Annotated in this window: 52 protein-coding genes and 1 pseudogene (1 of these 53 cut by a window edge); 29 read left to right on the forward strand and 24 right to left on the reverse strand. The window is 60.3% G+C overall.

Annotated features, from left to right (window positions below; genetic code table 11):
• On the forward strand, positions 1-430 hold a 430-nt coding region (locus DU29_RS0101795), incomplete at its 5' end, for an isopenicillin N synthase family dioxygenase (protein WP_028620153.1).
• 78 nt (positions 431-508) lie between these two features.
• Positions 509-1,462, forward strand: coding sequence for an adenosine deaminase (locus DU29_RS0101800; protein WP_028620154.1), 954 nt, complete (start codon positions 509-511; stop codon positions 1,460-1,462).
• A gap of 95 nt (positions 1,463-1,557) precedes the next feature.
• On the opposite strand, the gene DU29_RS0101805 is transcribed toward DU29_RS0101800, so the two are convergent.
• Both DU29_RS0101805 and DU29_RS0101810 read right to left on the reverse strand, forming a co-directional pair.
• Positions 1,558-2,295: an ArsR/SmtB family transcription factor gene (locus DU29_RS0101805; protein ID WP_028620155.1), complete on the reverse strand. Its 738-nt coding sequence runs from the start codon at positions 2,293-2,295 to the stop codon at positions 1,558-1,560.
• A gap of 314 nt (positions 2,296-2,609) precedes the next feature.
• Positions 2,610-3,539: a LysR family transcriptional regulator gene (locus DU29_RS0101810; protein WP_028620156.1), complete on the reverse strand. Its 930-nt coding sequence runs from the start codon at positions 3,537-3,539 to the stop codon at positions 2,610-2,612.
• Positions 3,540-3,659: 120 nt separating this feature from the next.
• Here DU29_RS0101810 and DU29_RS0101820 point away from each other — a divergent pair, with 120 nt between their 5' ends.
• From DU29_RS0101820 to DU29_RS1000000132955, 3 genes are all read left to right on the forward strand, one after another.
• Positions 3,660-3,953 (forward strand): putative quinol monooxygenase, encoded by a 294-nt coding sequence (locus DU29_RS0101820; protein ID WP_028620157.1) that lies wholly within the window; start codon positions 3,660-3,662, stop codon positions 3,951-3,953.
• A 32-nt stretch (positions 3,954-3,985) separates the two neighbouring features.
• On the forward strand, positions 3,986-4,999 hold the full coding sequence (locus tag DU29_RS0101825) for a zinc-binding alcohol dehydrogenase family protein (protein WP_028620158.1): 1,014 nt from the start codon (positions 3,986-3,988) through the stop codon (positions 4,997-4,999).
• A 177-nt stretch (positions 5,000-5,176) separates the two neighbouring features.
• Positions 5,177-5,344 (forward strand): hypothetical protein, encoded by a 168-nt coding sequence (locus DU29_RS1000000132955; protein WP_177326932.1) that lies wholly within the window; start codon positions 5,177-5,179, stop codon positions 5,342-5,344.
• A 9-nt stretch (positions 5,345-5,353) separates the two neighbouring features.
• On the opposite strand, the gene DU29_RS0101835 is transcribed toward DU29_RS1000000132955, so the two are convergent.
• The gene (locus tag DU29_RS0101835; RefSeq protein WP_028620159.1) at positions 5,354-6,550 is read right to left on the reverse strand and encodes a multidrug effflux MFS transporter; all 1,197 of its coding nucleotides are present in this window, start codon (positions 6,548-6,550) and stop codon (positions 5,354-5,356) included.
• A gap of 127 nt (positions 6,551-6,677) precedes the next feature.
• Complete coding sequence (locus tag DU29_RS0101840) at positions 6,678-6,875, reverse strand: heavy-metal-associated domain-containing protein (protein ID WP_028620160.1); 198 nt, start codon at positions 6,873-6,875, stop codon at positions 6,678-6,680.
• 145 nt (positions 6,876-7,020) lie between these two features.
• On the opposite strand from DU29_RS0101840, the gene DU29_RS0101845 reads away from it, so the two are divergent.
• The 3 genes from DU29_RS0101845 to cueR all read left to right on the forward strand — a co-directional run bounded on the left by DU29_RS0101845 (position 7,021) and on the right by cueR (position 10,382).
• Positions 7,021-7,404 carry a hypothetical protein gene (locus tag DU29_RS0101845; protein ID WP_028620161.1) on the forward strand — a complete coding sequence of 128 codons (384 nt, stop codon included), beginning with the start codon at positions 7,021-7,023 and terminating at the stop codon, positions 7,402-7,404.
• Positions 7,405-7,593: 189 nt separating this feature from the next.
• Positions 7,594-9,987, forward strand: coding sequence for a heavy metal translocating P-type ATPase (locus tag DU29_RS0101850; protein ID WP_028620162.1), 2,394 nt, complete (start codon positions 7,594-7,596; stop codon positions 9,985-9,987).
• A complete protein-coding gene (cueR, locus tag DU29_RS0101855) occupies positions 9,984-10,382 on the forward strand; it encodes a Cu(I)-responsive transcriptional regulator (RefSeq protein WP_028620163.1) in 399 nt (132 codons plus the stop codon). The genes DU29_RS0101850 and cueR overlap by 4 nt, the downstream gene beginning before the upstream one ends.
• Before the next feature lie 202 nt (positions 10,383-10,584).
• Here cueR and DU29_RS0101860 read toward each other — a convergent pair whose 3' ends face one another.
• Positions 10,585-11,478 carry a PA4780 family RIO1-like protein kinase gene (locus DU29_RS0101860; RefSeq protein WP_028620164.1) on the reverse strand — a complete coding sequence of 298 codons (894 nt, stop codon included), beginning with the start codon at positions 11,476-11,478 and terminating at the stop codon, positions 10,585-10,587.
• A gap of 453 nt (positions 11,479-11,931) precedes the next feature.
• On the opposite strand from DU29_RS0101860, the pseudogene DU29_RS1000000133645 reads away from it, so the two are divergent.
• Both DU29_RS1000000133645 and DU29_RS1000000133650 read left to right on the forward strand, forming a co-directional pair.
• A pseudogene (locus DU29_RS1000000133645) lies at positions 11,932-13,020 on the forward strand (cache domain-containing protein); the annotation flags it as partial.
• Positions 13,021-13,149: 129 nt separating this feature from the next.
• Complete coding sequence (locus DU29_RS1000000133650) at positions 13,150-13,878, forward strand: methyl-accepting chemotaxis protein (protein ID WP_412072147.1); 729 nt, start codon at positions 13,150-13,152, stop codon at positions 13,876-13,878.
• Positions 13,879-14,497: 619 nt separating this feature from the next.
• Here the strand turns inward: DU29_RS1000000133650 and DU29_RS0101870 are convergent.
• Entirely contained in the window at positions 14,498-15,289 is a 792-nt protein-coding gene (locus tag DU29_RS0101870; RefSeq protein ID WP_028620166.1) for an AraC family transcriptional regulator, read from the reverse strand.
• 191 nt (positions 15,290-15,480) lie between these two features.
• Positions 15,481-16,758, reverse strand: coding sequence for an acetyl-CoA C-acetyltransferase (locus tag DU29_RS0101875; RefSeq protein ID WP_028620167.1), 1,278 nt, complete (start codon positions 16,756-16,758; stop codon positions 15,481-15,483).
• Positions 16,759-17,060: 302 nt separating this feature from the next.
• On the opposite strand from DU29_RS0101875, the gene DU29_RS0101880 reads away from it, so the two are divergent.
• Together DU29_RS0101880 and DU29_RS0101885 are read left to right on the forward strand one after the other, a co-directional pair.
• Positions 17,061-18,419 (forward strand): 3-oxoacyl-ACP reductase, encoded by a 1,359-nt coding sequence (locus tag DU29_RS0101880; protein WP_028620168.1) that lies wholly within the window; start codon positions 17,061-17,063, stop codon positions 18,417-18,419.
• 2 nt (positions 18,420-18,421) lie between these two features.
• A complete protein-coding gene (locus DU29_RS0101885) occupies positions 18,422-19,276 on the forward strand; it encodes a MaoC family dehydratase (protein WP_028620169.1) in 855 nt (284 codons plus the stop codon).
• 38 nt (positions 19,277-19,314) lie between these two features.
• On the opposite strand, the gene DU29_RS0101890 is transcribed toward DU29_RS0101885, so the two are convergent.
• The 4 genes from DU29_RS0101890 to DU29_RS0101905 are packed head-to-tail and all read right to left on the reverse strand — an operon-like array spanning position 19,315 to position 21,614.
• On the reverse strand, positions 19,315-19,878 hold the full coding sequence (locus DU29_RS0101890; RefSeq protein ID WP_028620170.1) for a DUF4136 domain-containing protein: 564 nt from the start codon (positions 19,876-19,878) through the stop codon (positions 19,315-19,317).
• A 51-nt stretch (positions 19,879-19,929) separates the two neighbouring features.
• Entirely contained in the window at positions 19,930-20,550 is a 621-nt protein-coding gene (locus tag DU29_RS0101895) for a DUF4136 domain-containing protein (RefSeq protein ID WP_028620171.1), read from the reverse strand.
• A 12-nt stretch (positions 20,551-20,562) separates the two neighbouring features.
• The gene (locus DU29_RS0101900; protein WP_028620172.1) at positions 20,563-21,312 is read right to left on the reverse strand and encodes a methyltransferase; all 750 of its coding nucleotides are present in this window, start codon (positions 21,310-21,312) and stop codon (positions 20,563-20,565) included.
• On the reverse strand, positions 21,312-21,614 hold the full coding sequence (locus DU29_RS0101905) for a MazG-like family protein (RefSeq protein WP_028620173.1): 303 nt from the start codon (positions 21,612-21,614) through the stop codon (positions 21,312-21,314). The genes DU29_RS0101900 and DU29_RS0101905 overlap by 1 nt, the downstream gene beginning before the upstream one ends.
• Positions 21,615-21,818: 204 nt before the next feature.
• Here DU29_RS0101905 and DU29_RS0101910 point away from each other — a divergent pair, with 204 nt between their 5' ends.
• Together DU29_RS0101910 and DU29_RS0101915 are read left to right on the forward strand one after the other, a co-directional pair.
• Complete coding sequence (locus tag DU29_RS0101910; protein ID WP_028620174.1) at positions 21,819-22,112, forward strand: hypothetical protein; 294 nt, start codon at positions 21,819-21,821, stop codon at positions 22,110-22,112.
• A 78-nt stretch (positions 22,113-22,190) separates the two neighbouring features.
• The gene (locus DU29_RS0101915; protein WP_028620175.1) at positions 22,191-23,540 is read left to right on the forward strand and encodes an MATE family efflux transporter; all 1,350 of its coding nucleotides are present in this window, start codon (positions 22,191-22,193) and stop codon (positions 23,538-23,540) included.
• Here the strand turns inward: DU29_RS0101915 and DU29_RS0101920 are convergent.
• The 6 genes from DU29_RS0101920 to DU29_RS0101950 form a co-directional block, all read right to left on the reverse strand.
• A complete protein-coding gene (locus tag DU29_RS0101920) occupies positions 23,534-24,319 on the reverse strand; it encodes a DUF4123 domain-containing protein (RefSeq protein WP_028620176.1) in 786 nt (261 codons plus the stop codon). The two genes, DU29_RS0101915 and DU29_RS0101920, sit on opposite strands and share 7 nt — an antisense overlap.
• Complete coding sequence (locus DU29_RS0101925; RefSeq protein WP_028620177.1) at positions 24,316-25,632, reverse strand: type VI secretion system Vgr family protein; 1,317 nt, start codon at positions 25,630-25,632, stop codon at positions 24,316-24,318. Before DU29_RS0101925 ends, DU29_RS0101920 begins: the two co-directional genes overlap by 4 nt.
• A 233-nt stretch (positions 25,633-25,865) precedes the next feature.
• On the reverse strand, positions 25,866-27,779 hold the full coding sequence (speA, locus tag DU29_RS0101930) for an arginine decarboxylase (RefSeq protein WP_028620178.1): 1,914 nt from the start codon (positions 27,777-27,779) through the stop codon (positions 25,866-25,868).
• Between the two features lie 213 nt (positions 27,780-27,992).
• Entirely contained in the window at positions 27,993-28,364 is a 372-nt protein-coding gene (locus DU29_RS0101935; protein ID WP_028620179.1) for a translation initiation factor Sui1, read from the reverse strand.
• A 283-nt stretch (positions 28,365-28,647) separates the two neighbouring features.
• Positions 28,648-29,205 carry an NUDIX hydrolase gene (locus tag DU29_RS0101945; protein WP_028620180.1) on the reverse strand — a complete coding sequence of 186 codons (558 nt, stop codon included), beginning with the start codon at positions 29,203-29,205 and terminating at the stop codon, positions 28,648-28,650.
• 3 nt (positions 29,206-29,208) lie between these two features.
• Positions 29,209-30,276: a DUF2333 family protein gene (locus DU29_RS0101950; RefSeq protein WP_028620181.1), complete on the reverse strand. Its 1,068-nt coding sequence runs from the start codon at positions 30,274-30,276 to the stop codon at positions 29,209-29,211.
• Positions 30,277-30,723: 447 nt separating this feature from the next.
• Here DU29_RS0101950 and DU29_RS0101955 point away from each other — a divergent pair, with 447 nt between their 5' ends.
• The 14 genes from DU29_RS0101955 (at position 30,724) to DU29_RS0102020 (ending at position 49,457) form a co-directional block, all read left to right on the forward strand.
• On the forward strand, positions 30,724-32,394 hold the full coding sequence (locus tag DU29_RS0101955; RefSeq protein WP_028620182.1) for a diguanylate cyclase: 1,671 nt from the start codon (positions 30,724-30,726) through the stop codon (positions 32,392-32,394).
• Between the two features lie 1,363 nt (positions 32,395-33,757).
• Positions 33,758-34,393 carry a methyl-accepting chemotaxis protein gene (locus tag DU29_RS1000000133655; RefSeq protein WP_442961275.1) on the forward strand — a complete coding sequence of 212 codons (636 nt, stop codon included), beginning with the start codon at positions 33,758-33,760 and terminating at the stop codon, positions 34,391-34,393.
• A gap of 191 nt (positions 34,394-34,584) precedes the next feature.
• A complete protein-coding gene (locus DU29_RS0101965; protein WP_028620184.1) occupies positions 34,585-36,321 on the forward strand; it encodes a protein-disulfide reductase DsbD in 1,737 nt (578 codons plus the stop codon).
• Between the two features lie 131 nt (positions 36,322-36,452).
• The gene (gene aroQ, locus DU29_RS0101970) at positions 36,453-36,905 is read left to right on the forward strand and encodes a type II 3-dehydroquinate dehydratase (RefSeq protein WP_028620185.1); all 453 of its coding nucleotides are present in this window, start codon (positions 36,453-36,455) and stop codon (positions 36,903-36,905) included.
• Positions 36,906-36,953: 48 nt separating this feature from the next.
• The gene (accB, locus tag DU29_RS0101975; RefSeq protein WP_028620186.1) at positions 36,954-37,415 is read left to right on the forward strand and encodes an acetyl-CoA carboxylase biotin carboxyl carrier protein; all 462 of its coding nucleotides are present in this window, start codon (positions 36,954-36,956) and stop codon (positions 37,413-37,415) included.
• Between the two features lie 17 nt (positions 37,416-37,432).
• On the forward strand, positions 37,433-38,791 hold the full coding sequence (gene accC, locus DU29_RS0101980) for an acetyl-CoA carboxylase biotin carboxylase subunit (RefSeq protein ID WP_028620187.1): 1,359 nt from the start codon (positions 37,433-37,435) through the stop codon (positions 38,789-38,791).
• 316 nt (positions 38,792-39,107) lie between these two features.
• The gene (gene prmA / locus DU29_RS0101985; protein ID WP_028620188.1) at positions 39,108-39,986 is read left to right on the forward strand and encodes a 50S ribosomal protein L11 methyltransferase; all 879 of its coding nucleotides are present in this window, start codon (positions 39,108-39,110) and stop codon (positions 39,984-39,986) included.
• A gap of 30 nt (positions 39,987-40,016) precedes the next feature.
• Complete coding sequence (locus DU29_RS0101990) at positions 40,017-41,243, forward strand: DUF3426 domain-containing protein (RefSeq protein ID WP_028620189.1); 1,227 nt, start codon at positions 40,017-40,019, stop codon at positions 41,241-41,243.
• Positions 41,244-41,428: 185 nt separating this feature from the next.
• Positions 41,429-42,439 (forward strand): tRNA dihydrouridine synthase DusB, encoded by a 1,011-nt coding sequence (gene dusB, locus DU29_RS0101995; protein ID WP_028620190.1) that lies wholly within the window; start codon positions 41,429-41,431, stop codon positions 42,437-42,439.
• On the forward strand, positions 42,436-42,756 hold the full coding sequence (gene fis / locus DU29_RS0102000; protein WP_007907419.1) for a DNA-binding transcriptional regulator Fis: 321 nt from the start codon (positions 42,436-42,438) through the stop codon (positions 42,754-42,756). The genes dusB and fis overlap by 4 nt, the downstream gene beginning before the upstream one ends.
• Before the next feature lie 82 nt (positions 42,757-42,838).
• A complete protein-coding gene (purH, locus tag DU29_RS0102005; RefSeq protein WP_028620191.1) occupies positions 42,839-44,446 on the forward strand; it encodes a bifunctional phosphoribosylaminoimidazolecarboxamide formyltransferase/IMP cyclohydrolase in 1,608 nt (535 codons plus the stop codon).
• Positions 44,447-44,626: 180 nt separating this feature from the next.
• Positions 44,627-45,922 carry a phosphoribosylamine--glycine ligase gene (purD, locus tag DU29_RS0102010; RefSeq protein WP_028620192.1) on the forward strand — a complete coding sequence of 432 codons (1,296 nt, stop codon included), beginning with the start codon at positions 44,627-44,629 and terminating at the stop codon, positions 45,920-45,922.
• Positions 45,923-46,021: 99 nt separating this feature from the next.
• Positions 46,022-48,799 (forward strand): hybrid sensor histidine kinase/response regulator, encoded by a 2,778-nt coding sequence (locus DU29_RS0102015; RefSeq protein ID WP_028620193.1) that lies wholly within the window; start codon positions 46,022-46,024, stop codon positions 48,797-48,799.
• Positions 48,800-48,860: 61 nt separating this feature from the next.
• Entirely contained in the window at positions 48,861-49,457 is a 597-nt protein-coding gene (locus DU29_RS0102020; protein WP_028620194.1) for a MarC family protein, read from the forward strand.
• 18 nt (positions 49,458-49,475) lie between these two features.
• Here the strand turns inward: DU29_RS0102020 and DU29_RS0102025 are convergent, their stop codons facing one another.
• The 7 genes from DU29_RS0102025 to DU29_RS1000000130860 all read right to left on the reverse strand — a co-directional run bounded on the left by DU29_RS0102025 (position 49,476) and on the right by DU29_RS1000000130860 (position 56,404).
• On the reverse strand, positions 49,476-50,123 hold the full coding sequence (locus DU29_RS0102025) for a hypothetical protein (protein WP_028620195.1): 648 nt from the start codon (positions 50,121-50,123) through the stop codon (positions 49,476-49,478).
• A 56-nt stretch (positions 50,124-50,179) separates the two neighbouring features.
• Positions 50,180-51,001: a hypothetical protein gene (locus tag DU29_RS01000000129360; protein ID WP_050483051.1), complete on the reverse strand. Its 822-nt coding sequence runs from the start codon at positions 50,999-51,001 to the stop codon at positions 50,180-50,182.
• 210 nt (positions 51,002-51,211) lie between these two features.
• Entirely contained in the window at positions 51,212-52,912 is a 1,701-nt protein-coding gene (cobJ, locus tag DU29_RS0102035; RefSeq protein WP_028620196.1) for a precorrin-3B C(17)-methyltransferase, read from the reverse strand.
• On the reverse strand, positions 52,912-53,643 hold the full coding sequence (locus tag DU29_RS0102040; RefSeq protein ID WP_028620197.1) for a precorrin-2 C(20)-methyltransferase: 732 nt from the start codon (positions 53,641-53,643) through the stop codon (positions 52,912-52,914). Before DU29_RS0102040 ends, cobJ begins: the two co-directional genes overlap by 1 nt.
• A complete protein-coding gene (locus DU29_RS0102045; RefSeq protein WP_028620198.1) occupies positions 53,643-54,269 on the reverse strand; it encodes a precorrin-8X methylmutase in 627 nt (208 codons plus the stop codon). The genes DU29_RS0102040 and DU29_RS0102045 overlap by 1 nt, the downstream gene beginning before the upstream one ends.
• On the reverse strand, positions 54,262-55,566 hold the full coding sequence (cobG, locus tag DU29_RS0102050; protein ID WP_028620199.1) for a precorrin-3B synthase: 1,305 nt from the start codon (positions 55,564-55,566) through the stop codon (positions 54,262-54,264). The genes DU29_RS0102045 and cobG overlap by 8 nt, the downstream gene beginning before the upstream one ends.
• A 154-nt stretch (positions 55,567-55,720) precedes the next feature.
• Positions 55,721-56,404 (reverse strand): hypothetical protein, encoded by a 684-nt coding sequence (locus DU29_RS1000000130860; protein ID WP_028620200.1) that lies wholly within the window; start codon positions 56,402-56,404, stop codon positions 55,721-55,723.
• 182 nt (positions 56,405-56,586) lie between these two features.
• Here DU29_RS1000000130860 and DU29_RS0102060 point away from each other — a divergent pair, with 182 nt between their 5' ends.
• Positions 56,587-57,319, forward strand: partial view of a bifunctional cobalt-precorrin-7 (C(5))-methyltransferase/cobalt-precorrin-6B (C(15))-methyltransferase gene (locus tag DU29_RS0102060; RefSeq protein ID WP_028620201.1) — the 5' portion only. It continues 479 nt past the right edge of the window; 733 of the gene's 1,212 nt are visible here — the first part of the coding sequence; its start codon is at positions 56,587-56,589; the stop codon falls past the right edge of the window.

Raw genomic sequence — 57,319 nt, forward strand, 5'->3', positions numbered from 1 at the left:
CCCCCCCCCCCCCCGCCACACCGCCAGCTGCGAAGAGCAGCAAGGCGCCGGCGCGCACACCGATTACGGATGCATCACGCTGCTGTACCAGGACGCGGCGGGCGGACTGCAAGTGCGCAATGTGCACGGTGAGTGGATTGATGCTCCGCCAATCGACGGCACGTTTGTCGTCAACCTCGGCGACATGATGGCGCGCTGGAGCAACGATCGTTACCTGTCGACGCCGCACCGGGTGATCAGTCCGTTGGGGGTGGATCGCTATTCGATGCCGTTCTTTGCCGAGCCCCATCCCGACACCATTATCGAGTGCCTGCCCGGCTGTCAGGGACCAGAGCATCCAGCGAAATACCCCGCGACCACCTGCGCTGAATTTCTGCTGTCGCGCTTCGCCGATACTTACGCCTATCGACGGGATTCGCTGATGGCCTGAACCGGCTGGTCAGGTTTTGCCAATTGTTTCGACGAGCACCTGTAGAATGCCGCCATCTGCAACTGATGAGAAAAGAATATGTACGACTGGCTGAACGCCCTGCCCAAGGCAGAACTGCACCTGCATCTGGAAGGCTCGCTGGAGCCCGAGCTGTTGTTCGCCCTGGCTGAGCGCAACAAGATCGCCCTGCCGTGGAGCGACGTCGAAACGCTGCGCGGGGCGTATGCCTTCAACAATTTGCAGGAGTTTCTCGACCTGTATTACCAAGGCGCCGATGTCCTGCGCACGTCGCAGGATTTCTACGACCTGACCTGGGCCTACCTGTTGCGTTGCAAGGCGCAGAACGTGATTCACACCGAACCGTTCTTCGACCCGCAAACCCACACCGACCGTGGTGTTCCTTTCGAAGTGGTGCTCAACGGCATCGCCGCCGCGTTGAAGGATGGCGAACAACAACTGGGCATCACCAGCGGTTTGATCCTGAGTTTCCTGCGCCACTTGAGCGAAGACGAAGCCGAGAAAACCCTCGACCAGGCGCTACCGTTTCGCGATGCGTTTGTAGCAGTCGGTCTGGACAGTTCGGAGATGGGTCACCCGCCGAGCAAGTTCCAGCGTGTGTTCGATCGTGCCCGTGGCGAAGGTTTCCTGACGGTTGCCCACGCCGGTGAAGAAGGCCCGCCGGAATACATCTGGGAAGCACTTGATCTGCTGAAAATCCAGCGCATCGACCATGGCGTGCGCGCCATCGAAGACGAACGCCTGATGCAACGGATCATCGACGAACAAATCCCGCTGACTGTGTGCCCTTTGTCCAACACCAAGCTGTGCGTGTTCGACCACATGTCGCAGCACAATATTCTCGACATGCTCGAGCGTGGCGTGAAGGTCACCGTGAATTCCGACGACCCGGCGTACTTCGGTGGTTATGTCACCGAGAACTTCCATGCGCTGTATACCGATCTGGGCATGACCCAGGATCAGGCCAAGCGTCTGGCGCAGAACAGTCTGGATGCCAGATTGATCAAACCTTAAATCGATCAAACATCAGTTACCGAGCGTAGCCGCGCTCTGAGGTCGGAACGCAGAGCGTCCCGGCTGCCGGACAGAGCGTGGCAACGATCCCAAGCCTAGGCTATCTCCAGCTCGGTCTCTTTGGCGAAGCGGTGAATTTCCCGTTGCCCCGCCGCAGTCACTTGCAAAGCCCGAGAATCGTTCGGCAAGCTCAGCCAGCCCGACTGCATGAACAATTGCAGCAGCGCCGCGCCCAATGACCCACCCATATGCGGGCGTCGCTCGCTCCAGTCAGGACACGCGCACGCAGCTTTGCTGCTGGTGTGCGCCAGCGCTTGAACATACACACCCCGGTTCGCCAACTGCGTAGCGCCCTTATGGGTGATCGACACTCGCCGGTCGAATTGCTCGATCCAGCCAGCATCCAGCAAACGCTGATAAAGGTCTGCAGCCAGGGTGCCGCCCAGATGATCGTCGCAGAGCCGGGCGCGCAGCAATGAAGAAGGCGCGGTCTGAGGTTTCGGGATGGGAATGGGGGTAGTGCGCTTGAACACGTCAGGGACTTCCCGCGGCGTGCTGGCAATCGTCGCGCTGGCCAGTGCCTCTATGGCGGCGCCTATTTCAGGGGCGGCCAGGCGGAAAAATCGCTTGCGACCGCGGGTTTCAACTTTTAACAGACCTCCGGCGGACAAACGCCCCAGGTGTGCACTGGCCGAAGAGGGTGACAGCCTGGCCAGCAGCGCCAGCTCTTCGGTTTGTCGCGCCGAGCCATCCATCAAGGCCCACATCATTGCGCTGCGCTTTGGGTCAGCCAGCAACGTGGCAATCTGGCTGATGCAAGGTGCATGTTCCATGTATTCACTCCCTGTTGAATCGTTTCGTCTACTGCTCGGAGACATCTTGACCAGTAATGTGTCATCGGCCAAGACGGGAAAACCGCCGTTTATCGGGCGAAGCCATCGCCTACCCAGGCCAGCGCTTTGCAGCTTCGCGAAGGAAAAGAAAATCACCGCAGGGATTTGTCGATCAATCGCGGACGCGCCACGGTGGATTCGGCGGTGCGCATATGAGGCGGCCCACAGTATAAGCCTGTTAACTGCCGCATCCTGCCCTTCAGAAACCATTGGTGGTGATAGTTCCTGAGAGAAATTTCGCTATTTTCCTGCGACTAATGACCGATCGCCGAGAAAGCCGGGAACTGACTACTCAATTGGGCGCATCGGCTGGCAAGCATTTCCCGCAAAAGGTTCACAGGCTTACTCAACTGTGCGCGATGTGCGCACAACAGATTCAGCGGAGCACGCTCGCAGAGCAGTTCCGGCAGCAATACTTTCAAACGACCGGCCAGCACGTCAGCCGCAACATCCAGCCAGGATTTGTAGGCGATGCCCGCGCCCGCGAGCGCCCATAAACGCACGACATCGGCATCGTCACTGAAACGATCTCCACTGACGGTCAGACCGACCTCGCGCTTGCCATCGTGAAAACTCCAGTGATCGTGAACCCGGCTGCCCAGCATGAACAGCAGGCAATTGTGCTGAGCCAGCTGCTCCAGTTGCCGCGGCTCACCGTGCCGGGCCAGGTAAGCGGGCGCCGCACACAAAACCCGGCGGTTTTGCGCGGCGATCGGCAACGCCACCAGACTTGAGTCCTCTGGTTCGCCGTAGCGCAGGGCAATGTCCACGGGTTGGCGAAAAAGGTCGGCAATGCGGTCGCCGAGCAACAGCCGCACCGTGAGCTTCGGGTGCTCGCGCTGGAATTCGTCCAGCCAGGGCAGCAGCACGTTACGGCCGAAATCCGAGGGTGCGGACAGCTGCAATATGCCGCTGACCTGATCCTGGCCACTTTTCAACAAACGACGGCCTTCTTCAAGATTGCTCAGGGCGGCCCGGGCATATTCGAGAAAACCTTCGCCTTCAGCGGTCAGACGCAGACTGCGTGTCGAACGGGCGAGCAAGCGTGCGCCGAGTTGCAGTTCGATGCGCTTCAACGCCGCGCTGGCTACAGCAGCGGACATATCCATGACCCGCGCCGCTGCCGACAGGCTGCCGAGATCCGCCGCGCGAACAAACAGCTGCAGGTCATCGAAACGCAGCATGATTGAGCCCCTGATTATCAAAAAAATATTGAAAGAGACTGCTCTTTTAGCGGGTTTTATCTTGCAGCGAAATAGCTAATCATCCTCCATCCTGAATAACCTTCACTGCCGGAGCCGACCATGTCCCAAGCCTTTACTGCCATCGCCACCCTGATTGCCAAACCGGGTCAGCAAGAAGCCCTTGAACAGCACCTGCGCGCTTTGGTTGAACCTACCCGCGCCGAGGCCGGTTGCGGTCAATACGATCTGCATCAGGACCTGTCGAATCCGCTGGCTTTTTACATGATCGAACAATGGAGCAGCGACGAGGCTCTGCAAGCACACGACGCCAGTGCGCACATCCAGAACTTCCGCGCCAAGGCCGACGCGTTTCTTGAACACTTCGAGCTCAAGCGCCTGCGCTCGGTGGCCTGAACCCCTCTTCTATTACCGTCCGGGAATCCTTCATGAAAGCCATTGCCTATTACACCTCGCTGCCGATCAGCGACGAAAAGTCCCTGCAGGATATCGAGCTGCCTTCGCCGGTTGCCGGCCCGCGCGACCTGCTGGTGGAAGTCAAAGCCATCTCGGTTAATCCAGTGGATACAAAAATCCGCCAGAACGTCCAGCCGGAAGATGGCGCTGCGAAGGTGCTGGGCTGGGATGTTGCCGGTGTGGTCAAGGAAGTCGGCAGCGAAGTGACCTTGTTCAAGGCTGGCGACAAGGTGTTTTACGCCGGTTCCATCGCCCGCGCCGGCGGCAACAGCGAGCTGCACGTGGTCGATGAGCGCATCGTCGGCCACATGCCGAAGACCCTCGGTTTTGCCGAAGCCGCCGCCCTGCCGCTGACCGCGATCACCGCGTGGGAGCTGCTGTTCGAGCGGCTGCAGGTGCGCGAGGGTAAAACCGATGAAGGGCAGAGTCTGCTGATCGTGGGTGCTGCCGGCGGCGTCGGCTCGATCCTGACTCAGCTGGCGCATCAGTTGACAGGGCTGAAAGTGATCGGCACCGCCTCGCGTCCGCAAACCCAGAGCTGGGTGCGCGACCTGGGCGCCGACCTGATCATCGATCACAGCCAGCCGCTGAGCGAGGAGCTCAAACGCGCCGGCGTCAGGCAGGTGACGCACGTTGCCAGCCTGACCGAGACCGGGCATCACCTTGATCAATTGGTGGAAGCGTTGGCACCACAAGGCAAACTCGCGCTGATCGACGATCCCAAGTCACTGGACGTAACCAAACTCAAGCGCAAGAGCCTGTCGCTGCACTGGGAGTTCATGTACACCCGCTCGCTGTTTGAAACGCCGGACATGATCGAGCAGCACAAACTGCTCAATCGCGTGGCGCAGTTGGTCGATGAGGGCACATTGAAGACGACGGTCGGTGAGCATTTCGGAACCATCAATGCGGCCAACCTGCGCCGCGCACATGAACTGCTGGAAAGCGGCAAGTCGAAAGGCAAGATTGTGCTCGAAGGTTTCTGAAGATCAAAAGATCGCAGGCTTCGCCAGCTCCTACGGATGTTTCCCACAGTTGAATCCGTAGGAGCCTGCGATCTTTGCCGTCAGTCCGAAGGTTGACCTCTGTCACAACTGCAGGGTTAATCGGGTCTACAATCGAAGCCTCTGCAAGACAATCTTTTACGCAAAGGGAGGTCAGCAATGAAGATCCTGATAAAAGAATTGGCAAAATCCCAATGGCAGGTCCGTCTGGACCAGCATAGCGTGACATTCCGCAGCGAAGCCGAAGCTCGCGCTTTCACCCGCACCCTTGAAGCGCGCCTGCACGCCCCTCATCAGTTCCCCGACCAGCAGCGCGCCGCTGGCTGAGGTTCTTCCTCAAACCTGGGCTTGAACCAGCGCCCGGGCATTTTGCAAACGCCGGGTGAGCATCGCCGCGCTCACCACCAGAATTGCACACAGGCTGATGACCATGGCCATCGGCACGGCCGTGCCATCGTATAAAAAACCCACCAGCCAGGCAGCGCCCGCAGCGACACTGAATTGCAGACAACCGAGCAGCGCCGAGGCGCTACCCGCACGAGCACCCTGCCCGTTCATTGCACAGGCCGAGGCGTTCGGCAGAATGCAGCCCAGGCTGGCCATGCAGATAAACAACGGCACCAGCAGCGGCCACAATTGTTCGGTGTGCAGCGAACTGACCACAAGTAAAGCCAGCGCAGCCACTAGGTAAACCCACACCGCGCGCACCAGCAAGAAGGCCGGACCACGCTTTGCGAGCATCCGCGCATTGATCTGCGCCACCAGAATGAACCCCGCCGCATTGGTGCCGAACAGCCAACCGAAATGTTCAGCCGGCACGCCGTAGAGTTTGATGAACACGAAGGGCGAACCGGTGATGTAGGCGAACATCCCGGCGATGGCGATGCCGCCGGTCAGCGCGTGGCCGAGGAAGATCGGGTCTGACAACAACCGCCCGTATTGACGCAGCGCACCTGACAATGGCTGACGTGGCGCATCGGCAGGCATGCTCTCCGGCAATCCAAGCGCCACGGCCAGCGCCGCCAGTGCACTGAAACCCGTCAGCGCGAGGAAGATCGACTGCCAACCCGTCGTGTTGACCAGCAACCCGCCCAGCATTGGCGCGAGAATCGGCGCCAGGCCCATCACCAGCATCAATTGCGAAAAGACTTTGGCCGAGCCCACGGCATCGCATTTATCGCTGACAATCGCCCGCGAAATCACCATCCCCGCACAACCGCCCAACGCCTGAATGAAACGCGCAGCGATCAGCCATTCGAGGTTGGGCGCATAAGCGCACGCCAAGGACGCAGCAGTGAAGAGACCGACGCCGGCCAGCAACGGAATCCGTCGCCCGAAGCGATCCGCCACAGGTCCGTACAGCAATTGACCAATCGACAAACCAAGGAAATACGCCGCCAGCGTGAGCTGGACGTGTGCTTCGTCGGTGCCGAATGCCAGCGCCATGGTCGGGAACGCCGGCAGATAGAAATCTATCGCCAGCGGCCCAAATGCGCTCAAGGCGCCAAGTATCAAGATGGTACGGAAGTTCATCGGGCATCCAGTGGGACAAGTCGGCAGCCACCTAGTCTAGCTGCGCGGGAACGCCTTGAACATCCGATAGGTCGCTAACTATTAATCCCGGATGATGAAATGCTCCCTCGGGTATTGATGTCTGGGCTCAGGCGACTTTCGCTTCGTAGCCTTCTTCAGTAATGGCAGCAATCACCTGGTCGACCGTCAGCGCACTCTCAACGCCGACTTCTTTTGCCGCCAGATCGATCCGCACACTGGCCGCTGGATCCTTAGCCTGCAGCGCCTGGGTGATGGCTTTTACGCAATGCCCGCACGACATACCTTGAACGTTGAATACCTGCATGGGATGACTCCTTTGATAGGTTGCGTGCAGTGTCGAGCTTGCCACCATGGCAAGGTCAAGTTCTGCCGTGAACGGCCGGGCTGGCAATCGGCGCCGCGCTCGGCCAAGCTGCATGCATCAATGACTTGATTCAGGAGATTCAGCCATGCGCTGGTCAGCTTTCAGCCTGTTTGGCTTGCTCAGCCTTTTCGCCGCTACGCCCTACGTCAACGCTGCCCCGGTGGATTACGGCGTGCTGATCATTTCCCGCGAGCGCCTGGAAGTCTCGACCAATTGCGAAATTGGCGTGTACATCCAGGATCAGTTGTCGGCGCGGCTGTTCCAGGAACAGAGCACATCGTTCAACCTGCCGCCGGGTAACGTCTCGCTGCGTCTCAAGCTACTGCCGGGCCAGGCACCGGGTTGCAACCCCGGCATGCTTGCCCCGGGTTCGCAGAACATCACCCTCGAGGCAGGGGATGTGCTGAAGTTCCGGATCGCGATGACGCAGGAAGGCATGTATTTGAAGCCTGCTGCGCTCGACTATTGATCTCCGGCCACCCGTAGGAGCAAGCTTGCTCGCGATCGTCGACAGTGCGGTGTAACTGAACGACCGCGCTGATTTTATCGCGAGCAAGCTTGCTCCGACAGCGTTCTTGGATGGGTTGAAAATTGGCGCTTGACCTTGCCAGCGTGGCAAGGTTGATCCTGTAGGCATCTACTACAGGGAGCGCGACCGATGTCCGAATCCACCACATTTAATCTGCCGATTGCCGGCATGACCTGCGCCAGTTGCGCCGGGCGCGTCGAGCGCGCCCTGAGTAAAGTGGTCGGCGCCAGTGCGGTCAGCGTCAACCTGGCCACCGAACAGGCCCGCGTCCAGGCGCCCGGCGACAGCCTGCCAGCATTGATGGATGCCGTGGAACAGGCCGGATACAGCGTGCCCCGGCAGAGTCTCGAATTAAGCATCGAAGGCATGACCTGCGCCTCCTGCGTCGGTCGGGTCGAACGTGCGCTGGCCAAGGTATCCGGGGTGAAAAGTGTCAGCGTCAATCTGGCCAACGAGCGTGCTCACCTCGAACTGCTTGGGCAAATTGATCCGCAGACCCTGATCGCCGCTGTCGCCAAAGCGGGCTACAGCGCCAGCGTCTGGGAAGTCGAACAGCCGCAAACCGATCATCAGCAACAACGTCTGCACCGTGAGCGGCTGGCGCTGGTCATGGCGATTGCCCTTGCCCTGCCGCTGGTACTGCCGATGTTGCTGCAACCGTTCGGTGTGCACTGGATGCTGCCCGCATGGGCGCAGTTTGCATTGGCGACGCCGGTGCAATTCATCTTCGGTGCGCGTTTTTACGTGGCAGCGTGGAAAGCCGTGCGCGCCGGGGCCGGCAATATGGATCTACTGGTCGCCCTAGGCACGAGCGCCGGTTATGGCTTGAGTCTGTACGAATGGGCGACCGCCGCCGGGCGCATGCCGCATCTGTATTTCGAAGCGTCCGCCGTGGTGATTGCGCTGGTGCTGCTGGGCAAATACCTGGAGAGCCGCGCCAAACGGCAGACCGCCGGCGCCATCCGCGCCCTCGAAGCGCTGCGTCCGGAGCGCGCGATTCAAGTGATCGATGGCCGCGAACAGGACGTCGCGATCAACGCTTTGCGCCTCAACGATCTGGTCATGGTCAAACCTGGCGAACGTTTTCCGGTGGACGGTGAGGTGATCGAGGGTCAGAGCCATGCCGATGAAGCGCTGATCAGTGGCGAAAGCCTGCCGGTGCCGAAGCAGCCTGGGGATAAAGTCACCGGGGGCGCAATCAACGGTGAGGGCCGGCTGCTGGTGCGCACGCAAGCCTTGGGCGCAGAAACCGTGCTGGCGCGGATTATCCGTCTGGTCGAAGACGCGCAAGCGGCGAAGGCACCGATCCAGAAACTGGTGGATAAAGTCAGCCAGGTGTTTGTGCCAACCGTTCTGCTAATCGCGTTGGCGACGCTGATCGGTTGGTGGCTCTACGGAGCGCCCGTCGAGACAGCGCTGATCAACGCTGTCGCGGTTTTGGTCATAGCCTGTCCGTGCGCTCTTGGTCTCGCCACTCCGACTGCAATCATGGCCGGCACCGGCGTCGCCGCGCGCTATGGCATTTTGATCAAGGACGCCGAAGCGCTCGAACGCGCCCATGAAGTCAGCGCGGTGGTGTTTGATAAAACCGGCACGCTGACCTCGGGCACGCCGCGCATCGCGCATTTGAGCGCAATCGCTGGTGACGAAAGCGCCTTGTTGCAAATGGCCGGGGCGCTGCAACGCGGCAGTGAACACCCTCTGGCCAAAGCCGTACTGGACGCTTGCGCCGAACGCGGTCTAACCGTTGCCGATATCCGCGACAGTCAGTCGCTGACGGGGCGCGGCATCGCCGGCAGCCTTGATGGCCGACGTCTGGCGCTGGGCAATCGTCGCCTGCTGGACGAAAGCGTTTTGCCAGCGGGTGAGCTGGCCGAATCTGCCGCCGCATGGGAAGCCGAAGGCCGCACGTTGTCTTGGCTGATCGAACAAAGCCCCACCCCCGCAGTGCTCGGGTTGTTCGCGTTCGGTGACACGTTGAAACCCGGCGCGCTGCAAGCGGTGCAGCAACTGCGCGAGCGCCACATCAGCAGTCATCTGCTGACGGGTGACAATCGCGGCAGCGCCCGCGTGGTCGCCGAAGCGCTGGGCATCGAGGATGTCTACGCTGAAGTGCTGCCGGCCGACAAAGCCGCGACGGTCGCGACGCTGAAGAAAACCGGTGTGGTCGCAATGGTCGGCGATGGCATCAACGACGCACCGGCCCTGGCGGCTGCGGACATCGGCATTGCCATGGGCGGCGGCACCGATGTCGCGATGCACGCCGCCGGGATCACCCTGATGCGCGGCGATCCTCGACTGGTGCCGGCCGCGCTGGAAATCAGCCGCAAGACCTACGCGAAAATTCGTCAGAATCTGTTCTGGGCATTTGTCTACAACCTGATCGGTATTCCGCTGGCGGTTTTCGGCTTCCTCAATCCGGTACTGGCCGGCGCGGCGATGGCGTTGTCGAGCGTCAGCGTGGTCAGCAATGCGTTACTGTTGAAAACCTGGAAACCCAAGGACCTGGAGGATGACCGATGAACATTGGCCAAGCGGCTCGGGTAAGCGGACTCAGCGCGAAGATGATTCGTTATTACGAGTCGATCGGTCTGCTCAAGGCAGCTCATCGCACGGACAGCGGTTATCGGGTTTATGGCGAGGATGATTTACACACGCTGGCCTTCATCAAGCGGTCGCGGGACCTGGGCTTTTCACTGGAGGAAGTCGGCAAGTTGCTGACCCTTTGGCAGGATCGGCAACGGGCGAGCGCGGATGTCAAAGCGCTTGCTCGCCAGCACATTGACGAGCTGAATCGCAAAATTCTCGAGATGGGGCAACTGCGCGACACGCTGCAGGATCTGGTGGATCACTGCCAGGGCGATCACCGCCCGGACTGTCCGATTCTGAAAAGTCTCGAATCGGGGTGCTGCGCCTAGTAGGTCGTGCCGTTGGCACAGATGTCGAATCTACCGACGCCTTCGCGGGCAAGCCCGCTCCCACAAGGTGCAGCGTGCATAAAGGCTTCAGGCCTGACACAAAACCCTGTGGGAGCGGGCTTGCTCGCGAAGGCGCCAGTACTGTCTACCCCAAACCGTCGCCCACAAAAAACCCGGCCGAGGCCGGGTTTTGTTCAACCGATCACTGCATCCACGGTGGAGGCGGTTCTTCGGTTTTGCCCGGTGGCGCATCGTCCGCCGCGCGTACCGCTTGCTTGCGTTCTTCATCCAGGCGGGCCGCCTCGATTTCGCGCATGATGCCGCCGACATCGGCCAGCTCTTCCGGCTCATCGAACTCACCGGTCAAAATGCTCGCCGGGTGTAAGGTGCCGGCCTCGTACAAGGCCCACATTTCTTTGGCGTAACGGGTCTGCTTCAGCTCCGGCGCGAACCGGCCGAAGTACGACGCCATGTTGCCCACATCCCGCTCAAGCATGCTGAAAGCATGGTTGTTGCCCGCCGCGTCAACCGCTTGCGGCAGGTCGATGATGACCGGACCTGTCGGCGTCAGCAGTACGTTGAACTCGGACAAGTCACCGTGCACCAGTCCGGTACACAACATCAGCACGATCTGCGAAATCAGGAACGCGTGATACTCGCGCGCCTGATCCGGCTCCAGCACCACGTCATTCAGACGCGGCGCCGCATCGCCGTATTCGTCGGCAACCAGTTCCATCAGCAGCACGCCTTCGAGGAAGTCGTACGGCTTGGGTACCCGGACACCGGCACCGGCGAGGCGAAACAACGCCGCCACTTCAGCATTCTGCCAGGCATCTTCGGTTTCTTTCTTGCCGAACTTCGAGCCCTTGGCCATCGCCCGAGCCTGCCGGCTGTTGCGCACCTTGCGGCCTTCCTGATATTCGGCCGCCTGGCGGAAACTGCGTTTATTCGCCTCCTTGTAAACCTTCGCGCAACGTAACTCGTTGCCGCAGCGCACCACATAAACAGCTGCTTCTTTACCACTCATGAGTGGGCGCAGCACCTCGTCGACCAGACCGTCCTCGATCAGGGGTTCAATGCGTTTTGGAGTCTTCATCAGCTTTTATTGTGGGTCCTTTATTACCAAACACGCGAAAGTCATTCGTTATACGGCAATCTGCTCAATCGGGGGAGGGGGTGCCGACCTATGAACGTTCCGTGGGGAACAGTAAGCACACAATGTGCCGTATTTATCGATGCACCCCGCCGATGCCATTCGACCGATGGGGATCATAGCTGAGCTGATGGGAATTGTTGGTGACCCAATGCAGGGGATTTGCGACAGAACCCGACAAACGCAGGCATACCCTTCGTAGGATTTATCCCTTCTGCCCTCAATTTCCTCTGACAACAGCCGAAGTCTTCAGTGACGAGGGAATTTGTCCGACGATCGTTCCGATAAAAACGAGGCCGCACCCAGGGAGCCGGGTTCAACCATCACGTTTATTGCTGCCAATAAATCCGCGAGTCAACTGCACTGCGTGGGCCTACAAGAAAATCTGGAGCGCGGATGAACATCAAACAGAAGCTGACCTGGGCGTTTGCAATCATCGCCTGCTTGCCCGTGGTGCTGGTCGCCACCCTCGTTGTGCTGAACTTGCGCAGTGACGCCAAGGACAATTTCGTCGACAGCAGTGGTCGCGAAATTCGTCAGGTCAGCAATGCCATGCAAATATTTTTCGACGGCATCAGCCAGAACGTCGATTACCTGGCGTCTCAGCCGCTGATCAAAGAATCCGATGACAGCCTCAAGACTTACATGAGCGCCAATGCGGAAAGTATTCCCCAAGGCGAGGCCGACAAAAAGGTCTTCGCCCTGCTGCAAAACCTCGGCAACAGCCACCCTTCCTACGCCTACGCGATCCTCGGCACGGCGGCCGGCGGTTACGTGTCCTGGCCGGACGACGCGAAGCTGAACAATTACGACCCACGCCAGCGTCCCTGGTACAAAGCGGCGCAGGCCAAACCGGGCAAGCCGTTTCGCACCGAGGCGTATTACTGGGCCGAGGACGATGCAACCTACGTCAGCACCGTACGCACCATCGACAACAAACTGGGGACCAACGGTGGCGTGGTCAGCATCGACGTGACGCTCAAGCAGCTCACCGAAATCGTCAAACAGATCAAGCTGGGTGAAAGCGGCTACCTGATGTTGATGGAAAACACCGGCACCGTGCTGGTCGACCCGAAACAACCGGAACACAACTTCAAACCGTTGAGCAGCCTTGGCGAGGGTTACGCGCAATTGGGCAAGGCCGGCAAAGGGCTAGTGGAAGTCGAGCTGAATGGTGAGCGTTACATGGCCAACGTCTGGCCCTCGGAACAACTCGGCTGGACATTTGTCGGCCTGATCAAACAGGACGATGTGATGAGCTCGGCTACTCAGCTGACCTGGCTGATCGCAATTATCGCGGCTGTGCTCGCGGTGATTTTCGCCGTGGTTGGCGCCAGCTTCGCCAGTGTCATCGTGCGCCCGATTCGCAGCGTCGCCAGCGGCCTGGAAGGCATTGCTCAGGGTGAAGGGGACTTGACCAAAAACCTGCAGGTGCGTGGCAGCGATGAAACCGCGCAACTGGCCAGCTGGTTCAACCAGTTTCTGGCGGCGATTCGTAATTTGATTCAAAGCATCGGTGGCGCCGCGACGAAAATCCTCGCCACCTCGAAAAGCTCGACGCAGGTGTCGAGCGACATGGCCGAAGCGGCCGGTCGTCAGCGTGAAGCAGTGGACATGGTGTCCACGGCGTTCCACGAAATGGTCGCGACCGCCAACGAAGTCGCGCGCTCGTGCAGCCAGGCGGCAGAGTCGGCCGACAGTGGCCAGCGTCAGGCGCGTGAAGGTCAGCAACAGATCGATGCGGCTGTGAGCAGTGTCGATCGCTTGAGTCAGGAGATCGAGCAGTCGGCGCAGTCGATGCAACAGCTGGAACGCGACAGCAATGACATCCAGTCGATTCTGGGGACCATTCGCTCGATTGCCGAACAGACCAACTTGCTGGCGCTGAACGCTGCCATCGAAGCTGCCCGGGCTGGTGAGCAAGGTCGGGGTTTTGCGGTGGTGGCCGATGAAGTGCGGGCGCTGGCCAAACGCACGGCCGATTCCACGGCGGAGATCGACGGGTTGCTGGGTACTCTGGCCAAACGTACCAGCCAGGTGACTCATCAGATGCGCGCGAGCCTGGAAGTGTCGCAACAATCGGTCACCCGCATTGGCGAGGCGCGCAGCAGTTTCGGGCAGATTCGTGAGTCGGTGGACGTGATCCGCGACATGAATACACAGATTGCGACGGCAGCGGAACAACAGCATCAGGTGGCTGAAGACATCAATCGGCACATCAGCCAGATCCACGGCGATGCGCAGCTGGTGGCGGAACTGGCGGATTCGGCGCGGCTGGATTCGCAGAGTCTGGCCGGGTTGTCGAATGAGCTGGATGGGTTGGTTCGGCGGTTTAGGACCTGATTTGCAACTGCCGTGAGGGCTTGGCGGCCGGTTGTGGGATCGCCGCCAGGATCAGGCTCGGACACAAGGAATCGAATCTCCCCCCTGTGGGAGCTGAGCTTGCTCGCGATGGCGGACTTGAATTTTACTGAATCTTCGAGGATGTGCTCGGTTCACTGTGGGAGCTGGCTTGCCTGCGATGGCTATGTTCCGAGCGATTGAATTTTTGTGGGTGTACATATCCATTGCTGCGGCAGCGACTGAAATTGGTTCCGCTCTTACAGCGGGTCACTTGGAAAAGCGCCAAGTAACCAAACGCTCTTGCCCCTGACGTCCGGTGGCTCGCTAGTGCTCGCCATGCCTTCGCTCCGGTCCTTCTCCGTGGGCCCGCTGCCATCGGCCATCCATGGCCGGGGCAGCTAACCCGGCATCCATGCCGGGTTGCCCACTGCGCAGAACCTGCGCTCAGCCTCCCGACGGTGCGCTAACCGCCACAGCCGCCGAGGCGGCCTGATAGCCGACCTGGCTGTTGGATTTGTCCGCATTTCAATTTGCGGGAGTCAAGCTGGTCTGTTCGTTCGTCCGTATTTCAGATGTAGAAGCGACCCGGCGGCGATCCGCCTTGCCCGCGAAAGCATCCTCACTGCCGAAACAATTCCCCCGGCGTAAACCCGAACAACCCTCTGAACGCCGCAATGAACGCCGACGTCGAGTCGTACCCGCAAGCCAGCGCCGCGTTGGTCACACTCTCGCCACTCTCCAGCACATTCAACGACGACAGCAAGCGCATCCGCTGGCGCCAACCGCGAAAACTCAACCCGGTCTCGCGCTGGAACAGGCGCATCAGGGTTTTATCCGAAGTGCCCAGGCGGCCTGCCCAATCCTGTAGCGTCACGTGCAGCTCAGGGTTTTCGATCAGCTCGTTACATAATTCAAGCAAGCGCTGATGGCGCGGCAACGGCAGCGAGAAACCGACTTCCGGCAGATTCGCCAATTGATCCAACAAAACGCTGACCAGACGCGCTTCAGCACTGTCGCCCTGGGGATATTCCACCGGCAGCTGGCAAAAACTCTTGATTAATTCCCGCGCCAGCGGCGTCACCTCCAGCACTCGGCATCGCCCATCGGCCCATTGGCAATCTTCGCGACGCACGTAAAGGCTGCGCATCTCGGCGCGCATCGACGTGACGACCTGATGCTCAAGGTCGGCGGGGATCCAGATGCCCCACTGCGGCGGCGCAAAAAAACTGCCCTCGGCGGTATGCACGCCAAGAACGCCGCTGATGGCATAGGAAAATTGCACCCAGTCATGCCGATGCGGCGGCGTCCAGGAGCCGGCGTTCAGGCTTTCGGCACGGGCGAACAGCGGGCGCGGCAGAGCGGTCAGGTCGGGGATTGTTCGTTCGAGTGAGAGTTGTCCGTTGGTCGCCATTTGTGGGGGTAATATCGGGTAAGGGCTTGCAGCGGACGTTAGGGCAAATGGTTGATCAATTCAACACCACGAATCCCATGTGGGAGCGAGCCTGCTCGCGATGGCGGCGTTCCAGTCAATATCTTCGATGACTGAGACCCCGCTATCGCGAGCAGGCTCGCTCCCACAGGTTTCCGGTTCGACTAACGGGATCAGCGTTCGATGATGGCTGTGACGCCTTGGCCGCCAGCGGCACAAATCGAAATCAGGCCACGACCCTTGCCGGCAGCGTCCAGCAACTTGGCCAGGCTGGCGACAATGCGCCCGCCCGTGGCGGCAAATGGGTGCCCGGCTGCCAGTGAACTGCCTTTGACGTTCAAACGCATGCGGTCGATAGAACCCAGCGGCGCGTTGAGCCCCAGTCGGTTTTTGCAGTATTCGGGATCCTCCCAGGCCTTGAGCGTACACAGCACCTGCGCGGCGAACGCCTCGTGAATCTCGTAATAATCGAAGTCCTGCAACGTCAATCCATTGCGCTCCAGCAAACGCGGCACCGCATACACCGGTGCCATCAACAGACCTTCCGCGCCGTTGACGAAATCCACCGCTGCCGCCTCGCCGTCGCGCAAGTAAGCGAGGATCGGCAAGCCGCGCGCCTTCGCCCATTCCTCACTGCCGAGCAGCACCAGCGAGGCACCATCGGTAAGCGGCGTCGAGTTGCCCGCCGTCAACGTGCCCTTGGCGCTTTTTTCGAATGCCGGTTTCAGTGAAGCGAGTTTCTCCAGCGTCAGGTCAGGGCGCAGATTGTTGTCGCGGGTCAGGCCGAGGAACGGCGTCATCAGGTCGTTATGCCAACCCTCGGTGTAGGACGCAGCCATTTTCTGGTGGCTTTCGAGGGCGAGTTGATCCTGCTCCTCACGCGGGATGTTCCAGGTCTGCGCCATCAATTCGCAATGTTCGCCCATGGACAGCTCCGTGCGCGGCTCGCCGTTGCGCGGGAATTGCGGGATGAGATGGCCTGGACGCAACTGCAGGAACGTTTTCAGTTTGTCGGCAGTGGTTTTGCCTCGATTGGCCTGCAAGAGAATTTTGCGCAGGCCTTCGTTGATCCCGATCGGCGCGTCGGACGTGGTGTCGACGCCACCGGCAATGCCGCAGTCGATCTGGCCGAGGGCAATTTTATTCGCCACCAATAACGCAGCTTCAAGGCCGGTGCCGCAGGCCTGCTGAATGTCATAGGCCGGTGTGGTTGGCGAGAGCCGCGAGCCAAGCACGCATTCGCGGGTCAGGTTGAAATCATGGGAATGTTTGAGCACGGCACCCGCCGCGACTTCGCCCATGCGCTCACCGTGCAGGTTGAACCGCTCGATCAGGCCTTCGAGCGCGGCCGTGAGCATCGCCTGGTTGCTCGCGGTAGCGTATGGCCCGTTGGAGCGGGCGAAGGGAATCCGGTTGCCACCGATGATTGCGACGCGACGCAGCTGAGTCATAAAAGCTCCTGATAAAAATTCAAATATCAACGCGGTCCAATGTGGGGCTGGCCTGTGGCGAGGGGATTTATCCCCGTCGGACCGTGCAGCAGTCTTAGAATCTCAGGGCGGCTTCGCCACCCAACGGGGATAAATCCCCTCGCCACAAAGTCGCTCCCCCAGATACCGCAGTTCCCTGCAGATGCTGCCAAGCCCGGTCCGAATCAATATGCAATGCCCAAGCGTAGGCTTTATTCGTGGATCGAACGACTGATTGCCATTCGTGGTCCACACTTTGAACCCCAGCTGCTGGAGCGCGTTCCATGTCTGACCGTTATATCGACTTCGCCAACTCGTCCCTCGGCCAACGTCTGGTCGGTGCCCTTGGTCTGCCGACGCCCGTCCGACTGGAGCGCTGGCAAGCGGGCCGGCTGCGCCCTGTCGAAGGCGCGCTGCTGATTGGCGGCGGTGCGCTGGCGGAAAAAGTCAGCGCTTTCGCCAATCGCCTGACTGACGCGATTTTCAGCTACGGCACCGAACCTGCACCTGAAAAAGCCGCGGCATGGATTCCTGGCCACGGCCCCAAGCTCAAAGCCGTGGTATTCGATGCCAGCGAATTGAAGCAGACCGACGCGCTGAAACAGCTGCGCGAGTTTTTTCAACCGTTGATGAAAAACCTTGATCACAACGCACACGTGGTGATTCTCGGACGCGACCCGCAAACAATCAGCGACCCGTTCGCCGCCAGCGCCCAACGCGCGCTGGAGGGCTTCAGCCGCTCGCTGGCCAAGGAATTACGCGGCGGCGGGACTCTGCAACTGATCCAGGTGGGTGAAGGTGCCGAAGATCAACTGGAAGGCCCGCTGCGATTTTTTCTTTCGCCCAAGAGCGCCTTCGTCTCCGGGCAAGTGGTCCGGGTGAATGCCTGTGACACTCCGGTTACCGACTGGACCCGCCCGTTGTCCGGGCGTAAGGCTCTGGTCACGGGCGCCGCACGCGGGATTGGCGCCTCCATCGCCGAAACGCTGGCCCGCGATGGCGCCGACGTTATTCTGCTGGACGTCCCGCAGGCCAAAAACGATCTGGAAGGCCTCGCCGCACGCCTCGGCGCGCGCAGCATCATCCTGGACATTTGCGCCGAAGACGCGGCAGCGCAGTTGATCGAAGACCTGCCCGATGGCGTTGATATCGTGGTGCACAACGCCGGCATCACCCGCGACAAAACCCTTGCCAACATGACCCCGGAATTTTGGGACGCGGTGCTCGCGGTCAACCTCAACGCGCCACAGGTGCTGACCAAGGCGCTACTCGACAGCGGCACGTTGCGCGACAACGGCCGGGTCATTCTGCTGGCGTCGATCAGCGGTATTGCCGGCAATCGCGGGCAAACCAATTACGCCGCCAGCAAGGCGGGGTTGATCGGTCTGGCACAGGCCTGGGCACCGCTGCTCAATGAGCGCGGCATCAGCATCAACGCAGTCGCACCGGGGTTCATCGAAACCCAGATGACGGCGCACCTGCCATTTGCTGTGCGCGAAGGCGGACGGCGCATGAGCTCGCTGGGCCAGGGCGGCGTGCCACAAGACGTTGCTGAAGCCGTGGCCTGGCTGGCACAACCGGGCACGGGCGGCTACACCGGACAAGCGCTGCGTGTCTGCGGGCAAAGTGTGCTGGGGGCGTAACCATGAACAATGACTGGCACACACTTGAACGCGAGCCCGGCCTGCCTGCCTCGTACGCGCAAGCGGCGGTGCGGCGCAAGATCACTGGCACCACGCTGCCCGAGACTGGGCTGCGATGCTGGGTCGATGTCGATCCAAAACGCCTCGCGGACTATCGCAAGGTTTGCGGGTTTGCCGACAGCGGCTTGCTGCCACCGACCTACCCGCACATCCTAGCGTTCGCTTTGCAGATGCACTTGCTGACAGCCAAAGACTTTCCGTTTCCCCTGTTGGGGTTGATTCACTTGAGCAACCGCATTCGCCTTATTCGGCCGATGGGCGGCGTGCATCGCGCGCGAGTCAGTGTGCAGGTGGTCAATCTGCAACCGCACGCCAAAGGTGCGACATTTGATCTGCTGACGACCCTGGAAGATCAATTGGGGACGCTCTGGGAGGCTGAAAGCCAGATGCTCTGTCGTGGCGTCAAACTCGACGGTGACCCCGTCGAAGAAGTCCTGGCAGCAAGCTTGTCGCTCACCGAAGTCAGCCGCTGGAAGGCCCCGGCCGACATCGGTCGGCAATACGCGAAAGTGTCGGGCGATTACAATCCGATTCATTTGAGTGCCGCGAGCGCCAAGCTGTTTGGCTTCCCGACGGCGATCGCCCATGGCCTGTGGAACAAGGCGCGCACGCTGGCGGCGCTGGATCAACACCTGCCAACAGCCAACGTCGAGATTGCGGTGCAGTTTCACAAACCGGTACGCCTGCCCAGCGAGGTGACGTTACTGGCCAGCGCGGCAGGCTCCAGCGGCGATTTCCAATTGATGGGTGTCGGGGAGCTGCAACACATGGTCGGGCACTGGCGGCCGATTTCCTGAGCTCGCCATAGCAGGGCAATCGCGCGCAAAGGTGCCTTTCAGCGAGGCGGATAATTGGCGAGTATCCTGCCAACCGTCTCGCGGATAGCGTTGGCACGATCAGTCGGATTCGGCGAACCGCTGACCAGTTGTTCATCGCTGCCACGCCACACCAGTTTGCCGTCCTTGCTGTCCAGCAGATCGATCTGAATGATCGCGACCTTGTAACTGACGTTGCGGGTTTCGTTGTACATCGGCCCGCCCCAGTAACCACTCCACGGACTGCCCCACCCGCCCCCGCCGCCGTAGTGGGTCGTCACTTGTTGCTGGCGCTGCTCGACGATCAGGTAGGTCTGCACGCTGAGATCACCCCTGCTGCCCCCGGGTGCCGGGCGCAGGCCGCGTTGATCGAGCTGATCGGACACCGACTGGCGAATGCGTTGCTCGGTCAGGTCACTCTTGATTCGTGGGTCATCGGGACGATATTGCAGAGCCGGTTCCATCCAGCTCCAGCTGCGATACGCGGCAAAGTCGCGGCTGGCATCAAAGTCATTGTTGACCTGGTTGGCGGCACAGGCGCTGAGCAGTGCGGCGACAACCAGTAGTGCGATACGACGGAACATGGTGATTCTCCGAGTGAAGACATGAATCTGCGGTACACCAGGCAATTCCGGCTAGCTCGGCGGATAGGCCGACATGGCCTTTTCCACCGCTTCGCGAATGGCATCGGTTTGCGCGCCCTGTGAACCGCGATTGCTGGTTTCGGCACTCGAACTCCAGACTGGCTGGCCGCTCTGAGCATCGAACAAGTCCACGCGCACCACCACAACCTGTTCCTGGTAAGTACGCACGATCGGCACCGTGTTGTACATGCCGTAACCGCTGCCATAACGATTGTAGCCGCCGTAACCGCCATAACCGCCACCGTAACCGTAGTCATCGCGAACCTGGCGCATGCGGGTTTCCAGCCGAAGGTCGGCGCTGACAAACAGGTCGGCAGCACGATTGTCATGCAGCGGGCGCAGGCCACGCTGATCGAGCGCGCTGCTCACGGCTTCGGCGACCTGCGCCGAGTCAGCCCAGGCCGTGCCCGGTGGCAGGCGCCCGTTGAGCCACGACCAGCTGCGGTAACGGCCGTAGTCTCGCGGCGGTGCCGGGTAGGCGCTGCGGTCGAAGGTGCTTGCCGCTTGCGGTGGGGCCGGCGGCAGAGGTCTGGAACTCCCTACGTAAGGGTTGCTGCCCTGGCAGGCAGCCAGACCCAGACAGATCAGCAGTAACCCTGAACGATTTTTCATTTCGCGCTCCGATCAGATCGGCCGACAGATCCAGTGCAGGTAACGCCCAAGCCCGGCGAAGCCTGGGTGGCGACGGTGGGCGAGCTCCATTTCGAGCAGATCCACCAGTGACGCGCGGGCCTGGAATTCCACCGGCATGTAGTCGTGAAAAACGCGAACCCCGCTCTGGGTTTCGACCCGCCACAGGCCTTCAAGTTGCGCCGCAAGCTCTCGCGGATCAAGTGGCTGTTGCGGGGTCAGGCTCTGTTTCTCGCCGGCCATGTCGTTCTTGCGCATTTTGCGAAAGTGACCCTTGAGCAGGTTGCGGTAGATCAGCGCATCGCGGTTGTAAAACGCCAGCGACAACCAGCCTTCGGGTTTGGTCAGTTGATGCAGCACCGGCAGGATCGCGTGGGGTTCGGCGAGCCATTCGAGTACCGCGTGACAGAGCACCAGATCATAGGGCTCGTTGAGCTGCCCGAGCAGATCCTGCCAGGGAGCCTGAATGAATGTCGCGGTTTGCCCGGCATCGGCGAACCGCTGCCGGGCGCCTTCAAGCATCGGCTCGGCAGGCTCGGCCAGCGTCACTTCATGCCCGCGCTCGGCCAGCCACAGCGACATGTGGCCCAGGCCGGCACCGATGTCGAGCACGCGCAGTGGCCGCTCGGGCAGGACTTCGGCCAGATCGGCCTGGAGCACGGCGAGGCGGATTGCTCCTTTCGCGCCGCCGTAGATTTTCTCTGCGAAGCGGGTCGCCAGTTGATCGAAATGACGGTCGCTCATCAGCTGAATCTCCGTTCACTGTCGGCGAGTTTGCTGCGCACCACTTCGTTCATGTCCAAACCGAGCTCGCTGCACAACAGCAAAAGATAGAGCACGATGTCGCCGACTTCCTGCCCGGCGTGGGCAAGTTTGTCGGCCGGCAACTGGCGGGACTGGTCTTCACTGAGCCACTGGAAGATTTCCACCAGCTCGGACATTTCCACGCTCGCGGCCATCGCCAGGTTTTTCGGGCTGTGAAATTGTCGCCAGTTATTGCGATCGCGGATGGCGTGCAAGCGTTCGGTCAGTTCAACTAGGTTCATCGGGCTCTCCTGAAGGCGTATAGCTTCGGGGGGATCCTCAATCATGGCAAGGTCTGTGTAGCGCGGACGGCGCCAGCGTTCAGCGGCTGCAGCTTTCCTGAGTCATACTGAGGCGATTGCGGCAGCAGGGAACTCGGCGCCCTGATCGATAGGCCAAGATTCAAATTCGGCAAACATGCCACCACATTCACCAAGGATGTTCACATGCAGGTAGAAAGCTTCTTCGAATGGCTCGGCCAGGCACTCGGTTCGGTCATCCGCTTCATCGTCGACGGCCTCAGCGGCCTGTTCAACCTGTTAAGCAACGCCGGCAGCAACTTTGTCGAGGGACTGTCCCGTACGCTGGGCATGGACACCTCGATCATCAGCATTCTGGCGTTGATTGTCGGGCTGATACTGTTGTGGTCGGCGATTCGCGCGTTCATGAGTGCGTCGATCATCATGGGGATCATCTGGTTGCTGCTGGGGCTGTGGTTGCTGAGCTGGATAATCCACTAAAATCATCACCCCCTCGGTAGCGAGCAGACTCGCTGCCACACTGAAATCGTTACAATGCGCGCTCCTCAAGGAGCCTGCATGTCCAACCTGATTGCCGACTGGCGCGACCGCCCGACTCATCGTCGCGTCTGGGCGCTGGCGGCCCCCATGATCCTCTCGAACATTTCCGTACCGCTCGTGGCGCTGGTCGACAGTACCGTCATCGGCCACTTGCCCCACGCCCACCAACTGGGCGCTGTCGCGGTGGGTGCCAGCCTGTACACCTTTCTCGCCTGGGCGATGGGTTTTCTGCGTATGGGCTCAACCGGGTTTGCCGCTCAGGCTGCCGGGCGTGGCGACGGTGCAGCGTTGCGGCAGATTCTCTTGCAAGGCTTGTTGCTGGCGATGGGCCTGGCGATTGCCCTGGGCGCGTTGGGAGTTCCGCTAAGTGGCGTCGCGTTGCACTTCATGCAACCCTCGGCAGAACTGGATCAGCTGACGCGCGAGTTTTTCCACACGCGCTTGTTCGGCCTGCCGGCGGCACTGGCCAGTTACGCCCTGGTCGGCTGGTTCCTCGGCACACAGAACGCGCGGGCGCCGCTGGCGATTCTGCTGAGCACCAATCTGGTCAATATCGCGCTTAATTTGTGGTTCGTGCTCGGGCTGGACTGGGGGGTGGTCGGGTCGGCCCGCGCCTCGGTAATTGCCGAATGGACTGGCGCACTCGTTGGCCTGCTGATGACCCGCAAAGCCCTGCGTGCCTACCCCGGTCACATTGCCTGGGCCGCGCTGGCGCTGTGGCAGAGCTGGCGTCCGCTGCTGGCGGTCAACCGCGACATCTTCATCCGCAGTCTGCTGCTGCAATCGGTGTTTTTCATGATCACTGTGCAAGGCGCGCGGTTGGGTGATGCCACCGTCGCCGCGAATGCTCTGCTGCTCAATGGCTTGCTGCTGACCGCGCACGCGCTCGACGGCCTGGCCCACGCCGTGGAAGCCTTATGCGGCCACGCCATTGGCGCTCGCGACCGCGATGCCCTGAGGCGCTCGCTGGTGGTTGCCTGTGGCTGGTCACTGCTGGCGAGCCTGGGCTTCGCGGTGTTGTTTGTGTTTGCTGGACACCTGTTCATCGAGATGCAGACCGACATCCAGAGCGTGCGCGATACGGCATTCGTCTACCTGCCCTACCTCGCCGCCCTGCCGCTGATCGCCGTCTGGAGTTATCTGCTGGACGGACTGTTCATCGGCGCCACCCGCGCCCGGGAAATGCGTAACGGCATGCTGCTGGCGATTATTCTGCTGCTGCCGTTTGCCTGGGCGCTGCAAAGTCTGGGTAATCACGGCCTGTGGCTGACCTTCCTGCTGTTCATGTTGCTGCGCAGCCTGACGCTTGGCGCAATCGCCTGGCTGTTGCGCAACAACGATGGCTGGTTTGCCGGGCGCGTTCACTGACTCTGGTCGTTGTGCCAGCGAATGCGCAGGTTATTGAGACGCTCTTGCTGCGTGCCACCGGTCAGCGGCTGGCGCAGGGAGCCATGCGGGAACTGCAGGCGCAGCCATAACCAGCCATCCAGCGACGGCCGCTCGCTGAACCCCAGCGCCAGCCCTTCCTGGAGATGGTGCCACAGGCTGTTGTAATCGACCTCAGTCGACTGCGACCAAAGCCAGGCGTGGTGTTCCAGCAGGCAGGTCTGCAGTTTCTCCCGCTGTCGCTGGCTCAAGTCGGCCTCGACCACCAATGTCTCGACCATCAGGCCAGGATTGATCAACTGCTGCCAACCTTCACTGCCGATCGCACGGTCGGCCCACGTCCCGCCAAACCACTGCAACCTCTTGATCGGCCCCAACCAGCGACTCAGCTCCATGGGATCGCAGGCATCGAAAAAGTAACTGGCCGTGTTCGGATTGTAGTAACTCAACAACGCTCGATGATGCAGGCCGACTGTGACCGTCAGCATGCGTTGCAGATGTTCGATCAGTTGCCCAGCCGATACATCGCTGACCATCAGCAAACCGCGCCACACCTGCGCCTGGCTGACACATGACTCGGCCAGTGCCGGGCAACTGCGTAGATCTACCAGCACAGGCCCTTCATTGCGCAGCGCATGCAGCTCAGTGCCCTCGAACAACTTGAAGCTGCGCGCCCGTGCGAGTTTCTTTTGCAACACCGCACTGGTGTGAGGCGCACCCGGAACATCCAGCAATAGCCATTGCGCAGGCGCGCCGATCATGCCGCACCGCTCGAGCCGAATCGCGTCGCCGCCCGACAGGCACACAGGCTCTCCTGACAATGATTGAAACTGCCACCCCCGGGCATCAGGCATAACAGCAACAAGGGCTCACCCGTTCGCAACAATTGCAGCACACCCTCGGCAGGCGACGGATCTGCGGGCGCCACCGGCGCAGCGTCATGTTCAACCGTCGGCAGCGTGTGCAGAAATCCGCTAATGAACGGTTGATCCGGATCACCTTCGATAAAGCTCACCACCACCTCGGTGCCCTCACTCAATAGCGCAACGGCCTGACCGTCCAGCTCTGCTGAGACCGGCAACCAACAATGGCTCGGTGTCGCGCCTTCGCCCTGGTACAGCCAGTCAAATTGCACCGCGACCGGTAACGAGGGATCGGGGCGGGGCTCATCGACGTCGACCACCCAGGCGCGTTGCAGGCTGTGCATGCGAGGTTTCACAAAGTGTTGTGCCGCCACGAATGTCGCGTCCCGGGGAATGGCGCGAAACTGGTTAACGTAGGGCTTCACCGGATCCTGACTGCCAAGATGCTCGACATGGGTCAGCATCCACGAATGATTCCAATCGGCGACCGGATGACCGGACAACGGCATCAGCTGACCACTGCGCAGCGTCGCCACATCGGCTTGTCCCTCGACGCTTCTCCTGTACGGCTCGCTCACCTGCAGCCTGAATTGTCGAATCGCCGGCTGCTCGCGTTCAGCGTCGAACCCGACCGCGTTGCCCAAGGGAAAATGCCCGTTGCCGTCACCGAAAACTACGCAATGCCCGCGAGCACTGTGTTCGAAGTGATAATGGACACGTTCCTGAGCGCATAAACGCTGGAGAAACTGCAGATCCGATTCCTGATACTGCGTGCAGAAGTCTCGCGGCGGATAATCACCGCTCAGCTCGAAGCGCCGATGCTGGCCGATGATGCCGTGCTCCTTGAGCACCTGGTCAAGAATCTGGGGCACCGAACGGGCGCTGAAGATTCGCTGGCTGAAACGTTGGGACAGGCACGCCAGCCTTGGTCGCAGCTGCACCCGACACAACCGGCTGCTCTGGCCATGGTCACGCTGAACGAGCTCATGCAATTGTCCGTGGAACAAGCTCTGCTGAGCTGCGATGTGCAGAACCGCAGGACGGTACAGCAAGCTGGCAAGGTCGAGAGTCGGGTCATCGATCAGCAGATCCACGTCGAACACAAAAGGCTCGTTGATCGCTTCTCTACCGGTAAAGGCCAGGACTTCGAACGGGTCGGGCAGACCGGCTACATCCAGACGAAATGAAGGTTCGTGGACTGGATCGAACATCGGCGATTCTCTACAGGAGGGGCGGTCGGGGATTTTCGCCGAGAGCCATGGCCGAGTAGAGGGCCGAAGTACAACTTAGGAAACGGCCTACGATAAATGCAGACCATATGACTTTTATAGCCAGGAGAGGGGTAGGTTTCGTCGACAAATACAGAACCGTCCCACCGGCTCATCTGAAAAACCCGCAGGGCGCGGTACATTTTCAGACAACCCGGTGCAAACGGAGACTTACCTCAAGAAGACAGGTAAGACGAACGAGTCAGGCCCAGGCGCAACGCGTCGAGGAATTGCGTACGTTCGGCCGCCGTGATGCGTGCACTGGCGCACTTGTCGCGATAGTGAGTCATCAACTCTTCCGGCGACAAGTGCACATAACGCAGCATGTCTTCGATGGTGTCGTGGGTTTCGATACCCGCGTGGTACACACTGCCATCGGCATTCTGGTAGATGTTCACCGAATCGGTGTCACCGAACAGGTTGTGCATGTCGCCGAGAATTTCCTGATAGGCGCCGACCAGGAAGATGCCTAACAGATAGTCCTCGCCCTCGTTCAGGCTGTGCACTGGCAGGCTGGTCTCGATGCTCTGCTCATCGACGTATTGCTTGATCTTGCCGTCGGAGTCGCAGGTCAGGTCCTGCAGCACTGCGCGACGCAACGGCTCTTCATCGAGACGGTGCAGCGGCAGGATCGGCAGCACCTGGCCGATCGCCCAGGTGTCCGGCAGGCTCTGGAATACCGAGAAGTTGCAGATGTACTTGTCAGCCAGTTTGTCGTTGAGTTCGTCGAGCACCTGACGGTGTGAACGCTGACGCGCCTTCAACGAGTTGTGCAGACGGCGGCACACGGCGAAATAACATTGCTCGGCCAGGGCTTTCTCAGCCAGGGTCAGCTTGCCGTCGGCGTACTGGGTGGCAACGTCACTCATGTAGTGCGTGGCGCGCCAGTAGGTTTCGGTGACCATCTCGATGTCGGTCGGGCCGAGCAGGTCAACCAGCCACTGCACGGTTTCCGGCAGCGCTTCCTTGTTTTCGATCTGTGGCACTTCGTCGTTGTGTTTCTCGACGTCGGTCACCTGCACCACCAGCATGGCGTGGTGCGCGGTCAGCGAGCGACCGCTTTCAGAGAAAATGTTCGGATGCGGCAGGCTCTGCGCATCGCAGAATTCCTTGAGCATGCCAACCACGACACCGGCGTAATCGTCCATGTCATAGTTGATCGAACTGGCATTGCGCGAGTGGGTACCGTCGTAGTCGACACCAAGACCGCCGCCGACATCGATGTGATCGACCGGCAGGCCGAGGTTACGCAGTTCGCCGTAGTAACGGATCGCTTCCTTGAAACCGTGCTGGTAGTCCGCCAGATTGGCGATCTGCGAACCCATGTGGAAGTGCAGCAGGCGGATGCCCTGGTCGAGACCCGCCGCGCGGAAACGCTCGACAACCGACAGCAACTGCGCCGCCGACAGACCGAATTTGGACTTTTCGCCGCCGGTGTCCGCCCACTTGCTCGACGCCAGGGACGACAGGCGCACACGCAGACCGACCTGCGGCTTGACCTTCAGCGAGGCGGCTTCTTCGATCACCAGCTCAACTTCGGATTCTTTCTCGATCACGATGAACACGTTGTGGCCGAGTTTCTGGCCGATCAATGCGAGACGGATGAACTCACGGTCCTTGTAACCGTTGCAGACGATGGTGCCGCCCTTCGGCGCCAGCGCCAGCACGGCGAGCAGCTCGGGCTTGGAGCCGGCTTCCAGACCGATGGAAACGTCTTGGGTCGCAATGATGTTTTCGATCACCGCTTCCTGCTGGTTCACTTTGATCGGGTACAGCGCGGTGTACTTGCTCTGGTATTCCAGGCGCTCGATGTTGGAATCGAAGGCACCGGTCAGCTGGCGCACGCGGTCTTGCAGGATATCCGGGAAACGTACGAGCAACGGCAAGGACAAGCCGCTCTTGCGCAACTGGTCGACTTGCTCGAACAGGTCGATCGGCGAGCTGGCCGGACCGTTCGGACGAACTTCGACGCGACCGGCGTCATTGATCGCGAAATACCCGGCCCCCCAATGGCGGATCCCGTAAACACTGCGGCTGTCCGCAACTGTCCATTGGCTGCCATCGTCTTTGCGTGTGCGTCGTACGGACATTGAAGTCCCCTATAAAAAGTCATAGAGCGTCACCTGGGTTCAGGCTGGCGCAGTCTAAAGAGTGTAAATGACGGTTCGTCAACGAGGGGGTAGACCTCGCTGACCGCAGTGAGTTTAGAAACCGGTCAGAACAGGCTCTGTGAAAACCATGTAGGCGGCACCTGGCCTGCTGCAAGGACCGGGTCGAGCCGAGGGTGGTTTTCACAGAGACGGCTAGCCGCCGGACTTCTTGGCCTTGAAACCGAGTTTGATCAACTCGCCTAACAACAGCTCGACATGATCGCCCTGGATTTCGATGATGCCGTCTTTCAACGCGCCACCGGTACCGCAACGTTTCTTCAACGTGGTGGCCAGTTCCTTGAGCGCGTCTTCAGCCAACGGCACGCCGGTGATGGTAGTCACCGTCTTGCCGCCCCGGCCCTTGCTTTCGCGGCGCACGCGAGCAATGCCGTCACCGGACGGGATCAGGGTTTGTTTGCAGATGCAGGCGTCCACCGGTTTGCTGCAATCGGGGCAATGACGACCTGCGTCGGTGGAAAATACCAGGCCACCAAGGGCGGCGAAGGATGCGGCTTTTTTGGCCACCGGCAATCCTCTCGGGAGGACAAAGACTGGTCGCGGCACCTGGGCCATCGACCGCGAAGCCCCACTCAGGCAGGGGCAGCGCTACTGAACCGAAACAACCCTGTAGGAGCGAGCCTGCTCGCGATGGTCGTCAACGATGACGCGAGCATTCAGGATATGCACGTCGCCCTCGCGTTCTTCGCGAGCAAGCTCGCTCCTACAAAAAAGCAATCCGGTTCAGCTTGAAAAGGTCGCGCAGTGTAACGGCAAAAACGCCGATTGCTAAGAGCCAATCGGCGCCAATTCATGGCTGTTTTGCGACGTCATTCCCAGAGGCGCGCAGATAGCGCTTCAACGCTGCCAGAGAGTCCGGGCAATAAGGCTTTTGCTGGATGTCGAGCATGACCTGATCGATTGGAATGAAGCGCGCTTCCAGCACCTCCTCCGGCTGCAGGATCAAGGGGCCATCCCACACCGCCGAAAACGCTGAACACCAGAGTCGATTGCCGGTGTCTTCGAAAAAGAAATGATCGTGCGCGGTCAGTTCTACCCCGCTCACTCCCAACTCTTCTTCCAGCTCCCGGGCAGCCGATTCGGCGTAGCTCTCGGTGGCCAGAACCATGCCACCCGCCGCCACATCCCAGTAACCGGGGTAAATCGCCTTGCTCAAGGTTCGGCGATGAACACAGAGCTCTCCGGCCGAATTGAACAACATGATGTACGTGCCGCGCCCGATCAGCCCACGCTCGCGCAAATCGGAGCGGACCAGGGCACCGAGCAGGTTGTCCTGCTCATCGACCCAGGCGATCTGCTCAGCGTCCGAAGCCGCACGATGGGCGGCTTCGCTTGTGTGATCCGCCATGACTTAGCCTTGATTAAGCAGCTGACGCAAATCGATCACTGCAGCATTGGCCCGGGAAATGTAATTGGCCATGACCAGCGAGTGGTTAGCCAGCACGCCAAAGCCGCTGCCGTTGAGAATCATAGGGCTCCAGACCGGTTCTTGCGACGCTTCCAGCTCACGAATGATCTGACGCACGCTGACCGTGGCGTTCTTCTTCGCCAGCACATCGGCGAAGTCGACTTCGATGGCGCGCAGCAAATGCGACAACGCCCAAGCTTGACCGCGCGCTTCGTAGAACACGTTGTCGATCTGCATCCACGGGGTTTCGACGATTTCCTCGTCAACCTGCGGCACCTGGCCCGGCGCAACCACTTCGGTTTTCAGAGAAGTGTTCAGCTTGACCCGGCCAACGCTGGCGGAGAGCCGTTGCGACAGCGAACCCAAACGGGTGCCAACGTCGCCGAGCCAGTTGTTGAGGTTGTCGGCGCGCGCGTAAAACAGCGCGTTTTTCTGCGACGGATCGGACAGACGCGCCTGATAGCGACTCAGGGACTTGATGCCTTCCTGGTATTCGGACTCACTGGATGGCAGCACCCAGCTCTTGTTATCAAAGTTGAAACGTGGCTCGGCCTTGGCCAGATCACCATCCTCTGCCGACTGCGATTGCGAGCGGGCGAAGTCTTTACGCAAGGCGCGCGTCAAATCACGCACCTGGACCAGCACGCCATATTCCCAGCTCGGCGTATTGTCCATCCACAGGCCCGGCGGGAAACGGTCGTTGGAAATGTAACCGCCCGGCTTGGTCAGCAAGGTATCGGCGACGGTCTTCAGCGTTTCGACCGTGGTGTAGCCGATGACCATCTGCTTGCCTTCACGTTCGGCCGCAACCTGGGCGTTTTGTTGAACCGGGAACAGCGCCGGCTCCTGACTCCAGTACCAGCCGAGCGCGATGCTCACCAGCAGAAAAAGGCCGATCAGCGTGGCCAGCGCCCGGCTGAACAACAGGCCGCCGACGTAACTGCGGGTGGCCGACTTTGGTTCGGCGGCACGTTCAGGCGCGCTGCCCGCGCGGTTCTTCCAGTCCAGCATGGCGGTATCCTTTCAATCACTTGAGTTCATCGGTTCGACCACAACCCTACGCCATCGTGCCTCGTTAAACGCGCATTAAATGTGCGCAACGCGCGCACGAATGCAGGCCGCGAACGCAACTATAGAGGAAGGGAAGCCCTTTGTAGCGCCTGGCGAAGGACTTGGGCAGATTCGGACGTCCGACTACGCAGCAGTCGTCAACTCCACAATGAGCTTTGCCTAATACAACGCATTCGCTGATTTTACGACTGCTTCGCAGCCGGACGCAGGCTCCGCCAGCTGCTACAGGTGTCGCTTCTAGCAGCGCGGCAGGTCCGACCGACCGGTCATAAACTGAATGACGTCGCCTCGCACTTAATTGACGGACGACACTGATGCTAATCGAAAGAGATGCTAGCATAGAGCCACCAGTCAATCTCAGCATGCACCCTACCCAGTAGTCAGGATATGACCGAGCCAGAAGACCCCAGCCGTGAGCGCCTCAAGCACCACTTTGCCCAGCGGGTAATTCATCAGGCTCGTCAGATTCTTGAGATATGGCAGCGCCTGCAGCGCAGCGAATGGTCCAGCACCGATTCCTCCGAACTGAGCGAAGCCAACCTGCGCTTGCTGCGTTTCGCCGAGCGCTTCGAGCAGCCGGAACACAGCCAGCTGGCGCGGCTCATCGGCCAGTCGCTGGAAGCGATCGACGCCAATCGGGGGCGCCTGAACAGCGCGCTGATCACTGAACTCAATCGCCTGATGCAGCGCCTGTCGCGCACCGGCCTGCGGCACGGCGATCAGCTGGAGCAAACGTTCCTGCCGCCACTGCGCAAGCCGGTCTACGTAGTATTGCAAGATCACGAACGGGCCGAACGCCTGGCCAAGCAACTCGAATTCTTCGGCCTCAGCGCGCAGTCAATCGACAGCGTGTCGACGTTCCGCTCATCGATGGTCGAGCGACTGCCTGCGGCAATTGTCATGGACGTTGACTTCTGCGGCACCGGCGTCGGCCTGCAACTCGCCGCCGAAGCCCAGGTCGGACTGGACGAACCTTTGCCCCTGCTGTTTTTCAGCCTGCTGGAAACTGACACCCCTACCCGCCTCGCCGCCGTGCGCGCCGGCGGTCAGGAATTCCTCACCGGCACCCTCGAAGCGTCTAGCCTGCTGGAAAAGATCGAAGTACTCACCTGCGTCGCCCAGTACGAACCTTATAAGGTGCTGATCATCGACGACTCGCGCGCGCAAGCCTTGCACACCGAGCGCCTGCTCAACAGCGCCGGAATTGTCACGCGGACGTTGATCGAGCCGATCCAGGCGATGGCCGAACTCGCCGATTTCCAGCCCGACCTGATCATTCTCGACATGTACATGCCGGCCTGCACCGGCACTGAGCTCGCCAAGGTCATCCGGCACAACGATCGTTATGTCAGCGTGCCAATCATTTATCTGTCGGCCGAAGACGATCTGGACAAGCAGCTCGATGCCATGAGCGAAGGCGGCGACGACTTCCTGACCAAACCGATCAAGCCCCGCCACTTGATCACCACGGTGCGCAACCGTGCGGCGCGGGCGCGCAACCTGAAAGCGCGAATGGTCCGGGACAGCCTGACCGGTTTGTACAACCACACACACATCCTGCAACTGCTCGAAGACTGCAGCTTCCGCTCGCGCCGCGAAGGCAAGCCGCTGAGTTTTGCGATGCTCGATATCGACCACTTCAAACGGGTCAACGACAGCCACGGCCACCCCATGGGCGATCGCGTGATCAAAAGCCTGGCGCTGTTCCTCAAACAGCGTTTGCGCAAGACCGACTACATTGGCCGTTACGGTGGCGAAGAGTTCGCCATCGTCATGCCCGACACCGATATCGAAGCGGCCTATAACGTTCTGGACGAGATCCGTCAGCGCTTCGCCGAAATTCATTACCCGGCCCAGCCGCAGGATCTCTGGTGCACTTTCAGCGCCGGCGTCGTCGAGCTGAATGACGCCTCCGACGGCCTGATGATGGCCAGTCTGGCTGACGAAGCGCTGTACCGCGCCAAGCATGCCGGGCGTAACCGTATCCACGCCGCGCAGGCATCAAAGCAAAATGCCACCTTTTCATCGGAATCGACCCGTTCGGTCATAACGCTGTAATAGAAACGCAATAACTTCAGGCGCTTACCATTCTGCCGTTGGTAGTCCCGCAATGCGCCTGAAGCTGCTGACCAATTTCAACACCCTCCTTTTAGTCGCCGTTTGCATAGCGCTCGGCGCTACGCTCTGGTGGTCGCAAAAAGCCCTGGAACGCCCCTATCTGTTGATGGAGCGTTACCTGGGGTTGTCCCAGCAATTTCAAAATGAAGTGGCGCGCAGCATTGGCGACTACCTTGCCAGCGGCGACGCCTTGCGGTTAAGCAGCGCCAGCCAGGCCATCGACGCCTTGCAAAAGGAATTGGCCGACTTGCCGCCAGCCTTGGCCGACACCTTGCGCCCGAGCCTCTCGGACCTCGACGAATTCAGCAAAACCGACTTGCTGGCCGCCGGCAAGCTGGCCGGCGATCCGCAGGCACTGCTATTGCAGGCCGAACGCGAGCTTGGCGCCAGCCTCGATCAACTCAGCCAATACGCCAGCGGCAACCCTGGCTGGCTGACGCCTTTGCTCAACGCTTCGCAGCACCTGGGCAAACTGTCGCTGGCGCGAGACAAACTGGTCAGCAGCGGCCGCAGTGAACTGGCCGCCGATGTCGAGCGCGAAGTCAGCAACATCCGCACCCAGGCCGACCTCATCGACGCCTTGCCATTGCTCGGTGTGACCAGCAGCACTGAATCGAACACCGACGATTTCGCTGCAATGATGGGCCTGGAAACCACCGAAAAAGCCGCCGCCGAAGATGCTGGTGTCGCACTCAAACGTGAACTCACCAGCCTGCTGACACGCTACCCCGCCGAACTGGCGCGCACCCGTGAACAGATCCAGAAACGCGCCGACCTCAGCGCGGCGACACACCTGAAGATCACCGCAGTGCAACAGGCGATTGCCGGTCTCGAACCTGTCGTTCGTGCCCAGCACGGGGAGATTCAGAGTGAAGTGCGGCTGATGCAAGGCGTGATGATCGGGTTGATCCTGCTGATCGCGCTGCTCATCGACACCTTGCAGCGACGTCTGGCACGGACGCTGACCAACCTTGCGCCGGCACTGTCGACCTGGGCCGAAGGTGATTTCAGTCAGGACATTGAACTGGGCAAAACCAACCGAGAACTGCATGACATTCAAGCGTCGCTCAACCGCTTGCGCGCCTACCTGGTGGATCTGGTCGGGACCATTCGCTTGAACGCCGAGCAGGTCGCCGGGAGCAGTCGAACGCTGGCCGACCTGAGCAGTGATTTGCACAGCGGCGCCGAACATCAGGCCGGTGATACGGCGCTGATCCGCGATTCTCTCAGCGAGCTGGAAGCTACCATTCAGCAAGTGGCCGGCGATGCCAGTCAGGCTGCCGATGCCAGTCGCAATGCCGGGATGGCGGTCGAGCACGGTCAGAAAGTCATCGGTTTGAGCCTGACCGGGCTGCATGCGCTGGTGGGTGAAGTGCAAGGCAACGCGAAGATGATTGAACACCTGGCCGAGGAATCGGCCACGATCGGTGGGGTGTTGACGGTGATTCGCTCGATCGCCGATCAGACCAATCTGCTGGCCTTGAACGCAGCCATTGAAGCGGCCCGCGCCGGCGAAATGGGTCGCGGTTTCGCCGTGGTCGCCGAAGAAGTGCGCTCACTGGCGCAGCGCACGGCGGGTGCCACGGCAGAGATTCAAAACCTGATTGCCGGCCTGCAGTCTGCGGCGCGGCAGTCGGTGGAAGGCATGCGCGCGCAGGTCGAACACGCTGAAGCGACAGCCAGTCAGGCTCAGGCCGCTGACGGCGCGCTGGATAAAATCGTCGGCGCGATCCAGACCATTGCCGACACTGCGGTGCGCATCGCCGATGTCACCGCCCAGCAGAGCGGCGCGGTCAGCGAAATCCGCGATCACAGTGAGCGAATTCACCAGTTGGGTGGGGATAACCTGCTGCGCATTGGCGAAGGGCGTGAACAGGGCGAGCATTTGCTGGTGTTGGGCGGGAGACTGCACACGGCAGTCCAGGCTTTCCGCGTCTGATAGAAACAACCTGCCCCCCCTGTAGGAGCTGCCGAAGGCTGCGATCTTTTGATTGTACTTCTGACGGCAACTCATGAGACATCGCCAAAGATCAAGATCAAAAGATCGCAGCCTTCGGCAGCTCCTGCACGGGTCGGCGTCGTAAGGCACTCTCAGCTATCATGCCCTCACTTTCGATACGCGAGATTGTCATGCGCCGTTTGCTCTGTCTGTTGTTGCTCGTGCTCGCCCTGCCGGTCAGCGCCGCCGGTTTGCTGGATAGCCGGCCCAGCGCCACGCTGGGTTCGATCAACAACAGCGCCGACTTCCTGCCGGTGCGCGAAGCCTTTCAACTGAGCCTGGTCGAAGCCACGCCGCAATCGATCAAGCTGCGTTTCGTCGCCGCCGAGGGTTACTACCTCTACCGACACCGCCTGCAGTTTCGCAGCGACCCGGCGGACGTCACACTCGGCCCGGCGCAACTGCCCAAGGGCGAACAGAAACACGACGAGTACTTCGGCGATGTCGAGGTTTACCACGGGATTCTCGAGGTCGAACTGCCGCGCACCGACCCCCGCGCCTTCACCCTCGTGGTGGGCTATCAAGGCTGCGCCGACAAAGGCCTGTGCTATCCGCCGGAAACCCAACGCCTGAGCATCGATGGCGGCAGCACGTCCGCCGCCTGGAGCTGGAAGCAACTGGCGCTGTTCTTTCTTGCCGGCCTCGGGCTGACGTTCACGCCCTGCGTGCTGCCGATGCTGCCGATCCTGTCCGGCGTGGTGTTGCGCGGCCAGGTCGGTGGCTGGCGGGGCTTCAATCTCTCGCTCGCCTACGTGCTGCCAATGGCTGCCTGCTTCGCCCTGCTCGGCGCGCTGATGGGCATGTTCGGCGCACAACTGAATCTGCAGGCGCGTCTGCAATCGGTCTGGGTGCTGGTGCCGTTCGCATTGTTTTTCGCGGTGTTTGCCTTGGCCATGTTTGGCGTCTTCGAACTCAAGCTGCCGCAGGCGATCAGCAGCCGGCTGGACCGAATCGCCGGCCGCACCGAAGGCGGCTCGTTGTGGGGCGCGGCGGTGCTCGGCGTGGTGTCGAGCCTGCTGGTTTCACCTTGCGTGTCCGCTCCGCTGGCCGGCGCGCTGCTGTACATCAGCGCCAGCGGCGACGCCGTGGGTGGCGGGCTCAAATTGTTCATGCTCGGTCTCGGCATGGGCGCGCCGTTGTTGTTGGTAGCCACCGGTGGCGCGGCATGGTTACCCAAAAGCGGACCGTGGCTGGTGTATGTAAAAAACGCGATCGGCGTATTGCTGCTGGGCCTGGCAATCGGCTTGCTCAGCCGCGTCGTGCCCGGGCAGATCACCTTGCTGCTGATCGGCTTGCTGACCGCTGGCGTCGGTTTATTCCTGGGCGCGCTGGAGTTCGTTTACAAACCACCGCGCAAACGTCTCGGCCAATTGCTGGGGATGTTTCTGCTGTTTTACGCGTTGGCATGCTGGTACGGCGCGTTCAGTGGCCAGACCGACCCGTTCAGTCCGATTGCTCAGCCGCGCACGATTGCGGGGACCGAACCTGCACAAAATGCCGATGTCTGGCAGACCATCACCACCCCGGCCGAGCTGGATCAAGTGCTCGCCGAGGCGAAAAACTCCGCGACCCCGCTGCTGCTCGACTGGTACGCCGACTGGTGCATCAGTTGCAAAGTGATCGAAAAACAAGTGTTCACTGATGCCAACGTCGTTGAACGTCTCCAAGGCTATCGACTGATCCGCTTCGATATGACCGCGAGTAACGCTGAACAACGCGTCCTGCTCGACCGTTACAAGCTGTTCGGCCCTCCCGCGCTAATGTTCTTCGGCAAGGATGGCGCAGAGCAGGTCGATGTGCGGGTGATCGGCGAGATCAATGCCGCGGACTTCGCCGAACGCGTCGCCAAGGCGAATGACCGGAATTAGCAAGGCGGTCACAAATTTCGCGCAATCATCGGCCATCGTGCTGGCTATTGCATAGAACTGGACAGTCACAAAGGCTTTGCGGCATAGTCGCCGGGTTCTGACAAATGCCCACAGATAACAAGGAACAGCAGATGGCAACGCTACTGGTTCTGCACGGACCCAACCTGAACTTGCTTGGCACCCGCGAGCCGGGCACCTACGGCGCCACCACACTGGCGCAGATCAACCAGGACCTGGAACGCCGTGCACGTGACGCCGGCCACCATTTGCTACACCTGCAAAGCAATGCCGAGTACGAATTGATCGACCGCATCCACGCTGCACGCAGCGAAGGTGTGGACTTCATTCTGATCAACCCGGCGGCTTTTACGCACACAAGCGTTGCATTACGTGACGCGCTGCTGGCGGTGAGCATCCCATTCATCGAAGTGCATTTGTCAAACGTGCACAAACGCGAACCTTTCCGCCATCACTCTTACTTCTCCGACGTAGCGGTGGGAGTGATCTGCGGCCTTGGCGCCAGCGGTTATCGACTGGCCCTGGAGGCCGCACTAGAGCAGCTTGAAAGACAGGCAACCGCTTGAACAACAAGCGTTGAACGCCCCTGACCGACCCTTGGGAGTTGATGATTCATGGATATCCGTAAAGTTAAGAAACTGATCGAATTGCTGGAAGAGTCCGGCATCGACGAGCTCGAGATCAAGGAAGGCGAAGAGTCCGTACGTATCAGTCGTCACAGCAAGACCCCAGCTCAGCAGTACTACGCACCGGCTCCAATGCACGCGCCGGCCCCTGCGCCTGTTGCTGCCGCTCCGGTTGCCGCCGCTGCACCGGCTGCTCCGTCCGCCCCGGTTCTGAACGGCACCGTTGCCCGTTCGCCGATGGTCGGCACCTTCTATCGCAAATCTTCGCCAAGCTCGCCTTCCTTCGTTGAAGTCGGCCAGACCGTGAAGAAAGGCGACACCCTGTGCATCGTTGAAGCGATGAAGATGATGAACCACATCGAAGCTGAAACCAGCGGTGTGATCGAATCCATCCTCGTCGAAGACGGCCAGCCGGTTGAGTACGACCAACCGCTGTTCACCATCGTTTGAACCGCGGAGAAACTTTGATGACTGCGAAGTTGGAAAAAGTTCTGATCGCCAACCGCGGTGAGATCGCACTGCGGATTCTGCGTGCCTGCAAAGAGATGGGCATCAAGACCGTCGCCGTTTACTCCAAGGCTGACAAAGAGCTGATGCACCTGGGCCTGGCAGACGAATCCGTCTGCATCGGTCCGGCCTCGGCCACCCACTCCTACCTGCACATTCCGGCAATCATCGCCGCGGCTGAAGTGACCGGCGCAACCGCCATTCACCCAGGCTACGGTTTCCTCGCGGAAAACGCTGATTTCGCTGAACAGGTCGAGAACTCCGGCTTTGCCTTCATCGGTCCGAAAGCCGACACCATTCGCCTGATGGGCGATAAGGTCTCGGCCAAACACGCCATGATTGCTGCCGGTGTGCCAACCGTTCCGGGCTCCGACGGCCCGCTGCCGGAAGACGAAGAAACCGCTCTGCGCATCGGTCGCGAAGTCGGTTACCCGGTGATCATCAAGGCCGCTGGCGGCGGCGGTGGTCGCGGCATGCGCGTTGTGCATAAAGAAGAAGACCTGATCTCCTTCGCGAAACTGACCCGTACTGAAGCTGGCGCGGCGTTCGGCAACCCGATGGTCTATCTGGAAAAATTCCTGACCAACCCACGTCACGTGGAAGTCCAGGTACTTTCCGATGGCCAGGGCCAGGCGATTCACCTCGGCGACCGTGACTGCTCGCTGCAGCGTCGTCACCAGAAGGTTCTTGAAGAAGCGCCAGCACCGGGCATCGACGAGAAGGCTCGTCAGGAAGTCCTCGCGCGCTGCGTCAAGGCGTGCATCGACATCAACTACCGTGGCGCGGGCACTTTCGAGTTCCTGTATGAGAACGGCGCGTTCTATTTCATCGAAATGAACACCCGCGTTCAGGTTGAGCACCCGGTTTCGGAAATGGTCACCGGTATCGACATCGTCAAGGAGATGCTCAGCATCGCCGCTGGCAACAAACTGTCGTACACCCAGGAGGACGTGGTTATTCGCGGTCACTCGCTGGAATGCCGAATCAACGCCGAAGACCCGAAAACCTTCATGCCGAGCCCAGGCACGGTCAAGCATTTCCACGCTCCAGGCGGCAACGGCGTTCGCGTCGATTCGCACCTGTACAGTGGCTATGCGGTTCCGCCTAACTACGATTCGTTGATCGGCAAGCTGATCACCTACGGCGCAACCCGTGACGAAGCGTTGGCGCGTATGCGCAATGCGCTGGACGAAATCGTTGTCGACGGGATCAAGACCAACATCCCGCTGCACCGCGACCTGGTCCGCGATGAAGGCTTCTGCAAAGGTGGTATCAACATCCACTACCTGGAACACAAGCTGGCGGGCGACAAGCACTAAGCTTTTAGCCTGATCAATAAAGCCGCCTTCGGGCGGCTTTGTTGTTTCTGCAGACTTTACAAACCCTGTGGCGAGGGGATTCATCCCCGTTGGGCTGCGCAGCAGTCGTGATAAAGCGACTTTTTTATGGTTCAGGGACGTGTCGGAGGACAGCTTTCAGGCCTGCTGCGCAGGCCAACGGGGATGAATCCCCTCACCACAGTTATTCACCTCGCCTCCCTGGCAACCCTGTCGTCTTCTGCCGCGCGCTCGCGTAAACTTGCGCGCTTATCGCGGCCCGCCAGGCTGCAATCAATATTTTTCAAAGGTGCCCGCCATGCCTTGGCTGCAAGTCCGTCTCGCCATCAGCCCAGAACAAGCCGAAACCTACGAAGACGCCTTCCTTGAAGTGGGCGCTGTGTCGGTGACCTTCATGGACGCCGAAGATCAGCCGATCTTCGAACCGGAACTCAACACCACCCCACTGTGGTCGCACACCCACTTGCTGGCTTTGTTCGAAGGTGGCACCGAGGCCACCAGCGTGCTGGCCCATCTGGAGTTGCTGACCGGCAGTCCGCTGCCAGAACATCACAGCGAGATCATCGAAGACCAGGACTGGGAGCGCAGCTGGATGGACGGTTTCCAGCCGATGCGTTTCGGTCAGCGCCTGTGGATCGTACCGAGCTGGCACGCCGCGCCGGAACCGGACGCCGTGAATCTGCTGCTCGACCCGGGCCTGGCGTTCGGCACCGGCACGCACCCGACCACGGCGCTGTGCCTGGAATGGCTTGACGGTCAGGACCTGAAGGACTGCAACGTCCTCGACTTCGGTTGTGGCTCGGGGATTCTGGCGATTGCCGCCCTGTTGTTGGGCGCCAAAGAAGCTGTCGGCACCGACATCGACGTGCAGGCGCTGGAAGCGTCGCGCGACAACGCCGGGCGCAACAACATCGCCGAAGCGCTGTTCCCGCTGTATTTGCCTGAGGACCTGCCGCAGGTTCAGGCCGACGTGCTGGTGGCCAACATCCTCGCCGGCCCGCTGGTATCGCTGGCGCCGCAACTCTCCAGCCTGGTCAAGCCTGGCGGCCGTCTCGCGCTTTCGGGCATCCTCGCTGAACAGGGCGACGAAGTAGCCGCCGCTTATGCGCAGGACTTTGATCTGGACCCGATTGCCAATCGCGATGGCTGGGTGCGCATCACCGGCCGTCGGCGCTAGAATGAGCCTCTGCACAAACCGGATCGCCGCATGACCGACAGCTTCGTCACTCAGTGCCCGCATTGCCAAACCAGCTTCCGCGTCAACCATGCTCAACTGAGCGTGGCCCGCGGAGTGGTTCGTTGCGGCTCGTGCCTGCAGGTATTCAATGCCGCCAAGCAATTGCTTGAGCAGGCCGGCAAAGAGGTGACCGCACCGGTTGCTCCGGCTATCGTCGAAGCTCCGGAGCCCCGCGCCATCAGCCAGAAACAATGGTCGGCGACCGAGCTTGATCTGGATACGCTGGATCTGGACGAAGAACTCGCGCGACTCGAGCAGCGGGAAAGCCAGCCGAGCACCGAGTTCGTCCGTCAGCGGGAAGACAGTTTGAGCGCGCGCCGGGATAACACCGGGCACGAAGAAGAGCCATGGTCCGACAGCCTGTTCAGCGAATCAGCCGCCGATCGAGCCGAGGCCGCCGACGTCAGTGAATCCGCGTCACCGCTGATCGAGACCGGCATTCTTGCGCGCACCGAGCCATCGTTGTCGCTTGTACCGGTGGAACTGGACGACGAGCCTCAGCCGCCGCAGCTGCGCCTGAACGATCCGCTTGATGCCCCGCTTCATCACGAACGCTTGTCGGCGTCTGCCGCCAGCGACGATTTCGACGACGACTTGCCTTCAATCGCGCCCCTGCGCAAGCGCCATGAACGCAGCGAATCGACCGAGCGAGTCGAGGCCCTGCAAGACCTGACCGACGACCCGCTGCAACTGGACTGGCAAAAGCGCCGCTCGCCCTGGGGCCGCCGGGTGTTCTGGTTGGTGCTGACCCTTGTGGGTGCAGGCGCACTCGTCGGCCAGTACATCGCCTATCACTTTGACGAAATGGCCCGCCAGGACCAGTACCGCCCGTGGTTCCAGCAAGTGTGTCCGCTGATCGGCTGCACCGTGCCATCCAAGGTCGACATCGCCAAAGTCAAAAGCAGCAACCTGGTGGTGCGCAGCCATCCCGAGTTCAACGGTGCACTGGTGGTAGACGCGATCATCTACAACCGCGCGCCCTTTTCCCAGCCGTTCCCGCTGCTGGAGCTGCGCTTCGCTGACCTTAATGGTCACCTGATCGCCAGCCGTCGCTTCAAACCTGGCGAGTACCTTGGCGGCGACCTCGAAGGCATGGCGGAAATGCCGCCGCAAACGCCTATCCACATCGCGCTGGACATTCTCGATCCAGGTGCCAAAGCAGTGAATTACAGCCTGAGCTTTCATTCGCCCGAGTAAAGCCATTCAGCGTTACGGCTTTGGCGGCATATTTCTGACTGCGACCGCTCATACCAAACCGCTGGCGATAACAAAATAACTGTTCAGATTTTGTTCAATTCAGCCTTTATCCAGTCATCGAGAGCGGGTATCATGCCCACCCTTTTTCGAACTCTAATGATCCGGCCCCACAACAGGGAAGTCCTATGTCGGCGGTACGCATCGGTCCATACACATTACACAACGGCTTGATTCTCGCCCCTATGGCGGGCGTCACCGACCAACCCTTTCGTCAGCTCTGCAAGCGACTGGGCGCAGGGTTGGTAGTTTCGGAAATGGTCACCAGCGACATGAGTCTGTGGAACACCCGCAAGTCGCGGATGCGCATGATCCACGAAGGTGATCCCGAGCCACGCTCGGTACAGATCGCCGGTGGCGATGCGCAGATGCTGGCGGATGCCGCACGAGCCAACGTCGAGCTGGGCGCACAGATTATTGATATCAACATGGGCTGTCCGGCGAAGAAGGTCTGCAACAAGGCTGCCGGTTCCGCACTGTTGAAAGACGAAGCACTGGTCACCGAGATCCTGCAGGCCGTGGTGGCGGCGGTCGATGTGCCGGTCACTTTGAAGATTCGCACCGGCTGGGACCGGGACAACAAGAACGGTCTGACGGTGGCGAAGATCGCCGAGCAAGCCGGGATCGCGGCGTTGGCGGTTCATGGCCGCACCCGCGCCGACCTGTACACAGGTGAAGCCGAGTACGACACCATCGCCGCGATCAAGCAGGCGGTGTCGATGCCGGTGTTCGCCAATGGCGATATCGATTCGCCCGAGAAAGCCCGGTACGTGCTCGATGCGACCGGTGCCGACGGGCTGTTGATAGGCCGGGCTGCCCAGGGGCGGCCGTGGATTTTTCGTGAGATCGAGCATTTCCTGGCCACCGGAGAAAAACTTCCGGCGCTGGAACTGATCGAGGTGGAACGCATTCTGCTAGAGCATCTGGCCGCACTGCACGCTTTCTATGGCGATGTGATGGGTGTCCGTATCGCTCGCAAGCATGTGGGCTGGTATCTCGCAACCTTGCCGGGCGCCAGGGAGTTTCGCGCCCACTTCAATCGTTTGGAAGATACGGAAGCACAATGCGCCAACGTTCAGGGCTTCTTCGCCGAACGTTACAAGAGCCTGGCAGGGGACGGAGAAGGGGTGGCCGCATGACGATGATGACCGAGACTTTAGTGAGTGGAACAACACCCGTGAGCGACAACGTGAATTTGAAACAGCACCTCAATACGCCGAGCGAAGAAGGTCAGACCCTTCGCGGGAGTGTCGAGAAGGCGCTGCACAATTATTTCGCCCACCTTGAGGGCGCTGCCGTCACGGATGTGTACAACCTGGTGCTCTCCGAAGTCGAGGCTCCGTTGCTCGAGTGCGTGATGAACTACGTCAAGGGCAACCAGACCAAGGCCAGCGAGCTGCTCGGACTCAACCGGGGCACGCTGCGCAAGAAACTCAAGCAGTACGATTTGCTGTAAGCATTCAATCAAACCAGAAAGGCGCCCGCGTAAAACCGGTCGCCTTTTTTGCTGACTCCTTTGCTTTTTGATGGAAATTGAAATGACCGACCAGACTACCCGCCTGCCGATCCGCCGCGCCTTGATCAGCGTTTCCGACAAGACCGGGATCCTCGAGTTTGCCCAGGCGCTTGAAGCGCTGGGCGTCGAGATCCTCTCCACCGGCGGAACGTTCAAGCTGCTGCGCGACAACGGTGTTGCCGCAGTGGAAGTCGCCGATTACACCGGTTTCGCGGAAATGATGGACGGTCGGGTGAAAACCCTGCACCCGAAAATTCACGGTGGGATCCTCGGTCGTCGCGGTATCGACGACGCCATCATGAACGAGCATGGCATCAAGCCGATCGATCTGGTCGCGGTCAACCTGTACCCGTTTGAAGCAACGATCTCCAAACCAGGTTGCGACCTGCCGACTGCGATCGAGAACATCGATATTGGCGGCCCGACCATGGTTCGTTCAGCCGCCAAGAACCATAAAGACGTGGCCATCGTGGTCAACGCCAGCGACTACGCCAGCGTCCTCGAAGGCCTCAAGGCCGGTGGCCTGACTTACGCCCAGCGCTTCGACCTGATGCTCAAGGCGTTCGAGCACACCGCCGCCTACGACGGCATGATCGCCAATTACATGGGCACCGTGAACCAGGCGGCTGACACACTCAGCACCGAAGGTCGCAGCGAATTCCCGCGCACGTTCAACAGCCAGTTCGTCAAGGCTCAGGAAATGCGCTACGGCGAGAACCCGCACCAGAGCGCGGCGTTCTACGTTGAAGCCAAACCTGCCGAAGTCGGCATCGCCACCGCGACCCAGCTGCAAGGCAAAGAGCTGTCGTACAACAACGTGGCCGACACCGACGCCGCGCTGGAATGCGTGAAAAGCTTCGTCAAACCCGCCTGCGTGATCGTCAAGCACGCCAACCCGTGCGGCGTGGCCGTGAGCCCGGACGCCGAAGGCGGCATTCGTCAGGCTTACGAACTGGCTTACGCAACCGACACCGAATCGGCGTTCGGCGGCATTATCGCTTTCAACCGCGAACTGGATGCCGAGACGGCCAAAGCCATCGTCGAGCGTCAGTTCGTCGAAGTGATCATCGCGCCAAGCGTCAGCGCCGAAGCCCGCGCGATTGTCGCGGCCAAGGCCAACGTGCGCCTGCTGGCGTGCGGCGAATGGTCGGCTGACCGTGCCGCCGCCTGGGACTACAAACGCGTCAACGGGGGCCTGCTGGTGCAGAGCCGCGACATCGGCATGATCAGCGCTGATGACCTGAAAGTGGTGACCAAGCGCGCCCCGACCGAACAGGAAATCCACGACCTGATCTTCGCCTGGAAAGTCGCCAAGTACGTCAAATCCAACGCGATTGTTTACGCCAAAAACCGCCAGACCATCGGTGTCGGCGCGGGCCAGATGAGCCGCGTGAACTCGGCGCGCATTGCTGCGATCAAGGCTGAACACGCCGGCTTGCAGGTCGCCGGTTCGGTGATGGCTTCCGATGCGTTCTTCCCGTTCCGGGATGGCCTGGACAATGCGGCCAAGGTTGGCATCACTGCGGTGATCCAGCCAGGCGGCTCGATGCGTGACAACGAAGTGATTGCCGCGGCTGACGAGGCTGGCATCGCCATGGTCTTCACCGGCATGCGCCACTTCCGTCACTAACAGAAACGCGGTCGGTGTAGCAGCTGCCGTCAAGCTGCGTCCGGCCGCGAAGCGGTCGTAATCGTTTTCTCGCCGGAAGGTCGTTCCGACCTTAACGCAGCCTTCGGCAGCTGCTACAGGGGTTGCTCCGTTCGCGGGTGCCAGCCCTACACAGAATTAGCGTCATCCGAGGTTTTTTAAATGAATGTTTTGATCATTGGCAGCGGTGGCCGTGAACACGCCCTGGCCTGGAAAGTGGCTCAGGATCCGCGCGTGCAAAAAGTATTTGTCGCGCCGGGCAACGCCGGCACCGCCATCGAAGCCAAATGCGAAAACGTCGACATTGACGTGCTGGCACTCGAGCAGCTGGCTGACTTCGCCGAAAAGAATGTCTCCCTGACCATCGTCGGTCCGGAAGTGCCTCTGGTGGCTGGCGTTGTCGATCTGTTCCGCGCCCGCGGTCTCGACTGCTTCGGTCCGACCGCCGGTGCCGCTCAGCTGGAAGGCTCGAAAGCGTTCACCAAGGACTTCCTCGCGCGCCACAAGATCCCGACCGCCGATTACCAGAACTTCACCGAGATCGAGCCAGCCCTGGCTTATCTGCGTGAAAAAGGCGCGCCGATCGTGATCAAGGCTGATGGCCTGGCCGCTGGCAAAGGCGTGATCGTAGCCATGACCCTGGCCGAAGCCGAAGACGCGGTGCGCGACATGCTCGCGGGTAACGCGTTTGGCGATGCCGGTTCGCGCGTTGTCATCGAAGAATTCCTGGACGGCGAAGAAGCCAGCTTCATCGTCATGGTCGACGGCAAAAACGTATTGCCGATGGCCACCAGCCAGGATCACAAACGCGTCGGCGACGGCGACACCGGCCCGAACACCGGCGGCATGGGCGCTTACTCTCCAGCGCCAGTGGTGACCAGTGAAGTACACCAGCGTGTCATGGACCTCGTCATCTGGCCAACCGTGCGCGGCATGGCCGAGGAAGGCAATGTCTACACCGGTTTCCTCTACGCCGGCTTGATGATCGACAAAGCTGGTAACCCAAAAGTCATCGAATTCAACTGCCGTTTCGGCGACCCCGAGACACAACCGGTTATGCTGCGCCTGCAGTCGAGCCTTGTGCTGTTGGTCGAGGCTGCGCTGGCTCAGGCTTTGGACAAGATCGAAGCACAATGGGATCCGCGCCCTAGCGTCGGCATTGTGCTGGCTGCTGGCGGGTATCCTGGCGATTACGCCAAGGGCACCGCGATCAGCGGCCTGAATGCGGCCGCCGCGCTGGAAGGTAAAGTCTTCCACGCCGGCACGGCACTCAAGGATGGCGAAGTGGTGACGGCCGGCGGTCGGGTTTTGTGCGCTACAGCCATGGGTGCGAGCGTTGATGCCGCCCAGCAGCAAGCGTACCGACTGGCAGCTCAAATCGATTGGCAGGGCTGTTTCTATCGCAAGGACATTGGCTACCGCGCCATTGCCCGCGAGCGTGGCGAAAATCTGGAATAATCGACCCATTCGGTCGGGCAAGGGCGTTCAGCCCTTGCCGGACTATTCCGGCGCCGCGCATAGTTATATTCTGGCATCAACCTACGAAGGGATTTCGCCGTGCGCTGGCTCAGGATTGCCATAGGTTTCACTGTCACGCTGCTGACAATGCTCTGCACGTTATCGGCACAGGCCGAGCAGGGCAGCGCTTGGGCGGTTTTGCTCGACGAGCAGGGCGACCTGCAACTCAGCGACGTCCGTTCCGCTCGCTTCATCAATCAATTCAGCCCCATTGAACTCGAACGCCTCACCGCCGCCGAGCCCGACGGGGCATTGTGGCTTCGGTTCCGGCTCGCCCCCGGCAAGCACGAGCAAGTGTTGAAGATCTTCGCGCCCGATCTGGCGCACCTCAACCTGTTTGTCCTGGACGGCGACAGGCTGATCCAGCAAATCAATTCCAGTGCCGATCAGCCTCAGGCCGAACGCCCCCTGCCCAGCAGCGATTACCTGCTACCGCTGCCGCAGGCTGACAAACCTCTGGAGATCTATCTGCGCCTGGTGTCCCAGCATCAGATGCGGCCTTACATCACATTGCAGTCAGCCATCACCACAGCCGCCAATCAGACCCAGACGCTGATCTTCGGTCTGTTGTTCGGCTGTCTCGGCATGCTGATCCTGCACAACCTCATCCGGTATGCCTACACACGCTCGCGCAGCAGCCTCTGGCTGTCAGGTTGCGAGACACTGCTGATGATCAGCATGGTGCTGCTGCTGAACATTCTCGGGCCATGGCTACCCGACTGGCACACCCAGCAAACACCGGGCGCCTACATTGCCCTGCTCATGACCGCTCCGTGCGGACTGATGTTCGCTTACCGCTTCTTCGCCCCGCTCGGGCCACACCCGCTGAACCGACTGCTGATGGGCGATATCCTCTTTATTGTTGCCTGCGGCCTGTTGCTGTTGTTCGTCAACACGCTACCGCTGAACATCATCACCTACGCACTGGTCGCGCTAGCAGGCCTGACGATGTTGTTCGTCAGCGCCTGGCACTGGCAAAAAGGCTATCGTCCGGCGCGGTTCTTCGTCGCGGCCATGGTGGTGTTCAACCTCGGCACGTTGATCATCCTTCCGGCCCTGCTCGGGCTGACACTGGTCGAGCCGCAGGGCTTGATCGCCGCCCTGCTGGCGTTCATCTGCGTCAGTGGCCTGTTGATGAGCGTCGCGCTCAGCGAACGCCAGCGCAGCATCACCGAAGACCTGTTCAGCGTCAGTCGCGACCTGGCGGCCAGCAATGCCGAGATCAATGCCAAAGCCGAATTCCTGGCGAAAATCAGTCACGAAATCCGCACGCCCATGAATGGCGTGCTGGGCATGACCGAATTGCTGCTGGGAACGCCGCTCTCGGTCAAGCAACGTGACTACGTACAGACCATCCACAGTGCCGGCAATGAACTGCTGACTTTGATCAACGAGATCCTCGACATCTCCAAACTGGAATCCGGGCAGATCGAGCTGGATGATGTGCAGTTCGATCTCAATGCCCTGATCGAAGACTGCCTGAGTATTTTTCGCGCCAAAGCCGAGCAGCAAAACGTCGAGCTGATCAGTTTTATCCAGCCGCAGGTCCCACGGGTCATCAGTGGCGATCCGACCCGCTTGCGTCAAACCCTGCTGAGTCTGCTGGAAAATGCCCTGAAGAAAACCGATGAAGGCGAAATCCTGATCGTTGTAGCGCTGGACGACCGCAGCGCGAAACCGCGCCTGCGCATTGCCGTACAGGACAGCGGCGAAACAATGGAAGCCGAAGAGCGCGACGCGTTGATGCACGCCGAACTTCACAGCAAGAACTTCCTCTCGGCCAATCGCCTGGGGGGCAACCTGGGACTTGTGATCGCCCGGCAACTGATTCGTCTGATGCACGGGGAATTTGGCATCAAGAGTGGTGCCGGTCAGGGCAGCACCTTGTGGCTCACGCTCCCTCTGGACCCGGATCGCCTCGAACACCCGACGTCCGATCTCGATGGCCCGTTACAAGGCGCGCGAGTGCTGGTCGTGGATGACAACGACACCTGCCGCAAAGTCCTGGTGCAGCAATGCACCGCCTGGGGCCTGAATGTCAGTGCCGTAGCCTCTGGCAAGGAAGCGCTGGCACTGCTGCGTACCAAGGCCCACCTGCGCGATTACTTCGACATCGTGCTGCTGGACCAGAACATGCCCGGCATGACCGGTATGCAACTGGCGGCCAAGATCAAGGAAGACCCGAGCCTCAATCACGACATTCTGCTGATCATGCTGACCGGCATCAGTAACGCCCCCAGCAAGATCATCGCGCGCAATTCCGGGATCAAGCGCATCCTCGCCAAACCGGTGGCTGGCTATACCCTCAAAACGACGCTGGCGGACGAACTTACGCAGCGCAACAAAGGCCTCGCGGTTGCGCCCCAGCCGGCGGGCGGCATGCCGTTGCCGGTCAAGGTCCCCAGCGATTTCCGCATTCTGGTGGCCGAAGACAACAGCATTTCGACGAAGGTGATTCGCGGCATGCTCGGCAAGCTCAATCTGCAACCCGATACCGCGAGTAACGGCGAAGAAGCTCTAAAGGCGATGAAAGCCCAACGTTACGACCTGGTGTTGATGGATTGTGAAATGCCGATTCTGGATGGCTTCTCGGCTACCCAGCAATTGCGTGCCTGGGAGGTTTGCAACCAGCGGATTCGCACCCCGGTGGTGGCGTTGACCGCGCACATTCTTACCGAACACAAGGAACGCGCGCGTCAGGCTGGAATGGACGGCCATATGGCGAAACCGGTCGAACTGTCGCAGCTGCGCGAATTGATTGAACACTGGGTTGCACAACGCGATCAGCAGAACCGCACAACGGTGCAGACGTCCTGACCGACAGACCTGGCGGCGCCTGATAGACTCCCCTTCGACTTCCTCCCAGTGAGCCTGCCCCATGCTGCACGTGTTGTTCAGCGTTTACCTGAAGATGCTGGTGCTCTACAGCCCGTTCTTCGTCCTCTCCTGCTTCATCAGTCTGACTCGCGGTTATTCGCGCAAGGAACAACGTCGACTGGCCTGGAAGGTGGCGATCGCCACATTGGTTTCCAGCGTCTTGCTGTATTTGTTCGGGCGAGTGATTTTCAGCGTCTTCGGCATCACCGTGGATGCGTTCCGCATCGGTGCCGGCAGCGTGCTGTTCATCTCGGCGCTGGGCATGGCTCAAGGCAAGTCAGCGGTACAGACTGACAACGTGCAACAGGACGTGACCATCGTTCCGCTGACCATTCCCCTGACCGTCGGCCCCGGCACCATCGGCGCCTTGCTGGTGATGGGCGTGAGCCAGCCGCACTGGGACGACAAACTCACGGCCATTCTTGGTATTGCCCTGGCCAGTTTCACGGTGGGCGTGGTGCTCTACCTGTCGAACCGCATCGAACGGATTCTCGGCGATCAGGGCCTGCAAATTGTCAGCCGTTTGATGGGTTTGTTTGTGTGCGCCCTGGCTGCGCAGATTATCTTCACCGGGATAAAGGGATATCTGATCTCTTGATCCATTGTGAATTGCACGTCAGGTCAACCTGATGATGCGTTCTTGTCGCTGGCAACCTAATAACGAAACGACGGTTTCACGCGACAGGTCATAATCCTCGGTCTCCATCAGCGCCCTGTAACCTCTGATCGATACATTGCCAATGACATTTTCGGCAGCGAAGCGATGGCTCAAGACAGGGCCACTGAACTTCTCATCGAATTTGAAGCAGATCACGACAGCGGCAATCGAAACGCCTGGCGTGATCACTGCACATTTCAAGCGTACCGTTTGTTGAGTCTGACCATTGGGAGTGTCAAGCAACTCACTTTGCAGTAACGCTGATGCGTCCAAAGACAACGCTTCCAGGCTGGCTTGCAGGGCTTCTGGCGAGGTAAGTGCCAGTTGGCCGAGTAGCGGCGCAATCATTTCACACAGGCTGAAGCGGCCTGAACGAGGAGGCGGTACGTCGATGCAAGGTTCACTCCATACCAAACCACCCAGCGTCCGGACTGCCCCTGTGTTGGCGTTCATCCAACGTTCAAAGTTCGCAAACGCAGGAACCTTCCCGCTCGCCACAGCCTGGCAATAAAGCAAAGCATCCAGACCGTCCTGTACTTCACCAACGGACAATTCGTCCGATACGAGAACAACAGCACCCGCGCAAATATAATTTACGTAATTCAAGACGCACTCCTTTGCAGTTTAACGTTAAAACCTGAGGCTTTCGCCTCAGGCTCTACTCATGCACGTGCAGCTCGAAACTCATAGGTCAGCGCTTTTGTTCGCTGTTCCGACAGCGCTTTCACGATCAAGGGCTCAACCATCGAGTAATCCTCTTCGTCCATGTGCATACGTGCCGCGGAGTTATAAATAGAGACGTTGGCGCTGCTCCATTCCACGAACAGCACCTTGGTCGGCTGCGCGTTGGCGAAATACTGCACCGCTGCAATCGCCATGGTGATGTCGCCGTCTGCACTTTCCAGCGAGGCCGACATGCAGAAGTCTCCACCCTCAGCTTTCTTCGAATTTTTTTCGAACAGCTGCAACGCTTGGGGTTCGTTCTTCAGTGCCTCCATGGTTGCATCAGCTACCGAAGACAAAACCTTCAGCGCCGCGGCGCCCTGATTGACGGCAGCGCCTACTGCCGTGTGCAGGATGCTCAGCGCAACGTTGTCCATGGTGAGTTTTTGAGCGGTGGATTGATACTTGTTGTAAGGCGCACTAAAAACAAACCAGCCACTCAGTTTCATGAGCCTTAAAAACTCATTGAACCGTTGTTCCTTCTGACTGGCACCCGGGTATTTGAGCAAAGAGACAAGATCAGCATACATATAAGTGTTTTTAACAATTCGCTTGCTGCGTTTGGACATACTTGCATCAAAACCCGCAATACCTGTGCCCATAATGGCGGCATTCAGCTCATCTTTGTCGATCGGAAGTTGATGAGCGGAGAAGCCTGTAAAGGCGCGGGGCGTCGGCTGCAGCGACAGCAGTTTGTTCGATTCCTCGATCAGTGCAACGCGTTCACTGCCAGCAATTTTTTCAGGATTAAATTCGATCATTAGTTGATTCCTTTCAAATTAGTTAACGCCTCTTTGGCGCGAGATCGAACTTAACTTTCATAAGAAAGTTATACAACCGCGAACCAATTCAACTAATTTCAGAGAATCGTGAGCACTCCTGATTAGAATCAGGCAATACCCGCTTGCAGGAATATTTGAATATTCAGGAGAAGAACAAATGTATGGATGGCGGCCCACGGACCGCCACCCTTACGTAACGGGCTTGGAGCCGTACCAGCGTGGGGTGTAAACCCACTGACCACCGCCTTCACGAGGGAACACGCAGGTAGTGGATGAGCCGATCAGCACCATGGTGCGCATATCGACTTGATCAGGTGTCAATTGACCCAACGTAGTCACCCGCAGCGTTTGCCCCGGTCGCCCGACATCGCGCCCCAACACAACAGGAGTTTGCGGGGTGCGGTGCTGCGCGACGATCTCCAGCGCGCGGCCCAGTTGCCACGGTCGCGACCGCGAAATGGGATTGTAGAAAGCCAGCGCCAGATCGGCTTGAGCGGCGAGGTCGAGGCGCTTCTCGATAATCGCCCACGGTTTGAGGTTATCCGACAGCGACAACACACAGAAATCATGCCCCAGTGGCGCACCCGCCTGAGCGGCCGTGGCCAATGACGCCGACACGCCCGGCAAAATCTCCAGATCGACGTTGTGCCACGCCGTGTCGCTGGACTCGTGCAGCGCTTCGAGCACCGCTGCTGCCATGGCGAACACACCCGGATCACCGGAAGACACCACCACCACCGAGCGCCCTTGCGCCGCCAGCTCGAACGCATGACGGGCGCGCTGCATCTCTTCACGGTTATCGGTGCAATGCTGCACTTGATCGTCACGGAACGGGCCGGCCATGCGCACGTAAGTTTCGTAACCGAGCACATCGGTGGCGCGCGCCAGTTCGGCTTTTACCGCAGGAACCATCAGTTCGGCCGCGCCAGGGCCGAGGCCGATCACCGCAAGACGACCACGCGCACGACCGACGTGAGCGATGTTCAACGGCTGATCGGCGATGGCGATGGCCAGGTTGTTGGCGCTCACGACTTTCGCCTCTGGCACAGCCGCAAGCGCCAGTGCCTCGCTGTCGTTTTGCGCTGCAACAAAGCGCAACGGCACGCCCAGATCAAGCGCTGCCTCACGCAAACTCTCTGCGGCCATCTCGTTGTCCGCCGCGACCAGACAAGCCAGTGATTGCCGGGCAATTTTTGCCTGCTCCAACGCCACGCGAATGGCCGTCGGCAAGCCCACCACGTCAGCGCTGACCGCCACCGCAACACTGCGCGGATAGATCAGCAGTTCATCGGCACTCGCTTCACGTTCAGCGCTGCCGACATGAATCGAGCGCTGCGCCTGCGGATCGTCCAGCAATTGCGCCTGATCCAGCCACGGCGCCGCACCTACGATACGAACGCTGTGCCCGGCCAGCAGATCGGAGACAAAGCGTTTGCCCTGTTCCAGATCCGCCAGAGCGTAGCCACTCGGTGGGTTGAGCAGGCAGGTGCCAAAGCGCAGCTCGCCGCTGGTGGTGATCGCCGCCGCGACGTGCAGCCCGGCAGCAATTTCTCGCGCCATGACATTCACTCCGCCGAGGCCGCCGAGCAGCGGCACCACCGCGCTGCCGTCTTCAGCGACCGCAAGCACGGGCGGCTCCGCGCCCTTTTCCAGCAGCACGGGCGCAAGCGTGCGAATCACGATGCCTGCGGCGCACAGGGCAATGATCGGCGTGTCCTGCTGATAGAACCCGCGCAGGGTAGCGCCGAATTCCTGGTAGACGCGATCCACCTCCTCGACCCGTCCCGCCAGACCGTGGATCAAGGCGCCGGGGTAAATCTGCTGAATCTTGCGCGCGGTCGCGAGGCTGCCTTTGCCCAGAATGACAATCGCCGGAGCTGCTCGAGTCATCAGCCTTGCCACCTTTCGCCGGGAACAATGATCAACGAGAAGTACGGCGAAGACATTGGCTCGACCTGATCCAGCGGCACGATTTTCTGATTGGCCATGGTCGCGCGCTCGACGTACAAGGCGCGCTCCGCCAGGCCGAGCTCTTCCAGCACCTGGCGGACCTTGGGAAAGTTGCGTCCCAGCTTCATGATCACCGCCGCATCGGCGTCGGCCAATCGGCGCTTGAGATCGTCAGGGGGCAACACACCGGACAGCACCGACAAGCTTTGATTGCGATACACCAGCGGAGCGCCCAATACCGAAGCGCCGCCCAGCATCGAGCACACGCCCGGCACCACTTCAGCTTGATAGCGCTCGGCCAGGCGATCATGCAGATACATGTAGGAGCCGTAGAAAAACGGATCACCCTCGCAGATCACCGCCACGTCGCGACCGGCATCGAGATGCGCAGCGAGCTGCTCGCCAGCCGCATCGTAGAAATCACTGATGACCTGTTCATACGAAAGTGGCGCGGGCAATGCCTCGGTCGTCACCGGATACACCAGCGGCAACAGTGTCTGCGCTGGCTGCAAATGCGCTTCGATGATGCCGAACGCGTTGCCCTTTTTGCCCTTGGCGACGAAGTAGGCGATCACCGGCGATTCGCGCAGCAGGCGCAGCGCCTTGACGGTGATCAGCTCCGGATCACCGGGGCCGACGCCGAGGCCGATCAGGCGTCCAGGTCGCTGCATTATTCGATCTCCGTGGCGAGCGCGTTGACGGCGGCAGCGGCCATGGCGCTGCCACCCAGCCGACCTTGCATGATGACAAACGGCACGCCACGACTGTCCGCCGCCAGCGCTGCCTTGGACTCCGCCGCGCCCACAAATCCCACCGGAAAGCCGAGGATCAGCGCCGGTTTCGGCGCGCCGGCGTCGAGCATTTCCAGCAGGTAAAACAGCGCGGTCGGGGCATTGCCGATCACCACAACGCTGCCTTCGAGGTGCGGGCGCCAGAGTTCCAGTGCAGCAGCGGAACGGGTATTGCCCAACTCACGGGCGAGCTCGGGCACGCCTTCATCGCGCAAAGTACAGATCACCTGATTGTTCGCCGGCAAACGCGTGCGCGTCACGCCTTCCGAGACCATCCGCGCATCACACAGGATCGGTGCGCCAGCGGCCAGTGCATCGCGCCCGGCCTTGCCGGCGCCTTCAGAGAACTGCAGGCCATCGATCGCATCAACCATGCCGCAGGCGTGAATCACCCGCACGGCCAGTTTTTCCAGGTCGGCCGGGATGCGCGCAAGGTTCGCCTCGGAGCGAATGATCGCGAAGGAGTTGCGATAGATCTCCTGACCGTCGCGGATGTAATCAAGCATCAAAAAGGCTCCGTGAGCGGGCGTCGAGCAAGGCTGCGGCCGCTTCAATAGTAAGGTTGCGTGCGTGCAGGACGCCGAAACCCGGCAGCCCCGCTTCGCGAAAATAAAGGTCGTAGTGATCGCGACCGACCGCCAGCATCGTGATCGGGGCGATGTGCGCGGCGGCGCACGAACGCGAGCACCCTGACAGGTGAACGTTCAGCACGTGGCCATGGCGCCGAAGCAGCCCGGACAATTGCAGGGCGTCGCCTTTGGTGTCGGCCAACGCCTTGCTGCATCCGGCAGAACCGGTGCAGGCAATCATCCGGGCCAAGGGGTCCAGATCGCAGAACAAGCCCAACTGCGTCAATCGCCGCGTGATCTGGCCAGCGTGCTCGCGCAGGACATTGGGGATCAGCAGACTTTGCCAAGGGGTGAACCGCAGACTCGCATCGCCAAACTCCTCCGCCGATTGTGCAACGCCTCGCAACATCGTGGACGTCAGACGCCCGAGCGGCGGCACAGCACCGATATACACCTGACGGGTATCGGCCTGGTCATGCACGCCGATGTGCAGAGTGTCGGGATTGGCGCTGCGTCGGCAACCGGGTGACGGCATCAACGCCACCTTTTCGGCCAGTCGAGCCAACACATCGACGATCGGCAGCTCAGCCAGGAGATGACGCATGCGCGTTTGATCGGGACGTGCCCGTTCGAGGAACACGTCAAGCACGGCCACGACCAGCGCGTGCCCGTCTTCCAGTCGCACCGCACCGGCCGGGGCTTCTGTCGGGCAACCGGCCAATCCGAAGGCCCACCAGCAAGCGCCGCCTTGGTCAACGGCACTCAGCCAGAGGTCGTGGGGATGTTCGAGCATGGCCAGCGCCTCGCCGCCATCCAGTTGCACTGCAAACTTGGCGCTGAGTGCGTGGTACCGCTCGTGATTCTGCACCGTGCCGAGAATCTGGTTCGCCAGCGGCCGGGTGTCCACCAGCAGATGGCGATCAATCCCGGCAGAGGCGCTGAGCATCAGGTTACGAACGTCGTCGCCTGCCGGGGTTTGCGGCCCCAGACCGGCACCGAGCAAGCTGTCGATCAGCGCCGCCTGTTCGTTGCCAATGCCACGTATTTGCAGGTTGCCTCGGTTGGTCGCTTCGATCGTTCCGCTGGCAAAGCGCTCGGCCGCGTCAGCCACAACCGCCGCCTGAACGCTGCTGATGGACCCACCGTTCAGCTTGATTCGACAGATGCCACCATCCAGCGCCGGGACAATACGCAGCAACCCCGGGCAGGCCGAGGGGCGTAAGGCGGAGGACATCGGACGTGGGTTCAAAGAGGTGACCGGTTCAGGTGTTGAGGCTGGCGCGCGGTATTATGCCTGCTTTGCCTCGAACCATGAAAAACTGCCGGTCGGAATGCGGCCTGCCGGCAGCATTCTCCTGCCCTCTACGGGGACGCTGCCGTGGCGTTCGTTACTGCGTCATCGTCAATGAAATCTCCGAGAAGCGCATGTCCCGCACTGCATCGGCCAGCATGACCCGGTACTTATCCATCTCGCGCGGCCTGGCGGAGAATCGTCTGGCCCGAATATCAAGTTGGGATTGTGGATGTTCCACGTCCCAGAACAATACGGTCGAGCTCCAGTTAGTGCTGAGCAATCGAACGCTGGTCAGCACTATTTCAAGTTCCCCGGCTCGATTGTACTCAGCGGGCATAAACCGAAAATCCCCGGACTGCTGGGCGCGCTCGGTAAAAAAAGCGAGCGCAGAACGATCATGCTCGAGAAATCCAAACGAATCCTTGATCAACTTCAACCTGGCTCTGCTGACTTGCGTGGACAGGGCTTTGGACCAACTGTCCAGAAGGCTGCCTTTGTAGCGATGGTCGATAACCTCCACCGGCGCGTGCTCGAGACTCCAGCCGACGGACCAGAGCCTGCCCGAAACGTGTTCAAACCAATCGGCAGGTTCAAGCTTTCGGTCAAAGCGCAGGTTGGCCTGATATTCCGCCCAACGCAGACTGTTCTTTATGTACTGCCTGTCTTCGATGGATAAACCCGCAAAAAACGCCAACATCCTGTTATCGAGTAATGAAGCACTGGGTGCTACTGACAGCACCTCCCTTTGTACAGCGTCGTTATCAACATGTAATTCCATTACTTACTCCCTGCCTTCTTGGCTTTAATGAAAATCACATTAGCAACTGACACCTGGCGAACAACTACTAATCATCAACATTTCATGTCAATGCTCGCCCGGCAGCGATGAGGATGAAGTCAATGCCTGGAAGCCGCGCTATCATGCCGCCCTGAAAGATGATCGCGTGATTGAGGAATGACATGGCCCCCTGGCTGACGGTGATAGGCATCGGTGAAGAAGGTTTCCCAGGCCTGGGCAAGTGCGCACGGCGTGCCTTGCTGGGCACGCCGCAGATCTTCGGCAGCCAGCGCCAACTCGACTTGTTGCCGGCCTGCATCAGGGGCGAGCGTCGGTTGTGGACGTCACCGTTCAGTCTCGATCCGGTACTCGCCGTGCGGGGTCAGCCGATTTGCGTTCTGGCCAGCGGCGATCCGATGTTCTTCGGCGTAGGCGCCAGTCTCGCCCGGCAATTACCTGCCGATGAAATGTTGATTCTGCCAGCGCCCTCCTCCTGCTCCCTCGCCGCTGCGCGCATGGGTTGGCCGTTGCAAGACGTTGTCACGCTCTCGGTTGTCGCCCGCCCTGTTGCGGCAATCACTGCTCCACTGTTCAGCGGCGTGCGTTTACTGGTGTTAAGCAACGATGGTCAAAGCCCGGGCGCCATTGCGGCGTTACTGCGCGAGCGCGGGTTTGGACCGAGTCGGCTCAGCGTGCTGGAACACCTCGGCGGCCCGAAGGAACGACGCATCGATGGGACCGCGAATGACTGGCAGTTCCCGGCCGTTGCCGACCTCAACCTGCTCGCCATCGAATGCATCGCCGAACCAGATGCACCACGCCTGTCGCGACTCGCCGGCCTGCCGGACTCTGCTTTCAAACACGACGGCCAACTGACCAAGCGAGACGTGCGCGCCATCACCCTTGCCCGCCTTG

Origin of the sequence: Pseudomonas sp. Ant30-3 (assembly GCF_000690905.1) — a bacterium.
Classification (GTDB): Bacteria; Pseudomonadota; Gammaproteobacteria; order Pseudomonadales; family Pseudomonadaceae; genus Aquipseudomonas.

Bases quoted from the DNA above. Each gene is read 5' to 3' on its own strand.
- DU29_RS0102020 (WP_028620194.1), top strand. From the start codon at position 48,861: ATGCTGCACGTGTTGTTCAGCGTTTACCTGAAGATGCTGGTGCTCTAC.
- accC (WP_028620187.1), top strand. From the start codon at position 37,433: ATGACTGCGAAGTTGGAAAAAGTTCTGATCGCCAACCGCGGTGAGATC.
- DU29_RS1000000130860 (WP_028620200.1), bottom strand. From the start codon at position 56,404: ATGGAATTACATGTTGATAACGACGCTGTACAAAGGGAGGTGCTGTCA.
- DU29_RS0101825 (WP_028620158.1), top strand. From the start codon at position 3,986: ATGAAAGCCATTGCCTATTACACCTCGCTGCCGATCAGCGACGAAAAG.
- DU29_RS0101915 (WP_028620175.1), top strand. From the start codon at position 22,191: ATGTCCAACCTGATTGCCGACTGGCGCGACCGCCCGACTCATCGTCGC.
- DU29_RS0101905 (WP_028620173.1), bottom strand. From the start codon at position 21,614: ATGAACCTAGTTGAACTGACCGAACGCTTGCACGCCATCCGCGATCGC.
- DU29_RS0102040 (WP_028620197.1), bottom strand. From the start codon at position 53,643: ATGCAGCGACCTGGACGCCTGATCGGCCTCGGCGTCGGCCCCGGTGAT.
- DU29_RS0101810 (WP_028620156.1), bottom strand. From the start codon at position 3,539: ATGCTGCGTTTCGATGACCTGCAGCTGTTTGTTCGCGCGGCGGATCTC.
- DU29_RS1000000132955 (WP_177326932.1), top strand. From the start codon at position 5,177: ATGAAGATCCTGATAAAAGAATTGGCAAAATCCCAATGGCAGGTCCGT.
- DU29_RS0101820 (WP_028620157.1), top strand. From the start codon at position 3,660: ATGTCCCAAGCCTTTACTGCCATCGCCACCCTGATTGCCAAACCGGGT.
- DU29_RS0102045 (WP_028620198.1), bottom strand. From the start codon at position 54,269: ATGCTTGATTACATCCGCGACGGTCAGGAGATCTATCGCAACTCCTTC.
- DU29_RS0101895 (WP_028620171.1), bottom strand. From the start codon at position 20,550: ATGAAAAATCGTTCAGGGTTACTGCTGATCTGTCTGGGTCTGGCTGCC.
- accB (WP_028620186.1), top strand. From the start codon at position 36,954: ATGGATATCCGTAAAGTTAAGAAACTGATCGAATTGCTGGAAGAGTCC.
- prmA (WP_028620188.1), top strand. From the start codon at position 39,108: ATGCCTTGGCTGCAAGTCCGTCTCGCCATCAGCCCAGAACAAGCCGAA.
- DU29_RS0101845 (WP_028620161.1), top strand. From the start codon at position 7,021: ATGCGCTGGTCAGCTTTCAGCCTGTTTGGCTTGCTCAGCCTTTTCGCC.
- DU29_RS0101950 (WP_028620181.1), bottom strand. From the start codon at position 30,276: ATGCTGGACTGGAAGAACCGCGCGGGCAGCGCGCCTGAACGTGCCGCC.
- DU29_RS0101835 (WP_028620159.1), bottom strand. From the start codon at position 6,550: ATGAACTTCCGTACCATCTTGATACTTGGCGCCTTGAGCGCATTTGGG.
- DU29_RS0101840 (WP_028620160.1), bottom strand. From the start codon at position 6,875: ATGCAGGTATTCAACGTTCAAGGTATGTCGTGCGGGCATTGCGTAAAA.
- DU29_RS0101955 (WP_028620182.1), top strand. From the start codon at position 30,724: ATGACCGAGCCAGAAGACCCCAGCCGTGAGCGCCTCAAGCACCACTTT.
- DU29_RS0101870 (WP_028620166.1), bottom strand. From the start codon at position 15,289: ATGGCGACCAACGGACAACTCTCACTCGAACGAACAATCCCCGACCTG.
- purH (WP_028620191.1), top strand. From the start codon at position 42,839: ATGACCGACCAGACTACCCGCCTGCCGATCCGCCGCGCCTTGATCAGC.
- DU29_RS1000000133655 (WP_442961275.1), top strand. From the start codon at position 33,758: ATGGCGGTCGAGCACGGTCAGAAAGTCATCGGTTTGAGCCTGACCGGG.
- DU29_RS0101880 (WP_028620168.1), top strand. From the start codon at position 17,061: ATGTCTGACCGTTATATCGACTTCGCCAACTCGTCCCTCGGCCAACGT.
- DU29_RS0101850 (WP_028620162.1), top strand. From the start codon at position 7,594: ATGTCCGAATCCACCACATTTAATCTGCCGATTGCCGGCATGACCTGC.
- DU29_RS0101965 (WP_028620184.1), top strand. From the start codon at position 34,585: ATGCGCCGTTTGCTCTGTCTGTTGTTGCTCGTGCTCGCCCTGCCGGTC.
- DU29_RS0101945 (WP_028620180.1), bottom strand. From the start codon at position 29,205: ATGGCGGATCACACAAGCGAAGCCGCCCATCGTGCGGCTTCGGACGCT.
- DU29_RS0101890 (WP_028620170.1), bottom strand. From the start codon at position 19,878: ATGTTCCGTCGTATCGCACTACTGGTTGTCGCCGCACTGCTCAGCGCC.
- cobG (WP_028620199.1), bottom strand. From the start codon at position 55,566: ATGTCCTCCGCCTTACGCCCCTCGGCCTGCCCGGGGTTGCTGCGTATT.
- aroQ (WP_028620185.1), top strand. From the start codon at position 36,453: ATGGCAACGCTACTGGTTCTGCACGGACCCAACCTGAACTTGCTTGGC.
- cueR (WP_028620163.1), top strand. From the start codon at position 9,984: ATGAACATTGGCCAAGCGGCTCGGGTAAGCGGACTCAGCGCGAAGATG.
- DU29_RS0101990 (WP_028620189.1), top strand. From the start codon at position 40,017: ATGACCGACAGCTTCGTCACTCAGTGCCCGCATTGCCAAACCAGCTTC.
- cobJ (WP_028620196.1), bottom strand. From the start codon at position 52,912: ATGACTCGAGCAGCTCCGGCGATTGTCATTCTGGGCAAAGGCAGCCTC.
- DU29_RS0101900 (WP_028620172.1), bottom strand. From the start codon at position 21,312: ATGAGCGACCGTCATTTCGATCAACTGGCGACCCGCTTCGCAGAGAAA.
- DU29_RS1000000133650 (WP_412072147.1), top strand. From the start codon at position 13,150: ATGGTGTCCACGGCGTTCCACGAAATGGTCGCGACCGCCAACGAAGTC.
- DU29_RS0101860 (WP_028620164.1), bottom strand. From the start codon at position 11,478: ATGAAGACTCCAAAACGCATTGAACCCCTGATCGAGGACGGTCTGGTC.
- purD (WP_028620192.1), top strand. From the start codon at position 44,627: ATGAATGTTTTGATCATTGGCAGCGGTGGCCGTGAACACGCCCTGGCC.
- DU29_RS0101920 (WP_028620176.1), bottom strand. From the start codon at position 24,319: ATGATCGGCGCGCCTGCGCAATGGCTATTGCTGGATGTTCCGGGTGCG.
- DU29_RS0101875 (WP_028620167.1), bottom strand. From the start codon at position 16,758: ATGACTCAGCTGCGTCGCGTCGCAATCATCGGTGGCAACCGGATTCCC.
- speA (WP_028620178.1), bottom strand. From the start codon at position 27,779: ATGTCCGTACGACGCACACGCAAAGACGATGGCAGCCAATGGACAGTT.
- fis (WP_007907419.1), top strand. From the start codon at position 42,436: ATGACGATGATGACCGAGACTTTAGTGAGTGGAACAACACCCGTGAGC.
- DU29_RS0101910 (WP_028620174.1), top strand. From the start codon at position 21,819: ATGCAGGTAGAAAGCTTCTTCGAATGGCTCGGCCAGGCACTCGGTTCG.
- DU29_RS01000000129360 (WP_050483051.1), bottom strand. From the start codon at position 51,001: ATGATCGAATTTAATCCTGAAAAAATTGCTGGCAGTGAACGCGTTGCA.
- DU29_RS0101805 (WP_028620155.1), bottom strand. From the start codon at position 2,295: ATGGAACATGCACCTTGCATCAGCCAGATTGCCACGTTGCTGGCTGAC.
- DU29_RS0101925 (WP_028620177.1), bottom strand. From the start codon at position 25,632: ATGTTCGATCCAGTCCACGAACCTTCATTTCGTCTGGATGTAGCCGGT.
- DU29_RS0101800 (WP_028620154.1), top strand. From the start codon at position 509: ATGTACGACTGGCTGAACGCCCTGCCCAAGGCAGAACTGCACCTGCAT.
- dusB (WP_028620190.1), top strand. From the start codon at position 41,429: ATGTCGGCGGTACGCATCGGTCCATACACATTACACAACGGCTTGATT.
- DU29_RS0101885 (WP_028620169.1), top strand. From the start codon at position 18,422: ATGAACAATGACTGGCACACACTTGAACGCGAGCCCGGCCTGCCTGCC.